General features: G+C 45.3%; 49 protein-coding genes, 1 tRNA gene, 3 pseudogenes and 1 riboswitch (2 of these 54 cut by a window edge). Of the genes and pseudogenes, 39 read left to right on the top strand and 14 right to left on the bottom strand.

From position 1 onward, the window contains the following. The 11 genes and pseudogenes from fliF to L1D23_RS08580 all read left to right on the top strand — a co-directional run. Nucleotides 1-87, top strand: the 3' end of a protein-coding gene (fliF, locus tag L1D23_RS08530; RefSeq protein WP_239865545.1) for a flagellar basal-body MS-ring/collar protein FliF. The gene continues 1,662 nt to the left of window position 1, outside the view; 87 of the gene's 1,749 nt are visible here — the last part of the coding sequence; its start codon lies off the left edge, out of view; it ends in the stop codon at nucleotides 85-87. Next, the gene (locus tag L1D23_RS08535) at nucleotides 50-1,069 is read left to right on the top strand and encodes a flagellar motor switch protein FliG (RefSeq protein ID WP_239838157.1); all 1,020 of its coding nucleotides are present in this window, start codon (nucleotides 50-52) and stop codon (nucleotides 1,067-1,069) included. Before fliF ends, L1D23_RS08535 begins: the two co-directional genes overlap by 38 nt. A 3-nt stretch (nucleotides 1,070-1,072) precedes the next feature. Further along, nucleotides 1,073-1,822, top strand: a complete 750-nt coding sequence (gene fliH, locus L1D23_RS08540; protein WP_239865547.1) for a flagellar assembly protein FliH — start codon at nucleotides 1,073-1,075, stop codon at nucleotides 1,820-1,822. Then, nucleotides 1,815-3,161, top strand: a complete 1,347-nt coding sequence (locus L1D23_RS08545) for a FliI/YscN family ATPase (protein WP_239865549.1) — start codon at nucleotides 1,815-1,817, stop codon at nucleotides 3,159-3,161. Before fliH ends, L1D23_RS08545 begins: the two co-directional genes overlap by 8 nt. 10 nt (nucleotides 3,162-3,171) lie before the next feature. After that, nucleotides 3,172-3,612 carry a flagellar export protein FliJ gene (locus L1D23_RS08550; protein ID WP_239865557.1) on the top strand — a complete coding sequence of 147 codons (441 nt, stop codon included), beginning with the start codon at nucleotides 3,172-3,174 and terminating at the stop codon, nucleotides 3,610-3,612. Nucleotides 3,613-3,689: 77 nt separating this feature from the next. Next, complete coding sequence (locus tag L1D23_RS08555) at nucleotides 3,690-5,060, top strand: hypothetical protein (RefSeq protein WP_239865559.1); 1,371 nt, start codon at nucleotides 3,690-3,692, stop codon at nucleotides 5,058-5,060. Between the two features lie 179 nt (nucleotides 5,061-5,239). Further along, nucleotides 5,240-6,208, top strand: coding sequence for a M23 family metallopeptidase (locus tag L1D23_RS08560; protein WP_239865560.1), 969 nt, complete (start codon nucleotides 5,240-5,242; stop codon nucleotides 6,206-6,208). Then, nucleotides 6,094-6,534: a polymer-forming cytoskeletal protein gene (locus L1D23_RS08565; RefSeq protein ID WP_239865563.1), complete on the top strand. Its 441-nt coding sequence runs from the start codon at nucleotides 6,094-6,096 to the stop codon at nucleotides 6,532-6,534. Before L1D23_RS08560 ends, L1D23_RS08565 begins: the two co-directional genes overlap by 115 nt. Nucleotides 6,535-6,721: 187 nt before the next feature. Then, nucleotides 6,722-6,964: pseudogene (locus tag L1D23_RS08570) on the top strand (inovirus-type Gp2 protein); the annotation flags it as partial. Between the two features lie 398 nt (nucleotides 6,965-7,362). Continuing rightward, nucleotides 7,363-7,635: pseudogene (locus tag L1D23_RS08575) on the top strand (S-type Pyocin domain-containing protein); the annotation flags it as partial. A gap of 28 nt (nucleotides 7,636-7,663) precedes the next feature. Then, nucleotides 7,664-9,988, top strand: a complete 2,325-nt coding sequence (locus tag L1D23_RS08580; RefSeq protein WP_239865567.1) for a LysM peptidoglycan-binding domain-containing protein — start codon at nucleotides 7,664-7,666, stop codon at nucleotides 9,986-9,988. Nucleotides 9,989-10,634: 646 nt separating this feature from the next. Here the strand turns inward: L1D23_RS08580 and L1D23_RS08585 are convergent. Next, a pseudogene (locus tag L1D23_RS08585) lies at nucleotides 10,635-10,739 on the bottom strand (hypothetical protein); the annotation flags it as partial. A 266-nt stretch (nucleotides 10,740-11,005) separates the two neighbouring features. Then, nucleotides 11,006-11,081: transfer RNA gene (locus tag L1D23_RS08590), tRNA-Asn, on the bottom strand. A 551-nt stretch (nucleotides 11,082-11,632) separates the two neighbouring features. Here L1D23_RS08590 and uvrB point away from each other — a divergent pair. The 3 genes from uvrB to luxU all read left to right on the top strand — a co-directional run bounded on the left by uvrB (nucleotide 11,633) and on the right by luxU (nucleotide 15,664). After that, nucleotides 11,633-13,663: an excinuclease ABC subunit UvrB gene (gene uvrB / locus L1D23_RS08595; RefSeq protein WP_239838169.1), complete on the top strand. Its 2,031-nt coding sequence runs from the start codon at nucleotides 11,633-11,635 to the stop codon at nucleotides 13,661-13,663. A 258-nt stretch (nucleotides 13,664-13,921) separates the two neighbouring features. Then, nucleotides 13,922-15,316, top strand: a complete 1,395-nt coding sequence (gene luxO, locus L1D23_RS08600; protein WP_239838170.1) for a quorum-sensing sigma-54 dependent transcriptional regulator LuxO — start codon at nucleotides 13,922-13,924, stop codon at nucleotides 15,314-15,316. A gap of 3 nt (nucleotides 15,317-15,319) precedes the next feature. Continuing rightward, entirely contained in the window at nucleotides 15,320-15,664 is a 345-nt protein-coding gene (gene luxU / locus L1D23_RS08605) for a quorum-sensing phosphorelay protein LuxU (protein ID WP_239866756.1), read from the top strand. Here the strand turns inward: luxU and L1D23_RS08610 are convergent. Further along, nucleotides 15,650-16,537, bottom strand: coding sequence for a YvcK family protein (locus L1D23_RS08610; RefSeq protein ID WP_239865569.1), 888 nt, complete (start codon nucleotides 16,535-16,537; stop codon nucleotides 15,650-15,652). The two genes, luxU and L1D23_RS08610, sit on opposite strands and share 15 nt — an antisense overlap. A gap of 178 nt (nucleotides 16,538-16,715) precedes the next feature. Further along, a riboswitch (molybdenum cofactor riboswitch) is annotated at nucleotides 16,716-16,853 on the top strand. Here L1D23_RS08610 and moaA point away from each other — a divergent pair. From moaA to moaE, 5 genes are all read left to right on the top strand, one after another. Further along, on the top strand, nucleotides 16,842-17,831 hold the full coding sequence (moaA, locus tag L1D23_RS08615) for a GTP 3',8-cyclase MoaA (RefSeq protein WP_239865571.1): 990 nt from the start codon (nucleotides 16,842-16,844) through the stop codon (nucleotides 17,829-17,831). Its footprint overlaps the riboswitch before it by 12 nt. A gap of 89 nt (nucleotides 17,832-17,920) precedes the next feature. Beyond that, the gene (gene moaB, locus L1D23_RS08620; protein ID WP_239865573.1) at nucleotides 17,921-18,433 is read left to right on the top strand and encodes a molybdenum cofactor biosynthesis protein B; all 513 of its coding nucleotides are present in this window, start codon (nucleotides 17,921-17,923) and stop codon (nucleotides 18,431-18,433) included. A 12-nt stretch (nucleotides 18,434-18,445) separates the two neighbouring features. Further along, nucleotides 18,446-18,925 (top strand): cyclic pyranopterin monophosphate synthase MoaC, encoded by a 480-nt coding sequence (gene moaC / locus L1D23_RS08625; protein ID WP_006963013.1) that lies wholly within the window; start codon nucleotides 18,446-18,448, stop codon nucleotides 18,923-18,925. Next, the gene (moaD, locus tag L1D23_RS08630; RefSeq protein WP_239865575.1) at nucleotides 18,922-19,167 is read left to right on the top strand and encodes a molybdopterin synthase sulfur carrier subunit; all 246 of its coding nucleotides are present in this window, start codon (nucleotides 18,922-18,924) and stop codon (nucleotides 19,165-19,167) included. The genes moaC and moaD overlap by 4 nt, the downstream gene beginning before the upstream one ends. After that, a complete protein-coding gene (moaE, locus tag L1D23_RS08635) occupies nucleotides 19,167-19,619 on the top strand; it encodes a molybdopterin synthase catalytic subunit MoaE (protein ID WP_239865580.1) in 453 nt (150 codons plus the stop codon). Before moaD ends, moaE begins: the two co-directional genes overlap by 1 nt. A 46-nt stretch (nucleotides 19,620-19,665) precedes the next feature. Here moaE and L1D23_RS08640 read toward each other — a convergent pair whose 3' ends face one another. After that, nucleotides 19,666-20,619 carry a sensor domain-containing diguanylate cyclase gene (locus L1D23_RS08640; protein WP_239865582.1) on the bottom strand — a complete coding sequence of 318 codons (954 nt, stop codon included), beginning with the start codon at nucleotides 20,617-20,619 and terminating at the stop codon, nucleotides 19,666-19,668. Between the two features lie 85 nt (nucleotides 20,620-20,704). On the opposite strand from L1D23_RS08640, the gene nrtS reads away from it, so the two are divergent. The 5 genes from nrtS (at nucleotide 20,705) to udp (ending at nucleotide 26,383) form a co-directional block, all read left to right on the top strand. Next, nucleotides 20,705-20,914, top strand: coding sequence for a nitrate/nitrite transporter NrtS (gene nrtS / locus L1D23_RS08645; protein ID WP_239866758.1), 210 nt, complete (start codon nucleotides 20,705-20,707; stop codon nucleotides 20,912-20,914). Nucleotides 20,915-21,028: 114 nt separating this feature from the next. Beyond that, on the top strand, nucleotides 21,029-21,445 hold the full coding sequence (locus L1D23_RS08650) for a CBS domain-containing protein (RefSeq protein ID WP_239838177.1): 417 nt from the start codon (nucleotides 21,029-21,031) through the stop codon (nucleotides 21,443-21,445). Between the two features lie 80 nt (nucleotides 21,446-21,525). Then, nucleotides 21,526-22,992 (top strand): MATE family efflux transporter, encoded by a 1,467-nt coding sequence (locus L1D23_RS08655; RefSeq protein ID WP_239865584.1) that lies wholly within the window; start codon nucleotides 21,526-21,528, stop codon nucleotides 22,990-22,992. Nucleotides 22,993-23,049: 57 nt separating this feature from the next. Continuing rightward, nucleotides 23,050-25,356 (top strand): zinc/cadmium/mercury/lead-transporting ATPase, encoded by a 2,307-nt coding sequence (locus L1D23_RS08660; RefSeq protein ID WP_239865586.1) that lies wholly within the window; start codon nucleotides 23,050-23,052, stop codon nucleotides 25,354-25,356. Between the two features lie 268 nt (nucleotides 25,357-25,624). Then, nucleotides 25,625-26,383, top strand: a complete 759-nt coding sequence (gene udp / locus L1D23_RS08665) for a uridine phosphorylase (RefSeq protein ID WP_239865588.1) — start codon at nucleotides 25,625-25,627, stop codon at nucleotides 26,381-26,383. Between the two features lie 80 nt (nucleotides 26,384-26,463). Here udp and L1D23_RS08670 read toward each other — a convergent pair whose 3' ends face one another. The 3 genes from L1D23_RS08670 to metG all read right to left on the bottom strand — a co-directional run bounded on the left by L1D23_RS08670 (nucleotide 26,464) and on the right by metG (nucleotide 31,059). Beyond that, the gene (locus tag L1D23_RS08670) at nucleotides 26,464-27,663 is read right to left on the bottom strand and encodes a type III PLP-dependent enzyme (RefSeq protein ID WP_239865590.1); all 1,200 of its coding nucleotides are present in this window, start codon (nucleotides 27,661-27,663) and stop codon (nucleotides 26,464-26,466) included. 315 nt (nucleotides 27,664-27,978) lie between these two features. Next, nucleotides 27,979-28,791 (bottom strand): hypothetical protein, encoded by an 813-nt coding sequence (locus tag L1D23_RS08675; protein WP_239865592.1) that lies wholly within the window; start codon nucleotides 28,789-28,791, stop codon nucleotides 27,979-27,981. Between the two features lie 207 nt (nucleotides 28,792-28,998). After that, on the bottom strand, nucleotides 28,999-31,059 hold the full coding sequence (gene metG / locus L1D23_RS08680) for a methionine--tRNA ligase (protein ID WP_082314240.1): 2,061 nt from the start codon (nucleotides 31,057-31,059) through the stop codon (nucleotides 28,999-29,001). A 157-nt stretch (nucleotides 31,060-31,216) separates the two neighbouring features. Between metG and apbC the strand changes: the two genes are divergently transcribed. The 3 genes from apbC to L1D23_RS08695 all read left to right on the top strand — a co-directional run bounded on the left by apbC (nucleotide 31,217) and on the right by L1D23_RS08695 (nucleotide 35,488). After that, on the top strand, nucleotides 31,217-32,290 hold the full coding sequence (gene apbC / locus L1D23_RS08685; RefSeq protein ID WP_239865594.1) for an iron-sulfur cluster carrier protein ApbC: 1,074 nt from the start codon (nucleotides 31,217-31,219) through the stop codon (nucleotides 32,288-32,290). A 233-nt stretch (nucleotides 32,291-32,523) separates the two neighbouring features. After that, a complete protein-coding gene (gene udk / locus L1D23_RS08690) occupies nucleotides 32,524-33,165 on the top strand; it encodes a uridine kinase (RefSeq protein ID WP_239838185.1) in 642 nt (213 codons plus the stop codon). A gap of 157 nt (nucleotides 33,166-33,322) precedes the next feature. Beyond that, on the top strand, nucleotides 33,323-35,488 hold the full coding sequence (locus tag L1D23_RS08695) for an AsmA family protein (RefSeq protein WP_239865596.1): 2,166 nt from the start codon (nucleotides 33,323-33,325) through the stop codon (nucleotides 35,486-35,488). A gap of 97 nt (nucleotides 35,489-35,585) precedes the next feature. On the opposite strand, the gene L1D23_RS08700 is transcribed toward L1D23_RS08695, so the two are convergent. After that, complete coding sequence (locus L1D23_RS08700) at nucleotides 35,586-36,500, bottom strand: ROK family protein (RefSeq protein WP_239865597.1); 915 nt, start codon at nucleotides 36,498-36,500, stop codon at nucleotides 35,586-35,588. A gap of 10 nt (nucleotides 36,501-36,510) precedes the next feature. After that, on the bottom strand, nucleotides 36,511-37,521 hold the full coding sequence (locus L1D23_RS08705; RefSeq protein ID WP_239865599.1) for a hypothetical protein: 1,011 nt from the start codon (nucleotides 37,519-37,521) through the stop codon (nucleotides 36,511-36,513). A 475-nt stretch (nucleotides 37,522-37,996) separates the two neighbouring features. Here L1D23_RS08705 and L1D23_RS08710 point away from each other — a divergent pair, with 475 nt between their 5' ends. From L1D23_RS08710 to L1D23_RS08750, 9 genes are all read left to right on the top strand, one after another. Then, nucleotides 37,997-38,731 carry an N-acetylmannosamine-6-phosphate 2-epimerase gene (locus L1D23_RS08710; protein ID WP_239865601.1) on the top strand — a complete coding sequence of 245 codons (735 nt, stop codon included), beginning with the start codon at nucleotides 37,997-37,999 and terminating at the stop codon, nucleotides 38,729-38,731. Further along, nucleotides 38,731-39,666 (top strand): ROK family protein, encoded by a 936-nt coding sequence (locus L1D23_RS08715; RefSeq protein WP_239865603.1) that lies wholly within the window; start codon nucleotides 38,731-38,733, stop codon nucleotides 39,664-39,666. Before L1D23_RS08710 ends, L1D23_RS08715 begins: the two co-directional genes overlap by 1 nt. A gap of 29 nt (nucleotides 39,667-39,695) precedes the next feature. Beyond that, nucleotides 39,696-42,224, top strand: coding sequence for a glycoside hydrolase family 38 C-terminal domain-containing protein (locus L1D23_RS08720; protein WP_239865605.1), 2,529 nt, complete (start codon nucleotides 39,696-39,698; stop codon nucleotides 42,222-42,224). Between the two features lie 76 nt (nucleotides 42,225-42,300). After that, complete coding sequence (locus L1D23_RS08725) at nucleotides 42,301-43,671, top strand: transporter (protein WP_239865608.1); 1,371 nt, start codon at nucleotides 42,301-42,303, stop codon at nucleotides 43,669-43,671. A 57-nt stretch (nucleotides 43,672-43,728) separates the two neighbouring features. Further along, the gene (locus L1D23_RS08730) at nucleotides 43,729-45,855 is read left to right on the top strand and encodes a hydantoinase/oxoprolinase family protein (protein WP_239865610.1); all 2,127 of its coding nucleotides are present in this window, start codon (nucleotides 43,729-43,731) and stop codon (nucleotides 45,853-45,855) included. 12 nt (nucleotides 45,856-45,867) lie between these two features. Next, nucleotides 45,868-46,452: a hypothetical protein gene (locus L1D23_RS08735; RefSeq protein WP_239865612.1), complete on the top strand. Its 585-nt coding sequence runs from the start codon at nucleotides 45,868-45,870 to the stop codon at nucleotides 46,450-46,452. Next, nucleotides 46,439-47,785, top strand: a complete 1,347-nt coding sequence (locus tag L1D23_RS08740; RefSeq protein ID WP_239865614.1) for an FAD-dependent oxidoreductase — start codon at nucleotides 46,439-46,441, stop codon at nucleotides 47,783-47,785. The genes L1D23_RS08735 and L1D23_RS08740 overlap by 14 nt, the downstream gene beginning before the upstream one ends. Continuing rightward, complete coding sequence (locus tag L1D23_RS08745; protein WP_239865616.1) at nucleotides 47,782-49,296, top strand: DUF4127 family protein; 1,515 nt, start codon at nucleotides 47,782-47,784, stop codon at nucleotides 49,294-49,296. Before L1D23_RS08740 ends, L1D23_RS08745 begins: the two co-directional genes overlap by 4 nt. Next, a complete protein-coding gene (locus L1D23_RS08750) occupies nucleotides 49,289-50,038 on the top strand; it encodes a MurR/RpiR family transcriptional regulator (RefSeq protein ID WP_239865618.1) in 750 nt (249 codons plus the stop codon). Before L1D23_RS08745 ends, L1D23_RS08750 begins: the two co-directional genes overlap by 8 nt. Nucleotides 50,039-50,126: 88 nt before the next feature. On the opposite strand, the gene L1D23_RS08755 is transcribed toward L1D23_RS08750, so the two are convergent. Together L1D23_RS08755 and cobO are read right to left on the bottom strand one after the other, a co-directional pair. Then, complete coding sequence (locus tag L1D23_RS08755) at nucleotides 50,127-52,154, bottom strand: family 10 glycosylhydrolase (RefSeq protein ID WP_239865620.1); 2,028 nt, start codon at nucleotides 52,152-52,154, stop codon at nucleotides 50,127-50,129. Nucleotides 52,155-52,467: 313 nt separating this feature from the next. Beyond that, the gene (gene cobO, locus L1D23_RS08760) at nucleotides 52,468-53,073 is read right to left on the bottom strand and encodes a cob(I)yrinic acid a,c-diamide adenosyltransferase (protein ID WP_239865622.1); all 606 of its coding nucleotides are present in this window, start codon (nucleotides 53,071-53,073) and stop codon (nucleotides 52,468-52,470) included. Nucleotides 53,074-53,171: 98 nt separating this feature from the next. Here cobO and L1D23_RS08765 point away from each other — a divergent pair, with 98 nt between their 5' ends. Continuing rightward, nucleotides 53,172-53,624 carry a low molecular weight protein-tyrosine-phosphatase gene (locus tag L1D23_RS08765; protein ID WP_239865624.1) on the top strand — a complete coding sequence of 151 codons (453 nt, stop codon included), beginning with the start codon at nucleotides 53,172-53,174 and terminating at the stop codon, nucleotides 53,622-53,624. 1 nt (nucleotide 53,625) lies between these two features. Here L1D23_RS08765 and L1D23_RS08770 read toward each other — a convergent pair whose 3' ends face one another. From L1D23_RS08770 to sodB, 3 genes are all read right to left on the bottom strand, one after another. After that, entirely contained in the window at nucleotides 53,626-54,288 is a 663-nt protein-coding gene (locus L1D23_RS08770; RefSeq protein WP_239865627.1) for an SDR family oxidoreductase, read from the bottom strand. 198 nt (nucleotides 54,289-54,486) lie between these two features. Further along, on the bottom strand, nucleotides 54,487-54,996 hold the full coding sequence (locus L1D23_RS08775; protein WP_239865629.1) for a VC2046/SO_2500 family protein: 510 nt from the start codon (nucleotides 54,994-54,996) through the stop codon (nucleotides 54,487-54,489). 131 nt (nucleotides 54,997-55,127) lie between these two features. Beyond that, the gene (gene sodB, locus L1D23_RS08780; RefSeq protein WP_005439697.1) at nucleotides 55,128-55,712 is read right to left on the bottom strand and encodes a superoxide dismutase [Fe]; all 585 of its coding nucleotides are present in this window, start codon (nucleotides 55,710-55,712) and stop codon (nucleotides 55,128-55,130) included. 268 nt (nucleotides 55,713-55,980) lie between these two features. Between sodB and L1D23_RS08785 the strand changes: the two genes are divergently transcribed. Both L1D23_RS08785 and L1D23_RS08790 read left to right on the top strand, forming a co-directional pair. Continuing rightward, a complete protein-coding gene (locus L1D23_RS08785) occupies nucleotides 55,981-56,316 on the top strand; it encodes a Grx4 family monothiol glutaredoxin (RefSeq protein ID WP_045974984.1) in 336 nt (111 codons plus the stop codon). Between the two features lie 93 nt (nucleotides 56,317-56,409). After that, on the top strand, nucleotides 56,410-57,671 hold the 5' portion of the coding sequence (locus L1D23_RS08790; protein WP_239865631.1) for a DNA topoisomerase III. The gene runs 703 nt beyond the window's last position; only the first 1,262 of its 1,965 coding nucleotides appear in the window; it begins with the start codon at nucleotides 56,410-56,412; its stop codon lies beyond the right edge, outside the window.

Genomic DNA, 57,671 nt, shown 5'->3' on the forward strand with positions numbered 1-57,671 from the left:
GAAGAACCTGAACGAGTCGCCGAAGTATTAAAACAATGGGTAAATGTGAATGAACACAGCAGAGTTAAAGCAAAAAGCAACGCTTAGTCATGTAGAACAAACCGCTCTCGTTCTTCTCGGCATGGGGGAAGATGCCGCAGCCAAAGTGCTGCGACACTTTACCCGGGACGAAACCCAGCGTGTGACCAAAGCAATGGCGAAATTGAGTGGGATAAAAAGTGATAGTGCCAACGGCGTTATCCAGCATTTCTTTGAAGATTTTCGTCAACATAGCGGTATTCGTGGTGCATCGAAAGAATACCTGTCGAATACACTGCGTAAAGCGTTGGGCAATGACTTAGCCAAGGGGCTTCTTAATAACCTATATGGTGATGAGGTCCGCAATAATATGCAGCGTTTGCAGTGGGTGGAAGCTGAGGTCTTAGCAAGATTTATCTCCCATGAGCACCCACAGATGCAGGCGATTTTTCTGGCTTATCTGCCCCCAGAAAGCTCATCCGCTGTGCTTAAGTATCTGCCGGAAGACCATCATGATGAACTTCTGTATCGGATTGCTCAGCTTCAGGATATCGACCATCAGGTTGCAAGCGATCTGAACGACCTGATTGAACGTTGCATTGAGCAGGTATCGGTTAGTCAGAGTGCTCCGTTATCTGGGGTCAAGCAAGTGGCGGATATTATCAATCGCTTTGAAGGTGACCGTGGTTCACTGATGGAAATGCTCAAGTTGCACGATGAAGAAGTGGTGAGTGAAATTGAGCTGAACATGTTCGACTTTATGGTATTAGGTCGTCAGAGCGAAGAAACCATGGACCGATTGGTTCAGCAAGTCCCACTTGAGCTTTGGGGCTTGGCCCTGAAAGGGGCAGAGATTCTTCTTCAGCAATCCATTAAGAGCGCAATGCCGCAGCGCATGGTGAAAGCGCTCGAAGATGACATGGAAATTCGTGGCGCGGTGCCACTCAGTCGAGTTGAGCGAGCTAGGCAAGAAATCATGCAGATCGTACGTGAACTGGATGAGGCGGGCGAAATCGAACTCTTGCTTTATGATGAACCGACAGTGGAGTAAGGCATGTCAGTAGTGAAATCAAGTTTACTGCAAGTCCCAGCATCAGGTTATCGTATTCATCGTTTTCCGCCACTGGCGCAGCCAATGGCAAGCGATGATGAATTTGCCATCGATGATTCCTGGCAGGAATCCCAGATAGACCTTCAACAAAAGCTTGAAGAAGGCTTCCAGACTGGTCTCGAACAGGGGCATGAAGAAGGTCTTCGTCAAGGATTAAGCCAAGGGAAGCAGCAAGGCTTGTTGGAAGGCCAGAAAGAAGGGTTCCAGAAAGGCTTTGTATCTGGTGAACAATCAGGCAAACAGGCATTTCTTGAAGCAGCCAAACCGGTGAATGAGCTTTATCAAACCCTGTCACGTTGGCAGTCTGAGCGCGAGCAACAACAACGTCACATTATTTGCGAGCTGGTACAGAAAGTCGCACAACAGGTAATTCGAGCAGAGCTGACTTTGATGCCACAGCAAATTCTGGCGCTTGTTGATGAAACACTTGAGGCAATGCCCGGAAAAACAGAGAAGGTGACGGTTCATCTTAACCCACAGGATCTTGACCGCATCACTCAAATCAATGCGGAATTGCCGAAAGAATGGAAGCTGGTCGCCAATCCAGAACTGCCGATTGGCGGGTGTCATTTGGTGACCGATGATGCTGAAGCGGACGCCAGCTGTGACTCGCGCTTACAAGCGTGCATGGATAACGTTAAAGAGCATTTGCTTGAAGAAGTGACACCAGCAGCAGAAGGTGATAATGAGTAATACGCTTGCTTTTGAACTCCTCTCTGAACGAACCAGTGAAGCGATAGCTTCACTGGATTCCATTCCTGTGGCGAGGGTCACGGGGCGGCTAGTGAAAGTAACCGGACTCATGCTTCAAGCGGTGGGGTGCCGTTTTAAGCTTGAGCAACGTTGCCTAGTTGAAACTGCAGAAGGTGACATGATTGAAGCGCAGGTCGTGGGCTTTGATCATACCATCGCTTATCTGATGCCCATTCGCCGCCTCGGTGGTTTGTTCGCGGGAGCGAAAGTGGTGCCGCTGGATGGGGACAGTACGGTTCAACTCAGCGACAACTGGATGGGACGAGTCGTCAATGGTCTAGGTGAAACCCTTGATAACGGCCCGACATTACAAGGTGGTGATCGGGTATCTCTTGAACCTAAGCCGATCAATCCACTTAAGCGCAGGCCTGTTGATTCACCGCTCAATGTTGGGGTACGAGCGATTAATGGCTTGCTTACGGTGGGTAAAGGCCAGCGTATTGGGTTAATGGCTGGTAGTGGCGTGGGAAAAAGTGTTTTGATGGGAATGATCACTCAAAATACAGAAGCCGATGTCATTGTGGTGGGCCTTATTGGTGAGCGGGGCCGTGAAGTGCGTGAGTTCATTGAATCGAACCTCACCCCCGAAGCGCGTGAGAAAGCCGTTATTATCGCAGCACCGGCAGATGAATCACCTTTAATGCGTCTTAGAGCCACACTGTTATGCCATCGAGTGGCTGAGTATTTTCGTGATAAAGGTAAAGATGTTTTACTAATGATGGATTCTTTAACCCGTTACGCGATGGCTCAGCGGGAAATTGCGCTTTCTCTGGGGGAGCCACCTGCCACACGTGGTTATCCACCATCGGTGTTTAATGTCTTGCCACAGTTACTTGAGCGTGCCGGGAACAGTGAAAACCAAAACGGTAGTCTGACTGCCATCTATACCATTCTTGCCGCAGGTGATGATCAGCAAGATCCGGTGGTCGACTCGGCTCGCGCCATTCTTGATGGTCATGTTGTTTTATCTCGTAAATTGGCAGAGCAAGGGCACTATCCAGCGATTGATATTAATGCATCAATCAGCCGTTGTATGACGGCTTGCGCGCAGCCTGCACATTTGACTGTGGCTAATGAATTTCGCAGGGCCTACTCGAACTACCTTCAGGTTAAAGATTTATTGCCACTTGGAGGTTACCAACCAGGACAAGATCCTGAACTGGATCGCTCAGTGGCTTTGTATCCACAATTGACCGAGTACCTTCAGCAAGCGGCAGACTGTTCTGTGGATTTTCCTCAAAGCCTGACAGAGCTGGCACAGCTGTTTCAATCAAACTAGGAATTAACGTATGGAAGCAAAATTGCGTGCTGTGGAGAAGTTTCAGAAAATTCAGCGAAAACATCGAGATAGGATGTCAACGCAGTTGGAATCGCTGCGCCAACAGCACACACTAGCCCAGCTGCGTTTACAACAGCTTGTGGACCTCAAAAGCCAGACACAGCCACGATCGAGTACTGCAACGTCTTTGCACCGAGAGGCACTGCTCAATCGCAGTCGTGTCGATCAGATGCTTCATAGGTTGATTGTCCATCAGGAGCACGAGCAGGAGCTAATGCAAGCGCAGTGCACATCATTGCAAAAGCAGCTGGAAATTAAACATTTTAGAGTTAAAGGTCTAGAAAACACCCTTAAAGGTTGGAAGGAAGAGCACAATTCTGACATTCGATATAAGGAAGAGCTCGCGTTAGAAGAGATTATCAATAGCCGATTCGTGCAAAAAGCTCAATAATTCGTCACCCGCAAGGCTTTGCGTCACCTTAAACGGCATCAAGCCTAATTAACCTAAGGAAGGAGAGAAAGGTTGGTATGCTTAAGTTAAGAGATGCAAATGTCCTTATTATCAAAGAATTTCCCAACAAAAACATCAGTATATCTAGTCTTATGCTGTCATTGGGAATCAAACAACACAAGATAATCCATCTTAATTCTCCTCATGAAGCGCTCAATCGGACGTTCCATGGTCGGTTTGATATTCTGATTTGCGATCAAAGCTTTCGCAAAAACACCGTAAAGTCACAGGATGTGGTTCTTGAGCTGAGGAAAGCGAATACCATTGATGAGCGTTCGACAATCATTATGGATTGTTCTGATAGCAGTCTCCGTGACAGTTCTTACTACTTGGGTGATGTTCACCTTAAACCAGAAGATAATCAGCGAGATATTAGCGTTTTGATCCGCAAGGTGTTTGAGAAGAAGAACAAAGTATGGCCGCTGCTGCAGCGTAACGATCTTGAATGTGCTGACGAGATAGCAAAACGTTACCAATTCTTTGAGCAGCACTACGTTGAGTATCAGTACGATTTCAAACTCAATCGAGCTCATCACCATCTGGTGAAACGTGAGCTTAAGCAAGCAACTGAGTTATACGGAGCCTTGATAAAAGAAGCCGGTAAGCGAGATTATTCCCTAGAGATTAGCCTGTTTCTCAATGCTCTGGTGTTAAATGCGCAGTCAGACGACGCACTAGAACTGTATAACAAGTTTAATTCAGCCAAGTTTCAACTCGGTCAGCCATTTGATGAGATAGGAACGTTGCTGATGTTGCAAAATGGCAACATCCAGGAGGCTTATCGCTTGCTGAGTCGGTCAGGCTCACGCTGGGGTCTGAATTTGGCTCAGCAGACATCGTTGGCGCTGATGAGTATTACCGCCGGCCGACATGATGATGCTTTGGTGCATTTTTCCTCTGGTCTTAACACGGCCAAGCTGATTAACAGAGATGTTGCCCAATACACACTAAATTATCTGTTTGCGTTGTTAATGCTTTGGATGCGAAGTGAAGAAGGGAGCGGTTTGTATGGGAAGAAGTTTGACCAGGTTGTTAAAGAAATTTCTCGCTATAAGCTCACAGAGAGCGAAAGCCAGCATTTGGCGTTAATTCAACTCCATGCTGAATTTCTTACGGGGGCTCGTCAAAGTGCAGAGTCTGTATTGGATAGCTTTACCCGCAAGCTGGACAAAGTGAGTAGTGTGGCGAAAATCCACGCACTGTACCTTTCTACTGGGTTATCCAACAAAGATAATTTGACCCTCATTGTCGATGATCTTATCCATAATGACAGCGTGTTCATGTTTGACCCCCTGCCACCAGTTTGTGCGGCGTTGGTTAAACGTATTGACTTTAAACAATTTGCCAGTGACATGAAGCGTTTTCATCGCGAGAAAGTTGCGGAGTAATTTTCTCGCTGTTTTTCGTACCAAAATAGGCAAAGCGACCTGTTTTGACCTGCAATTAAATTCGATTTTTATCTCTGGGATAAGGTTTCCGAATTGGAAACCTGCCTCTTTTCACGTTGTTCTGCCCTGATAGAATTCCTTGCACTTGAATGATTGTAAGACTGTGTCATTGAGAAAATATGGAATCTAATCACTTAACCGTTATGGTCACAGGCATTGATGGGACGCGCTTTTTTAATCTTTCGTTCCGCGCCATAACCGGGATTAAGTATTCTCTGTTATTCATTGTTGTGGTGTTTTGCACGCTGCTTGGGCTTTTGTCTATGCTCGCGGGGGATGCCTCAGATTCTGAGCGAGAAAAAAGTGAGTTGTTGAGTAAGACCTATTCTCTTGAGAAAGAGTTGGTACGTTCTCATGAATTTCAGAGTGGTTTAGAAAGCCACCTGACAAAGAAGAAGAATGATCTCGCTTATGTGACGGACAAGCTGCGTGATATTGAGTCTGCGTTGGCGCTTTCTAACGAGTCTTTAGATTTAAGAGATCGAGTGGATAGTGCCGCACTTAGTACCGCTGTTCGTCACCAAATGATGCAGTTGATACCCAATGGTAGACCTGTGAAATCTGGTTATCTTTCTTCCCATTATGGCCGTCGGGTACATCCCGTAACCAAAATGAAGACTATGCATCATGGTATTGACTATGCGGTGAATGCAGGTACGCCAATTTATGCTCCTGCAGATGGCATTATTGAAGTGGCGAGAAAGAGTAATAAAGGCTCAGGTAATTTCTTAAAACTAGCGCACTCATTTGGCTTTACTTCTTCTTATTCTCACTTGAGTGCATTCAAGGTACAACGTGGAGATTACGTTAAAAAGGGTGATTTGATTGGCTTGTCAGGTAACTCTGGGTTGTCGACTGGGTATCACCTTCATTATGAGGTTCGTTTGGTGGGGCGCTCTCTGGATCCTTTGCCTTTCACTAAATGGGAAATGAACAACTTTGACTCGATTTTCGAATCGAATAAGGACGTAAAATGGGATTACTTGGTAAACAGAATAGAGAATCAAATAGCCACTGCTCTCAAACTGTCATCGCGGAAGGAGGCTACATTGAAGGACAACTCAAGCTTACTTGTCACATCCAGATAGATGGACAAATAAAGGGCAGTATTGAAACCGATCGAAGTGTCACTATCAGTGCGACGGGCTCAGTGGATGGTTCAATTCGAGCCGAGCGTTTAATCGTTAATGGTCGCTTTCTTGGCAAGGTGTACACCAAAAGCTTGGAGATTCTTGAGCACGGTTACCTTGAAGGGGAGGTGTCTGCCACAGAGTTCACTATTCAGAAAGGCGGTGTCTTTCTTGGGAATTCAAAGAATGTCTCCACAGAAGAAGTTGTGAATCTAGACACTGCGAAAAAGACATCAAAACCAAAGGCGAAAACAGAACAAGGTAAAGTCGAGCAGTGCGCTTGAGTCGTTACTAGGCTCTTTAAAACGAAAAAGACGTCCTAGGACGTCTTTTTCTTGAATTTGGCTCCCCCTGCGGGACTCGAACCCAAATAGATAGATACTATTTCCTGCTTGGTCTAAGCCTGTGCTGAGACAGTTTAGGTGTAGGGCAAATGACCTATCTGTGCACCTAAAGTCAGTTGCTAGCTTTATTAACAATTACTTTATGCTGCTTAAAGAAAAGCTCGATACGGGTTCAGTGTTCTATGTATGGCGCAAGCGAGAGGACAAGGTGCCGTCACACAACTATCGCGTGATGTTGTTTACTGACTACAGCAAACATTTTGTCCTCACCATATGCTGGGACAAGCGCAACGAATTGGTTGAGCACCTCAAAGAGGCTTGGCAAGAAGCGATAGAGGAGCACTATAGCGGCAAAGCGCGCTCATTGGTATTACTTGACACACCCAACTTTGTACAGAAAGGAGCCATTAGTATATTGGCCAGCTTATTCTAATTCTGAGTTGGGCGTGTCTGTTAATCACTCGAAGTCACTGATAATAATAACACTTAGGTGTGATTCCATGATGCTGCGTGTGAGGCTGGGACGCAACGAGTGCAGCTACAAAGTTACCTATTTGAGTATCGATGCACGAAAGAGATAAATGCTATTGATGAGTGAATTACTAACGTGAGGAGCTGAAGGAACAACGGTCACACTCTAGCGCATTGCTGGGAACAAATAGAAGTTATCAGCCCTGCTCCCTCTATGGATTGAGTAGAATAGGCCTCATTAAAAAAGTGGTAGTAGAATTAACAGTGAGTTACAGAGTAGTACGGCTAACGGAGCTGATGACGCATGAGTTCGGTCAAGTCGAAGGGGATATAGAAAGGTTAACGGAAAGGGCGCTGAGTTCTGCAATCCCCCATGGGATGAGTTTCTCTCGCTTTATGGACAAACTCAAAAGTGGTGAGTTGGCTCTGTTGACGGACACTCCATCTAAGCCAGTGATGCTCCGTGATGGAATGAGTAAATCGTGGAGCTTGTCTACTGAAGGGCAAGAGGCCTTATCGCCAGAGGCAAAAAACGCCTTTCTCTCTAGAGCGAAAATATCTCGTGGAGCGGTAAGTAGAGCAGCGTCAAGTCAAAGTCGTGCGGCATACGCTCCANGAAGGGCAAGAGGCCTTATCGCCAGAGGCAAAAAACGCCTTTCTCTCTAGAGCGAAAATATCTCGTGGAGCGGTAAGTAGAGCAGCGTCAAGTCAAAGTCGTGCGGCATACGCTCCAAGTATCGAAGAGACCTATGTCCCTGAGCCCATCAAGCCTGATAATTCTGATGCTCCACCCCAGCTCAATTATGAATATTGCTTTGAAATTGCGTGCTCTGAGGACACATTCAAAAAAAGCGTGGGCTGTGCGTTTCAACTGGGCAAGACCAAACAAGAAGCTATGATTGGTCGCTGGCAAACTGAGCCCACGGAACACGGTACTAAGTACATTGCTCACACGGCCTTTGATGAGCCGAAAAAATTGTTTGCGAAAGTGGCGGACAGCTCAATGGGCATCAACGTACCTGACAGCGTGCAAGTGAAGCCAATAGGCTCCGGTGTCGTGGAAGAAGCATTTATCCCAGTCGTCCCATCGGTGCAGCTAGGAGAGCGATTAGGACTGCCAACAGAAGGTTACTATTACCACTTTCATAACGACCGATTAGTGCAAGAGTACAAGCTGCTGGGTGAAGGCAAGTGGGCATTTTACGCTACATGTTCCACGCATGAGCAACTGAATGATGAGCAAGGCTACAACCGACTGCAAAGTGCTATCTTGGTGTACTGGAAACTGGCAGGCCAAGACGTTGAAAACCAGAGCCTTGTTTACCTTGAACAGCAAATCACCCGAGAAGAGCTTGATAATCTCAATGATGACTGGGTGGCTCAGCATGGTATCAAGCTCGAAATCAGTGAGCTTTTTACGGCACTAAAACAGCCTGTCGTCGAAAGGCAAACCACTCAACCAGTGGAAACGGATAAAGCCGAGAGCAAACCAGAAACTCATACCGTTGGTACGGGCTCAAACACTAATCAACGGGAATCATGGGGAGTCATTGCAGAGCAATATGGTTTGTCGGCTAAACAGTTACTTAATTTGAATCCGCAATACAATGCCGATCCGATGTCGTTGAAAGTTGGGGATACGCTCAAGGTTCAAGAGCCTGTGCATCTTGATACTACCAAAACAGTGCAACGTGCATTACCACCTGTGGGCCCCAAGACATACAATCGTTCAGCAAACACTCACTATGCTTACAACGGCAATTTTCAAGGCACGTCAGTCACACCTATCAGTAGTGAAGGTATTGTAAATAACGACCTTGCTGTGGCAAACATAGTAAGCATCTCTCCTCAGGATGTCGATGATGTGTATCTTGTCTTCGCCGATAAAAAAATGAGTGTGGAAGATTTTGCACAAGAAACCTATCTGTCGAAAGACGAAAACATCATTGATCATATATTTGAATCAAACCCTCACCTTAAACGTAGCTTCAGTCAGATTATTGAAGGAATGCCTTTAGTTGTATCTCCATGGGTAGAAAAACATCCAGATGAAGAATTAGCGATCAATCAAGCCAGTGAGCTTATGACTGACTTTTTGCAGCTTTCTAGTGAAGAAAAGAAATGGTTTGCAGAACATCATGAAACAGCAACTAATGCTTTACTTGTTGCCGCGACATCCGATCTAGATGTTTACCAAGGTGAGCCAGCATCAATAGGCCCTAGTGGTTTTAGTTTAAATAACATCGTTGCAGGAGCGGGAGCCGTGGTTGCAGGAGCTCAGGTCCAAGGAAATAAGCTAAGCCAGCGAATGAAGTCATTTGCAGAGTATTCACGTTATATTGCAGAGAAGACTAAAGGCTTATCAGGGCAAGCGCTTTATTCTAATCCTGACTATAAGGCATGGAGAAAAGAAGCCAGAGCATTTCAAAGTGAGATTAAATCGATTCTCTCTGAGGTTGGTAAACCAGGTTACATTAAAAATGTTCAAGCGAAACGTATCAATGACTATCTTAATGTCGGTAAGCGACAATTGTATCGCGCGAAAGATTTCTCTAAGGCAGTCTCTGGGATTGAGATGACTAGTTTGTATAAGCAAGCAATGTCTTTCAGTCGATTTTTGGGTGTTGCTAATGGGTTAGTGATTGGAGCAGGCTTGTATGGTAACGCTGTGGATGTGGCAAAGACATGCAATACTAGCGGTTGGTTTGAGGAAGCTTGCAATCGAAGTGTTGTTAGAAATAGTACATCAGGTCTTACAAACGTTTTGGGGGGACTTGCTATAGGATGGGGAATCGCTCTTATACCTGTAACTGGAGGGTTATCAATTGCATTGGTTGCTGGTGGCTCTTTTATCTGGGGAATGTATGGAGGAGAGCTCTCGAACGAAACAGGGAAAGTAATTGAGGAAATGATTTTTGATTGATCTAGCTATTAAAACCGGTGTGTTACTTCTGGTAGTAGGTGGGTTCCCATACGTTGCCTTGAATATCTACTTATCAATAAAGCTTCGGAAGCGAAAATACGAGATTATTCATAGCACAGTGAATTGTGCTCCATCTAAGTTTAGAGAACGAGCTAAATTTATTTTAGAGAGTAATATTTCTTGGGTTTTTGCTAGTTCTACAAGTCATATATTGTACGCATATCTCATACTTAGGTACGTTTGGCGAATACCGAAGGCAGAGATTCAAGAGTGGCGTCAAAGCATCAAATCTATTTATGGTTCTGATTATCCTTTGTTTAGATTTTCGACTGTATTGATTAATATGTGGCTAACAGGTCTTCCCGTTTTATTATTGATTGCTTTTCGTGGATAAGCTTTTTAACAGATAACATATACTTTAAAACTGGGGCATTGAGGCAAAAAAAGAATGGGGAGCGGGACAGCTCCCCATTGTCATTTTTAGCTTTGGCTGGTAGCACTTTTGACTTCTAACCAGCTGTTTGTTATTTCAGCTAATGTAGATTCTAAACGCTGTTGCTCGGTTATTTGTTGGTTCTTGAGTTTAACTTGAGGATCAATGCCTTGCAGGAGCGTCTCTATCGCTCCAAGAGCTCTCTTTCTTGCATTAGTAGTGAAAGGCTAGGGTAGCTGCCAAAGTCATGTTAGCGTGTTTACCGCTGTACGGGCGTGTATAGTTGAATAACCAGGTCTTTGTACCGTTTGGTTTTACACGTAGACGAAGGCCATTATCATCAAAGAGTGTAAATTCTTTATCTTGTGGTTTAGCGTTGAGATTTGTTTATCTGTTAAAGATTTAGTTGCTCTTTCCATGATTGGTACGCCGTAAATTGGAACATACGGACAATATACCTATTTGTGTACCTAAACTTCTAAGCTAGTACGAGTCAGGAAAAGACGTTAAGAGAATACCATTCCTTGAAATAGCTAGGTTTAGATACAAAAAAAGACGTCCTAGGACGTCTTTCTTCTTGAATTTGGCTCCCCCTGCGGGACTCGAACCTGCGACATACGGATTAACAGTCCGCCGTTCTACCAACTGAACTAAGGGGGAATTGCGTTTAAGCGCTGCGAATATTATCGATGAGACGAAATTCTGTCAACCTCAAAATTGCCTCATTTCTCTAAATTTTTTTGTTAAAAAATGCTTTACTTTTTTGTAGCCCTTGACGTGTATAGGCTAGGTTTACTTATCCACCAAAATTGTGGATAACTGTGTTAATGAATCTTGGGCAATGAATAAATCTAGCAATAATAGGGTTTTAGCTCTAAAAATAATCAATCAGGATCATGAGCTAACTTATTGTATAATAAAGCATCAAAGCAGGCTTAGATCGTACTTTGTTCCGTCAATAAATTTTTGAACGATGTGGGTAAGTTTAAGTTTTATAGAAAAATGTGGGTAAGCTGTGGTTAGTTTTTGGAGTTTTCAAGAGAGGGATCTCGAGTAGGGCGAGAGATGATAGCAGGATTGAAGATAGCGATCTAGCATTAGCAGAGCAAATTTTTTAAAACAGAGGGTTATTTTCTCTTTAGCTATTGTATCTGTATATCTATACAGTCAAAATAGACCGGATGTCTTCTTCATTTTCGGGCGAGGTGCAAATGAGCAAAGTTTTTGATTTGGTGTCGGATTACCAACCATCAGGTGACCAGCCAACCGCGATTAGCCAGTTACTGGATGGGTTAGATTCGGGCCTCGCTCACCAAACTTTGTTGGGGGTGACTGGCTCAGGTAAGACGTTCACCCTTGCTAATGTCATTGCGCAGGCGCAGCGTCCGGCCATTTTATTGGCACCGAATAAAACGCTAGCAGCACAGCTTTATGGAGAGATGAAAGCGTTTTTCCCTAATAATGCGGTTGAGTACTTTGTGTCTTACTATGATTATTACCAACCTGAAGCCTATGTACCAACAACGGATACCTTTATAGAGAAAGATGCGTCTGTGAACGCGCATATCGAGCAAATGCGTCTCTCAGCAACCAAAGCCCTGCTGGAACGAAAAGATGCCATTATCGTCGCTTCTGTGTCCGCGATTTATGGTCTGGGTGATCCGCAGTCCTATTTACAGATGATGCTGCATATCCGACGTGGGGACGTGATGGACCAGCGTGATATCCTGCGCCGTTTGGCGGAGCTGCAGTATAGTCGAAATGATGTGGCTTTTGAGCGAGGTCAGTTTCGTGTGCGTGGTGAAGTGATCGATGTTTTTCCTGCTGAATCGGATCAGGATGCTGTGAGAATCGAAATGTTTGATGATGAGATCGATTGCATTAGTATTTTCGATCCCCTCACTGGCGTTGTTAAACAGCGCGATTTACCTCGTTTTACCATCTATCCGAAAACGCACTATGTGACGCCCAGAGATAAAATCCTAGAGGCGATAGAGAACATTAAAGTTGAGCTGGAAAGTCGAAAGAAATACTTGCTGGACAACAACAAACTACTCGAAGAACAACGTATCTCCCAGCGAACCCAGTTCGATATTGAAATGATGACTGAGCTTGGTTTCTGTTCGGGAATTGAAAACTACTCGCGCTATCTCAGTGGTCGCAGTGAAGGTGAGCCGCCACCGACTTTATTTGATTATTTGCCTCATGATGGCCTGCTAGTGATCGATGAATCGCATGTGACGGTGCCACAAATTGGTGCCATGTTTAAAGGCGATCGATCTCGCAAAGAAACATTGGTGGAATTTGGTTTCCGCTTGCCTTCAGCCTTGGATAATCGCCCACTAAAGTTTGAAGAGTTCGAATCTCTTGCACCACAAACCATTTTTGTCTCTGCCACACCGGGTAACTATGAGCTGGAGAAGTCCGATGGTCAAATAGCCGATCAAGTCGTACGTCCAACGGGCTTACTCGACCCTGAGTTAGAAGTTCGCCCAGTCGCAACTCAGGTGGATGATTTGCTCTCTGAAATTCGGATTCGTTCTGCTAAAGACGAGCGTGTTCTTGTTACGACTCTGACAAAACGGATGGCAGAAGATCTGACCGAGTATCTAACAGAACATGATGTTCGTGTTCGTTATCTTCACTCTGATATCGATACGGTTGAGCGAGTCGAGATTATTCGTGATCTGAGGTTAGGTGAGTTTGATGTACTGGTTGGCATCAACCTGTTACGAGAAGGCTTAGATATGCCGGAAGTCTCGCTGGTGGCTATTCTGGACGCTGACAAGGAAGGTTTCTTACGTTCAGAACGTTCGCTAATTCAGACCATAGGCCGTGCGGCACGTAATATTAGTGGTAAGGCGATTCTTTATGCTGACACTGTCACAAAATCGATGCACAAGGCAATGGGAGAAACTAACCGTCGCAGAGAGAAACAGCAAGCATACAATGATAAAATGGGTATCAAGCCTCAGGCTCTGAAACGTAATATCAAAGATATTATGGAGCTTGGGGATATTGCTAAGAGCAAGAAGCCACGAGCAAATAAGCAGGTTCCGTTATCCAAAGTTGCAGAGCCCTCACAATCATACAATGCGATGACGCCTCAGCAACTTGAAAAAGAGATTAGCAAGCTGGAAGCCCAGATGTATCAGCACGCCCAAGATTTGGAGTTTGAAGCAGCGGCTGAGAAGCGAGATCAGATAGAGAAGTTACGTCAGCAGTTTATTGCCAACAGCTGATCCTATGCACCTCTGACAGACAGGTAAAAAAATAGCCAGTAGAAAGAATTCTATTGGCTGTAATTTGTGAATACTAAGTTCACTAACAACGTCAGTTGGCTAGGTGACCCATGAGGGTCAATTTAGTAGCAGCATTTAGCGTGCCAATTTTTTACGCCAATTTTCGCGCATTTCTCGTTTTTTTAGTATTTAATTTGCAAAATGCAAAGCGCAATGCAATCATTTATACAAATTGCAAAGAAAAAAATCGGCTAGGTTATGCAACACAATACGCAAACACAAAAGTCTAAATACCTTTTGATGGTGGAAGATACCGCATCGGTTGCGGCGTTGTATCGATCTTATCTCACCCCATTGGGTATCGACATCAATATTGTTGGTACTGGGCGCGATGCTATTGAAAGCCTCAACTTTCGCACTCCTGATTTAATTCTGTTGGATCTTCGCCTTCCCGACATGACGGGGATGGATGTTTTACATGCTGTAAAGCAGAAAATGCCGGATGTGCCGGTGATCTTCATGACGGCTCATGGATCGATTGATACCGCTGTAGAAGCCATGCGTCATGGTGCGCAAGACTTCTTGATTAAGCCATGTGAAGCAGATCGTCTTCGTGTCACGGTGAACAATGCTATTCGTAAAGCAACCAAGCTTAAAAATGAAGCAGATAATCCCGGCAACCAGAATTATCAGGGGTTTATAGGCAGTAGCCACACTATGCAGGCTGTCTATCGTACCATTGACTCGGCGGCATCCAGTAAAGCCAGTATTTTTATCACTGGGGAAAGTGGTACCGGTAAAGAGGTCTGTGCTGAGGCTATCCACGCCGCGAGTAAACGTGGTGATAAGCCGTTTATTGCGATCAACTGTGCGGCTATCCCCAAAGATCTGATTGAAAGTGAACTGTTTGGCCATGTGAAGGGAGCTTTCACCGGCGCTGCCACTGATCGACAAGGCGCGGCTGAGTTGGCTGATGGAGGCACGCTGTTCCTTGACGAGCTGTGTGAGATGGATCTGGATCTGCAAACTAAGCTACTACGCTTTATTCAGACGGGTACCTTCCAGAAAGTCGGCTCTTCGAAAATGAAAAGCGTCGATGTACGTTTCGTTTGTGCAACCAACCGAGACCCTTGGAAAGAGGTGCAGGAAGGCCGCTTCCGTGAAGATTTGTATTATCGTTTATACGTGATTCCATTACATCTACCCCCTTTGAGGGAACGTGGCGATGATGTCATAGAAATTGCTTATTCTCTGCTAGGCTTTATGTCTAAAGAGGAAGGAAAAGACTTTGTCCGATTAGCACCAGAAGTGGTGAGTCGATTCTCTCAATATGAGTGGCCTGGTAATGTTCGCCAGTTGCAGAATGTTCTGAGAAATGTAGTCGTGCTCAATAATGGCGAAAATATCTCCTTGGATATGCTGCCGCCACCGTTGAATCAACCTGTGGAAAATCAGATTAGGGTAGATCTGCAAGACAAGGACAGCTTTTCTGTGCATGACATTTTCCCTCTGTGGTTAACAGAGAAGAAAGCTATCGAGCAAGCGATTCAGGCGTGTGAAGGAAATATCCCTAAAGCCGCAGGTTATTTGGATGTGAGTCCATCGACTATCTATCGCAAGCTGCAAAACTGGAATACAAAGGAAACACAGTAATCGATCATGGAAGTGTTAAATCAAACTAAAATAGACCGACTGGCGAATGAGATAGGCACCGATAACGTTCCTGTGCTGCTTAATATCTTTCTGGGTGAATTAGCTCAGTACATAGAAAAGCTGAGTACTGATGAGGAGCTAGACAAAGATGCGTATCTGAAAGAGATTAGCCATGCGCTAAAAAGCAGCGCCGCCAGTTTTGGCGCGGAAGCTCTCTGTGCCTATGCGGTTGAGATTGATGCGAAAGCCAAGTCTGGTCATTCACTTGACCTCAATGACACTCAGCATCAGATGGTTACGTTGCTGAATGAAACCCAGCAACGCTATCAAGCTCTACTCGCGCAGTAACGACTCAATGGCAGATTGCAGCTTGGATCTGTCATGTCGCCAGTCTCGATTCGGTGAAGCGAGAGGTGTTGTTACGCAATTCCAGTCACTCAGTTCAGGATGAGGCTCCTCACCCAAAACCACATCAATTTTTCGACCGCGACAGGCACGTTCACACCATTCTAGTTTTTCTTTCAGAGTCATCTTACCCGCAGGGCCGTATTCTGGAGAGAGGTTCTCAACGAAAACCAGCTGGGCTTTTTGATTGTTCTCAATTGCTCGACCAATTTCAGATAACAGCAAAGGCGGCATAATACTGGTTAGAAAGCTGCCGGGGCCAAGAATGATGGCATCGGCTTGCTCTATCGCGAGTACTCCCTCGCTGGTAGCTGGGACTTCGGGTTCTAAATCGAGGCGAACTAATTTTTCTGGCATCTCATCGACGCTGGTTTCTCCCGTTACCCACTGGCCGTTTGTCGCGAGTGCTTTTAGATCAGAAGGGTGCTCGGTCATTGGGATGATATTGACGTCCACTTTGAGCATATTGCGGATCAGGTTTGTTGCATCTAATGGACGAACAGAGAGGTTATCGAGAGCGGTTAGCATCAGGTTACCGAGGTTGTGTCCGTCGAGTTCACCAGAGCCTTTAAAACGGTATTCAAACATCATCGAGCTGATGGAAGGATCGGTAATTAACTGATTAATACAATTGCGAGTGTCACCCCAAGCAATCCCTCCCTGACAGTTTCGGATCCTGCCTGTCGAACCACCGTTATCGGTTGTGGCAACTATGCCTGTTGCGTTCTCACCAAAGTCTTTCAAAGCCGATAGCATACGCCCAAGGCCGTGACCACCACCAACAGCAACTACTTTTTTTGTACAGTACAGAGTCATTAATTTTGTTCTTATTTGATCATATTCATCTACAATCTAGAATAATCGAACGATGCAAAGTACTCAATACGAGGTATTTTGGGTTCTGGGTGTGATTTTTTTATCTTGAGGGTAGAAACACACACAATTATTAAGTATTTTATCGTCAGCTACTGTTTTTAAGCTTGGTCTTAACTGGCAGTTGCCATAACTCCGAGCTCATCGGGCTAAGTTCATAGTGAATAAGCGTGCTGAGCCAGTGACAAATTGTCACAAGGGCATAATTGGAAATGATTATCGCCTCCCGTGTTTGGAAAGGTGTTCCGTGGCGCAACAATTCGAAGATAGATTTCAGCGCAAGTTTTATTACTTGCGCCTCTCCGTTACAGATGTCTGTAACTTTAAATGCACATATTGCCTGCCTGATGGTTATAAACCATCGGGGCAGAAAAACTCGTCTTTTTTAACCCTTCCTGAGATTAAACGTGTGGTCAGAGCATTCGCCGACTGTGGTACGTCGAAAGTACGGATCACTGGTGGGGAACCGAGTCTACGCAAAGATTTCACAGATATTATTCATACGGTTGCTAACACTCAAGGTATTAGTAAAGTCGCGACGACCACCAATGGTTACCGGATGGCAAAGCAGGTAGCTGACTGGAAGCAGGCAGGACTGACGCATATTAATGTTAGCGTTGATAGCCTTGACCCACGTATGTTTTATCAAATCACCGGTGAGAATAAGTTTACAGAAGTGATGGCGGGCATCGATCGCGCCTTTGAAGTGGGTTACGAACAGGTCAAAGTGAACGTGGTGTTGATGAAGGATCTCAATTCTCATGAGCTGCCAGTGTTCCTACATTGGATTAAAGACCGCCCAATTCAGCTGCGTTTTATTGAGTTAATGCAAACTGGTGAAATGGATCAATTATTTCACAATCATCATGTGTCGGGTGTCGCGATTCGTAATCAACTGATTGCTAATGGCTGGTTACTTAAAGCTCGTGCAAACAATGATGGCCCAGCTCAAGTGTTTGTTCACCCTGATTATCAGGGTGAGATTGGTCTTATTATGCCTTATGAAAAAGACTTCTGTGAAAGCTGCAACCGCTTACGTGTCTCGGCTAAAGGTAAATTGCATCTTTGCCTGTTTGGTGAGCATGGCGTTGAGCTGCGTGACTTATTGCAGCAAGATGAGCAAGAGCAAGCACTTATTCAGCGCATTCAAGAACAGTTACAGACTAAATCAGTGAGCCACTTCCTCCACGACGGCAATGCAGGTATGACACCGCATCTCGCGTCAATTGGCGGCTAAACGCTGATATTCAATTTCAAATCATACTATGTTTGGCTAAGTCTCAGGCTTAGCGTAACCAGAACAAATCGAAATAGGTAGGTGAACAAATGGGTCACGCAGAAAGCAAATTTCAACCAGCAAACATTGCCGTATTAACCGTCTCCGACACACGTACAGAAGAGAACGATACTTCCGGTGCGTATTTGGTTGAGAATGCGAAAGAAGCGGGTCACAACGTTGTTGATAAGCAGATCGTCATCGACGATATGTATAAGATCCGTGCCATTGTTTCTCAGTGGATTGCGGATGAAAACGTACAAGCTGTGATGATAACTGGTGGTACGGGTTTTACTTCTCGCGATAGCACTCCAGAAGCGCTGAAACCTTTGTTTGATAAAGAAGTGGAAGGTTTTGGTGAGTTGTTCCGCCAAGTCTCTTATGAAGAAATTGGCACGTCTACCATTCAGTCTCGAGCGATTGCAGGTTTTGCTAATCATACAGTGATTTTTGCCATGCCGGGTTCGACAGGTGCTTGTCGTACTGGCTGGACAAAAATCATTAAGCAGCAGTTAGATGCCAGCCATCGCCCTTGTAACTTCATGCCACACCTTTCTGTATAAGCAGGTAGCACTATGAGTCAGTTCACTCACATTAATGCCTCCGGTGAAGCCAATATGGTCGATGTATCGGCAAAAAATGACACTGTGCGTGAAGCGCGAGCTGAAGCTTTCGTTCATATGGCACCGGAAACCTTGCAGTTGATTGTTTCGGGTCAACATCATAAAGGAGACGTGTTTGCGACCGCTCGTATTGCGGGTATTCAGGCAGCGAAGAAAACTTGGGATCTGATCCCGCTTTGTCATCCGCTTCTTCTTTCAAAAGTTGAAGTTCAGTTGGAAGCGATTGAATCTGAAAACATGGTTCGTATTGAGTCTGTATGCAAACTTGCAGGTAAGACTGGGGTTGAGATGGAAGCCCTAACCGCGGCGTCAGTGGCGGCGTTAACCATCTACGACATGTGCAAAGCGGTGCAGAAAGACATGGTGATTGGTCAGGTGCGCCTACTGGAGAAAACCGGCGGTAAGTCAGGTCACTTTAAGGTGGATGCATGATTAAAGTACTGTTCTTTGCCCAGACCCGTGAATTGGTTGATACTGATGAACTTGAACTAGAAGCTCGTTTTGAAACCGTTGAAGCACTGCGCGCAGACCTCGCCACCCGTGAAGGTAAATGGGACTTAGCGTTGGAACCTGGTAAATTACTGGCAGCGGTGAACCAGTCCATTGTGCCTCTGGAATACCCTTTGAACGATGGTGATGAAGTGGCTTTCTTCCCTCCTGTGACAGGAGGTTGATGATGGAACGTGTGTCTGTTCAGTTTGAAGATTTCTCTGTTGGCGCTGAGTACGAAGCTCTCGCACAAGGCACAGCCTCTGGCGCTGTCGTTACATTTGTCGGCAAAGTACGAGACATGAACCTTGGCGATAATGTCACGGGACTATCTCTGGAACATTATCCGGGGATGACAGAAAAAGCACTCGGCGAGATTTGTCAGCAGGCGGAGCAGCGTTGGCCTTTGCTTGATGTTCGTGTCATTCATCGTGTCGGTGATTTGGATATTGGCGCTCAAATCGTATTTGTTGGTGTATCCAGTGCACACCGCGGTGCTGCGTTTGAAGCTTGTGAATTCATTATGGATTATCTAAAGACCAAAGCACCATTCTGGAAAAAAGAACGCACAACGGAAGAGACTCGCTGGGTTGAATCCCGGGAGTCGGATGCGAAAGCCGCTGAACGTTGGAAATAATAAGGAAACAGGCCCTTCTTGATGATGGGCCTGTTTTGTATTTGATTTACATTTTGTGGATGGTGCCTCGTTGGTGTTTTTTGGCAAAGAACAAGGCTTTGTCTGCAATTCCCACAAACTTTTCCGCGGTCATATCTGCGGGGATTGGATCGCAATGACGAATCCCAACAGTAATTGTTAGGTATTGAGAAACGTGTGATGTGTCGTGTTCAAGTGCGAGAGCAGCGATCGTGTCGAGGAGGTTCTGAGCATGCTGAATGCAGTTTTGCTCTGAAATGCCGGGCACAAACACCAGAAACTCATCTCCCCCATAACGAAAGCAAAGGTCGTTATCGTGAGCCCATTGCTTGATAGCTTTTCCTAACGCTTTTAACGCTTCATCTCCTTTGATGTGTCCATAGTGATCATTGAACTCCTTGAAACAATCAATATCGATCATAAATACCGCCGCACCGAGGTTATTTTGCCTTGCGAGTGCTATCGCGTCGGGTAGCAACGCATCCATTGCGTAACGGTTATAGACTTGAGTGAGGTGCTCTCGGTAAGTGAGTCGTTCAAGCTCCAATTGTTGTTGGGCTAGTTTGTCGAGAGCTCGTTGATATTCGGAGATATTACGCACTGTCCATAACACGTATTCCGTATTGGGCAATGGGATGACCAGGGCGCTAAAATGTTGAATTTCAATTGGCCCCTGAATCCCCTCAAAACATGTGAGATCTTTCGGGTTGAGTGAGTAGCTGAGTTCAGCGGGCTTTTGTGTATTGATGACATCAACGATCACCTGACTGAACCAAGTTGCCTTGTCGGCAGGTAAAACTTGCTCTTGGTTAAGGCCGATCAAGGAGGCAGGGTTATGATGGCGTTTCGTGTCTGTGCCACCCCAAGCTTCAACATAGACCCCAGACTTGTTGAGTAAGAATGTCGGTTCTGGTAGTGATTCAAAGACAGCATGCATGAGATCTGGGTTATTGGCGACTGCCGCTGAAAATGTCGAGCTCACGAGTCTTATCCTTACGGTTCTTGTCTCCCTTAACTATAGTTTACCCATAGAATAAATGACTTATAAAAATACAACTCTCAATAATATGATCGTAAACATGATAAAAAGAGCGCTAATTATTGCATTCGTGGTGGGGACTCTACTGAATTTAATCAACCAGTATGATGCAATCCTAGGTGAGGCGACTATCCATTGGACTAAAGTGCTTTTGACCTACTGCGTGCCTTTTTGTGTCTCACTGTTCAGCAGTTGGTTAGCAGCACGTGATGCTCAGGCCCATTATTCCGATGATTAGTTTTGTGATAGGTAGCGCCTATTGGAAAAATTGTTGTTTTCCATTTAGTAAAATCAAGAAATTAGGCAACAATTACACTATGACAAACGTGATTTGCACGTTAAGGAGACACAAATGGAATCATTGAAAGTCAGAGATTACATGACACTGCAAGCAGTGACGTTCAAGCCTGAAATGTCGCTAAGTGCTGCGTTGGACAAAATGATGAAGTCGAGCTATCTCGGTGGACCAGTAATTAACGAGAAAGAAGAAGTCATAGGCTTTCTTTCAGGTCATGACTTACTCGATAAGCTGGTTAAGGTCAGTTATTACTGTCAGGATACTCACATTGTGTCAGATTGTATGCATCCCGAAGTTATTTCGGTGGGGCCGGATACTTCGATTATTGAGTTGGCAGATATGATGCAGGTAGGTAAGCCTAAAGTGTACCCTGTTATAGATAATGGGAAATTGGTTGGGATCATCACTCGCCGAGATGTGTTAAGGGCAGTAGCTAGGAACTTGGATGATTGCTTTAAGCATCCGGTATAGTTATCAAGCAAAAATGATAAAGAGAGGCGCAAATGAGCGCCTCTTACTTTTATTATCACCAATAAATATCGGGGAAGAGAATGCAAAGCCAGAGCGCAAAATTTGTTGAAGGCTCCACTATGCGCCATATTTTGGTGATGTCTGGGGCTGGCTCTGTTGGTTTGATGGCCCTATTTGTTGTTGACTTACTGGACATGCTGTTCATCAGCATGTTGGGGCAAGTCGAGCTAGCGGCTGCCGTTGGTTTTGCAGGCACTCTGGTATTTTTCTCCACCTCGATTTCAATTGGTACCTCAATTGCAATGGGCGCGTTGGTGTCCAAAGCGATTGGAGCTAAACAACGCGCTCATGCTAGGCACCTAAGCAGTAGTATTATTGCCACGGCGTTTGTTATCAGTAGCGTGGTTAGCGCTGTGATGTTTATTTGTATCCCCGAGTTGTTGCAGGCGATTGGTGCGAAAGGGTACGTGGCAGAGCGTGCAGAAGCTTATTTGAGAATACTGATCCCAAGCGGCCCTGTGATTGCTATTGCCATGTCCGCGGGAGCAGGTTTAAGGGCGGCTGGAGACGCAAAGCGCTCCATGTGGGCGACGCTTGCAGGCGGTATTGCTAATGCGATTCTTGATCCTATTTTTATCTTTGGTTTTGGTTGGAATGTTGAAGGGGCAGCGATTGCCACCGTCTTTGCCCGCTTTACCGTGTTGTTTTTTTCTATCTATCCGCTGATTCGCGTTAATCAACTAGTTGCACCGCTATCTTTGTCCGATTGGAGCCGTAATCTCAAAGCAATTTTGATGATTGCGATTCCAGCCATTATTACCAACATCGCAACGCCGATTGGAAATGCGATTGTCACTACGTCAATTGCACAATATGGCGAAGATTTTGTCGCAGGTTATGCGGTTATCGGACGTCTGATCCCAGTGTGTTTTGCGGTGATATTTGCTCTGTCGGGGGCAGTCGGGCCAATCATAGGTCAAAATTTTGGAGCTGAGCGATTTGATCGTGTACGTGACACGTTAAACAACTCACTCATCGTGACCACTACCTACACGATTTTGGTTTGTTTCATTCTCTACTTCGCACAATCATTAGTGATCTCTGGGTTCAGCTTGAAAGGTGACGCCGCTGTTATCGTCTCTGCTTTTTGTACCTATGTGGCTGTAAGCTTTATTTTCAATGGGGCGCAATTTGTTGCCAATACCTCTTTCAATAACCTTGGTAAGCCGCTGTATTCGACAGCATTAAACTTAGGTAAAGCGACGTTGGGGACCTTGCCGTTTGTTTATTTAGGTTCGAGTTGGTTTGGGGCGCTAGGCGTGCTGTATGGTCAAGCGTTTGGGTCGATTGTATTTGGTATCCTAGCGACCTTTGTTTTACGTATGCACTTGGCCGACTTAATGAAAGGTGAAACCACAGAGCTGGTGGAGGAAGATCCCTCGATTACCAGTATCAACTCTCAGCCGTTTTGTACTCATGATGCTGTCTTGATTGATGAAGTGGCCAGTCAGAAAGACATCTTGCCTCAGGAAGCAAAAAATAGTTGACCTTGGAGTTGACTCTAAGGTTTATGATTAAGGTGTACATTCAATGGAGATAAACTTATGTGCACCAAACATCAAGCATGTCGTTCAGATAAAGTAGCGGTTAATCCCTCAAATACAGGCTCTTGTGCCAGCCCAAAAATTTCAACCATCAAGGTTGCAGGCGTTGAAATGGCAGATTCTGGCTGCTGTAGCTCAGACAACTGCACTAGTGGTACGGATCCAGCCGATGAGGAAAGTGACTCCGGCCGGTTACAAAAACCAAATGTGACGCAAAGCTGGAAAATCGGTGGTATGGATTGCCCATCCTGCGCGCGAAAAATTGAAACTGCCGTTAACAAAGTTGATGGTGTTGTTGAAGCAAAAGTTCTGTTTGCGACGGAAAAATTGGTTGTAAAAGTAGACCACTCTGGTGTGGCGCAACTGGTTGAACAAACTATTCTTGATACTGGCTTTAGCTTTGCCAGCCCCAACTCTTCTTCTAATCAAAAAACGGCTTCTGGCTGGAAACATATCTTTAAGCAAAACGCCCAGATTATTGCCATAGCATCGGCGATGGCGGTTGCGGCAGTGCTCAAACCGGCTCTTCCTCTAGTCAGCGAATGGATGTTTATCCTAACGTGTTTGGCTGGTCTATATCCCATCGGTAAGAAAGCCATTGTATTAGCCAAATCAGGTACGCCCTTTGCCATTGAAACACTAATGAGTGTGGCAGCACTGGGTGCTCTTTATTTGGGGGAGACTGTCGAAGCAGCCATGGTATTGCTGCTGTTCTTGATTGGTGAGCAGTTAGAGGCTTTTGCCGCTTCTCGAGCCCGAAGCGGCGTTCAAGCCTTGATGGAATTGGTGCCGGAAACCGCGACTAAAATTATTGACGGCCAGCGTGTTGAAGTCTCAGCCAGTGAGTTGCAACCTGGCGATATCATTGAGGTCTCGCCTGGAGCAAGATTGCCCGCAGATGGCAAATTAATCGGTGACGTAGCCAGTTTCGATGAAAGTGCACTCACCGGTGAATCCATCCCAGTCGAACGTTATCAAAATGAATCCGTCATGGCTGGTGCCGTTGTGGTGGACAAAGTGGTGCGCTTTACCATTACCTCTAAACAAGGTGAGAACGCCATTGATCGTATTCTTCATCTAATTGAAGAAGCAGAATCACGTAAAGCGCCTCTGGAACGTTTCTTAGATAAATTTAGCCGTTGGTACACACCACTCATGATGCTGGTGTCGCTGTTTGTGATTATCGTACCGCCAATGTTCTTTGCTCAGCCTTGGGAAACTTGGGTATACCGCGGCCTAGCGTTGCTGTTGATTGCATGCCCTTGTGCACTGGTGATCTCCACACCAGCAGCGATTACATCAGGGTTGGCGGCAGCAGCAAAACGTGGAGCTCTAATTAAAGGTGGAGCGGCGTTAGAACAACTTGGAAAGATTGAAACCATTGCCTTCGATAAGACGGGTACTTTGACTAAAGGTAAACCGGAAGTGACGGACATTATCACATTTGGTGATGTTAGAGAGTCCGAAGTACTCGAAAGTATCGCGGCTATTGAGGTGGGTTCAAGTCATCCTCTGGCAGTCTCGCTGGTGAACAAAGCCAAATCAACAGGTGTTCACTTACCGGAAGCTTTGGACAAACAGGCGTTGATCGGTAGTGGAGTCCGTGGTGTGGTGAATGGGGTTGTGTATCAGGCAATTGCACCAAGTAAGCTTGGGTTTGAGTTGAGCGGTAACATCGAATCTCGTATTCAGCAGATGGAAGAGCAAGGTAAGACGGTCGTAGTAGCTGTGCAGAATGAAGATACGGTGATGGGCCTGATTGCTTGGCAAGACACCTTGCGTGAAGACTCCGCCAAAGCCGTGAAGGCGCTGAAAGGCTTAGGCATTAATTCGATCATGTTAACGGGTGATAACCCTCGCAGCGCGCAAGCGATCAGCTCGATGATCGACATTGATTTTAAAGCCAGCCTGCTGCCTCAGGACAAAGTAACCTATGTTGAGGAGCTGTCCTCCAACGCGAATGTCGCTATGGTTGGCGACGGCATCAATGATGCTCCTGCGATGAAAGCATCAAGCATCGGGATCGCTATGGGCGGTGGTACGGACGTTGCTCTCGAAACCGCAGATGCTGCAATTACTCACAACCGATTGGTGGAGCTGGCAAGTATGATAGAGCTGTCACGTGCGACACTAAGCAATATTCGTCAGAATATCTTCTTAGCTCTGGGTCTGAAGGGAGTGTTCTTAGTGACCAGTTTATTGGGTATTACTGGCCTCTGGGTGGCAGTATTAGCAGATAGTGGGGCAACAGCGATTGTGACGTTGAATGCGCTTCGGCTATTGAAATTCAAGTCTCAGCAGGATTAGCCCATTCACAACATTTCTGATTAAACGCTCAGCCTCTGTATTTATGGTGCAGAGGCTGTTTTTTATGCAACACAAGAAGCCGATTTGTATAAAAATGTGATGCCAACCGATTTTATGTGCAAGGTTAATTCTGTTTGCGCTCATCTATGTGAGTTTAATCACTCTTTGGTGAGGCTGAGTCAGATAAAGTATTCCTGTACCCAATGAAATTTAAAGAACGAAAAGATTCGGACGCTGAATCAAGTTTCGTCAAAACAAGGAGCCCCCTATGTCTCAAGCCGTATTTCACTTAGGTGTTACTGAAGCTGATCTTGCTGGTGCGACACTCGCGATTATTCCAGGTGACCCAGCTCGCGTTCAGAAAATCGCTGAAGAGATGGAAAATCCAGTATTTTTGGCTAGTCACCGTGAATACACCCTGTACCGTGCAGAGCTAGATGGCAAGCCAGTTGTGGTTTGTTCTACAGGTATCGGCGGCCCTTCAACTTCAATCGCGGTTGAAGAACTGGCGCAACTTGGTGTACGTACTTTCTTACGTGTTGGTACTACAGGTGCAATTCAGCCACACGTTAACGTTGGTGACATGATTGTATCAACAGGTTCGGTTCGCTTGGATGGTGCAAGTCTTCACTTTGCTCCAATGGAATTCCCAGCAGTGGCAGATTTTGAAGTGGCTACAGCAATGAAAGCGGCGGTAGAAGAGTCTGGTGCCGTTGTTCATATGGGTGTAACAGCATCAAGCGATACGTTCTACCCAGGTCAAGAGCGTTATGATACGTTCTCTGGCCGTGTGGTTAAGCGCTTCCAAGGTTCTATGAAAGAATGGCAAGATATGGGTGTGCTGAACTTTGAAATGGAGTCTGCGACACTGCTAACCATGTGTGCGAGCTCAGGCTTGAAAGCTGGCTGTGTGGCGGGTGTTATCATCAACCGTACTCAGAAAGAGATCCCAGACCATTCAACGCTGAAAGAAACAGAAGCGCGTTCAATCAAAGTTGTGGTTGAAGCTGCACGCAAAATGCTTTAACTCTCCGTAGAGAGTGAATCTGAAGCCTCACATTGGTATGTGAGGCTTTTTTGTTGTGGGTATCATTGAGAGCTGATGCGTTAGCCGATTAATCTCTCTTGGGCAACGCTTTGCTGGTTGACTAACACTGTTTGTGCTCGCTTGAAGAAGTTAAAGTCTGTTGCAGTCGCACTGGTATAGGCTCCCATCATACGCCCAACCACTAAGTCACCGTTGTTCAACTTGGGTAGCATGATGTTTTCAGCAATCACATCAATGCTGTCGCATGTTGGTCCTGCTAAAACGCTCGGTAAGCATTCACCCTCTTTATTTAAGGTTGTCAGTGGGTATTTCGCGTCATCGAACATTAACCCACTAAAGGAGCCATAGATACCGTCATCAAGATAATACCAGATTTGTCCATCACGCTCTGCTTGCCCCATAACTGAAGCGACACTCGTCATAGCTTGAGCGACAATAAAACGCCCTGGCTCAGCGATAACTTGAACGGTTTCAGGTAGCTGACTCAATGCTTGATTTATCGGCTGGCAAAAGAGCTCAATAGGCATTACTTGTGAGTTGTAGCTGACAGGAAAGCCACCGCCAATATCCAATGTGCTCAAGGCTGGTAGATTTTGAACAACCACTTGTTCCATCACTTCGCAGCAAGTGTTGATCGCATCCACATACTTTTGTGGATTCATCGTCTGAGAACCGACATGAAATGACAAACCCTTGATGTGAATATTCCACTCTTGAGCTTGAGCAATTAACTCTAGCGCTTGTTTTGGAGTGCAACCAAACTTTTTCGACAGATCAGCGAAGGCCTCAGAGTTACGAAAACTTAAGCGAACCAACAACTCGACTTCATCTCGATAAGCAACAAACTTTTCCAGTTCATTGATGTTATCTACTACAAAGACTTTGCATCCATAAGCAAGAGCGTCACGAATGTCGCTATCGCGTTTGATTGGGTGAGTGTGAATAGTTCGTTCAGCAGGTACACCTTGTTGTGCGACCAACTCAACTTCTCCACTGGTGGCTAGGTCGAAACTGGCTCCTTCTGCTAACAGTGTTTGCACCACAGCAGGATGTGGCAAAGGCTTCAGTGCAAAGTGAAGAGTGACATTTGGTAATGCGCGACTCAAAGCTTGGTATTGCTGACGTACTACATCGCAGTCCAGTAACAAAAGTGGTGAGCCCAATTGCTCTACAGACGATTGGATAAGTTGTGACTCTTGCGCAGATAGTGCGTTAGAAGTGTAAGACTGAAAATCAAGGACAGAATGAGCGATAGCCATGGCTAATCTCCAACAAAGTTAAGACACGTTCACTAAGTGATAGGTAGAACGTGGAGCGTCAAAAAATGCGCAATGCGCAGTCAAAGTCACTCTTGGATAGTTGCTCTATCGCCTTGCCACAAACTGCTGTGATGTACTCGGATTGGCTATCATCAAGAAGCGAGGTGATAGTAAAAGCATCAATCCTTTCGATCAATAGCGGAACCTAGAAAAGAAAATGAATAATTTTTGTCGTTACGATAAGAGATTATTGAGTTATTTCCGCGTAGTTAAAAATCGAGAGAGGCTAACACTGACAGTGTTAGCCTGTTGTTACTAGCTGTATGCGATTTTAGGTAAAGGCTGGTATAGGCTTTCTGTCATGTCGGATAGCATCTGGTCGTAAACTTGTGAAATGATCAATGAGATATCGGTGGTTAGTTGATAAAGCTCTTCTATTGATAGCAGCATCTCATCGGATACACTGACTTCAGACAAGGTATGCATGGCTTTAGAGCTAAGTGGTGAAGCAATTGACATTGGGCAGATAAGCGACAGTTGATTGAGTTTACGTCTCGATTTATCGCAGTAGTACTTCACACGCAGCATTCCTTCTGGGTAATGGGCCTCTTGAATGGACACACGTAATTGAGTCAGCACCTCCATACTGTCTAGTACCTGCTGCCAATTGAGGTGGTACTCGTCACTAAGCTCTTCTCTGCCGGATTCAATCAGCCAAGCAATCGCAACTTCATCCATTAGAAACAGGCAATGGCGTATCGCATGACCATGAATGACTTGATTGCGCGCAACAGAACGTTGTGACCAGTCTTTATGTAGTCCTTTTAGTTTAAGCTGCAGTATTCGATACATGGGTTTGTTCTCAAATTGTGCAACGGAGATAAGTTCACCGGATGTGTCTATCATCTGATTATAGAGACGGTCTAACTCAAGATGTGTGTGTGATGGACTTTGATTGAACAGCGCTTGATGAGTCAGAGACCTATGCTGTCGGCTGAGTAGTAACACCTTCCTAAGTAAGACCAGAATGTCGAACTTTCTTTGAAGTGTTGACTGACGGTGTTTTGAAAAGTGAAATAGTGCCAGCAAAATACTGAGTGATATAACGATAGAAATAAGCACAAACATAACCAACTCCTTGTTGCTTGATACCTCTTTATGGGTAGAGCAGGTTCGGTGCCAGAAATTTATCAATTATATTTCAATGGTTTATTTATATTAGGTGTACTGGTGTGCTCTTAGAAGGTGCACCAGCTCACCAAAAGTGTGAAATAGGGCACAAAAAAGCCCCGCTACACCAGAGGGCGGGGCTTGAATAACTAAAAGTCAGTTGACTTACATGACACGCATGCCTGGCTGGGCACCTTCGTGCGGCTCTAGGATCCAAAGATCACTGCCACCTGGGCCTGCTGCCAGTACCATGCCTTCAGACATACCAAACTTCATCTTACGTGGTTTAAGGTTTGCCACCATGACTGTGTGCTTACCAATAAGATCTTCAGGCTTGTAAGCGGACTTAATGCCTGCAAATACCTGACGTACTTCACCACCGATATCCAACTTCAATTTGAGAAGCTTGTTTGCTTTTGGTACTTCTTCACACTCAACGATTTTAGCAATACGAAGATCAACTTTCGCAAAGTCATCGAATTCGATTTCGTCCGCAATTGGCTCTTTATCAAGCTCAGTCTGACTCGCTTTGTTCTTTGCTGCTTCTGCCGCTTCTTTTGCTGCAACTTCTGCTGCTGCGTCTTCTTTTGAAGCTTCAACCATTGCTTCAACCTTCTTAGGATCGATGCGGTTGAATAGCGCTTTGAACTTAGTGATTTCGTGACCAGTGAGTGGTGCAGCGATACCTTCCCAAGTCAGTTCTTCGTTTAGGAAGCCTTCAGTTCGCGCAGCAAGCTCTGGCATGACTGGTTTTAGGTAAGTCATCAGAACGCGGAATAGGTTAATACCCACAGAACAGATGTCTTGCAGTTCTTGGTCTTTACCTTCTTCTTTCGCTACAACCCACGGTGCTTTTTCATCAACGTATTGGTTTGCTTTGTCTGCTAGCGCTGTGATTTCACGGATAGCACGGCCAAACTCACGAGTTTCAAAAAGCTCTGCGATACGATCAGCGGCTGCAACGAATTCGTTGTATAGCTCAGGCTCAGCGAACTCAGAAGATAGCTTGCCTTCAAAACGCTTAGTGATAAAGCCTGCGTTGCGAGAAGCTAGATTAACGATCTTGTTGACCACGTCTGCGTTAACACGCTGAGTGAAGTCTTCAAGGTTAAGATCTAGATCATCGATACGGCTGTTTAGTTTAGCGGCGTAGTAGTAACGCAGACATTCTGGATCTAGGTGGTTTAAGTAAGTCGCGGCTTTGATGAACGTACCTTTTGACTTGGACATCTTAGCGCCGTTTACCGTAACGTAGCCGTGGACGAATACGTTGTTCGGCTTACGGAAGCCACTGCCTTCAAGCATTGCCGGCCAGAATAGCGAGTGGAAGTAAACGATGTCTTTACCGATGAAGTGGTAAAGCTCAGTTGTGCTGTCTTTCTTCCAGTACTCATCGAAATCTAGGTCATCGCGCTTGTCACATAGGTTTTTGAATGAACCCATGTAGCCGATAGGGGCATCGAGCCATACGTAGAAGAACTTGTCTTTCTCGCCTGGGATTTCAAAGCCGAAATACGGTGCATCACGAGAGATGTCCCACTGTTGAAGACCTGACTCAAACCACTCTTGCATCTTGTTTGCTGTTTCCGCTTGAAGTGAGCCAGAGCGTGTCCACTCTTGCAGCATGCTTTCAAACTGAGGCAGATCGAAGAAGAAATGCTCAGAGTCTTTCATTACTGGAGTTGCGCCAGATACTGCTGATTTAGGCTCAATCAGTTCAGTCGGGCTGTAAGTCTCACCACAGTTGTCACAGTTGTCTCCGTACTGGTCTTCTGATTTACACTTAGGACAAGTCCCTTTTACGAAACGGTCCGGTAGGAACATCTCTTTTTCAGGGTCGAAAAGCTGAGAGATAGTGCGGCTAGAAATAAAGCCGTTCTTTTTCAGCTCAAGGTAGATGTGCGAAGCCAGCTCACGGTTCTCTTCAGAGTGCGTGCTGTGGTAGTTATCGAAGCTAATATCGAAGCCAGCGAAGTCTTTCTGGTGCTCTTCACTTACTGCAGCGATCATCTCTTCTGGCGTAATTCCCATCTGTTGTGCTTTTAGCATGATTGGCGTGCCGTGAGCATCGTCAGCACAGATGAAGTTTACAGTGTTGCCACGTAGGCGTTGGTAGCGAACCCAGATATCAGCTTGAATGTGCTCAAGCATATGACCTAGGTGAATCGAACCGTTAGCGTACGGAAGGGCACAAGTGACCAGTAGTTTTCTTGGATCGTTTGCCATACTTAATATTCGCTTCTTAAGGTGTATGAAAAAATAGAGAGTAATACTACCTTATCCCACCAGTGACTCCAAGGAGTCATCAGCGTGATTACCTTAGTTTTTTCGGGGTTCAGTCCAGCGCTGCTCAGTGCTACGATTAGATGCATAAGGAGGACCTATGCGTCATTTCACTTCAAAGCAAGAATTTTGTGCTTGGTTAAACCAATTTGAGCACCCGAGTTTGGCTCCGCAATGGGCATCTGTGGCCAATATTGTCACGGTCGGAGCGAATGCTATCCAGATCGCGATTCCATTTGCGGCTAAAGCGCTTGTTAGCGAGTTGTCTGAATGGGTTCAGTCTCAGCAACAAGGTGGTGAGGTTGCCGATTTTGAGTGTGAGGTTACCGTGGCACCTAAACCATTGGAAACTCATGTCGGCCATGAAGTAAAAGGGGTAAAAAATGTCATCGCAGTGACGTCTGCGAAAGGCGGTGTCGGTAAATCGACCACTTCAGTCAACCTAGCGCTTGCCATGGCGCAATCTGGTGCAAAAGTCGGGTTACTTGATGCGGATATTTATGGGCCGTCCGTACCAATGATGCTTGGCCAGCAAAATGCGACACCGGTTGTTCGTGATGACAAGTGGATGCAGCCAATTGCCGCACATGGCATTTACACACATTCGATTGGTTATCTGGTATCGAAGGATGAAGCAGCAATTTGGCGCGGGCCGATGGCGTCTAAAGCACTGGCTCAACTGCTGAATGAGACGGAGTGGCCAGAGCTGGATTATTTGGTGATCGATATGCCGCCGGGTACGGGGGATATTCAGTTAACACTCGCGCAGCAAATTCCTGTGACCGGCGCTGTGATAGTGACCACGCCACAAGATCTCGCATTGGCCGACGCGCGCAAAGGTGCGGCAATGTTTGAGAAGGTACAAGTTCCAGTTGTGGGGCTAGTCGAGAACATGAGTTACCACATTTGCAGTCATTGTGGTGGTAAAGAACACATCTTTGGAGCAGGTGGAGCAGAAAAGATGTCGAGTGAATATGGTCTCGATTTATTGGCTCAAATTCCTCTGCACATCTCTATGCGTGAAGACATCGATAACGGTTGCCCTACGGTGGCAGCGCGTCCAGATTCTGAACATGCGGCTCAGTATATTCAACTAGCAGAGTCTGTCTGTGCCCGAATGTACTGGCACGGCAAGGAAAAGCCGGCATCTATCCAATTTACAATGGTTGAGTAACGATGAAATGAGCGCTTTTTACGCGCTCATTTGTACATCTTATGGTTTGTAATCGTTTGCGCTGTTGTTATTTATTCCATTTGTAGCTTTGGGCTAAATCCTTACTAGCAACTACAGCCTGAACTCCCTATAATCAGGCGGTTTATCTATTACACACTAATACAATGTGTGCTTTTATGCACAATGCTAGTATTAGAACATGACACCAATTCAATTCATCGGGTGCAAGAATAATGTCTGATAATAATCAATGCGTCATCGTCGGTATTGCTGGCGCGTCTGCTTCTGGAAAAAGTTTAATCGCCAGCACTATCTATAATGAGCTTCGTGAGAAAGTGGGCGATCATCAAATTGGTGTGATTACGGAAGATTGCTATTACAACGATCAGGGCCACCTGAGCATGGAAGAGCGTGTTAAGACCAACTATGACCACCCGAGTGCGCTGGACCATGACCTTCTCTGTGAGCATCTTGAAATGCTAACTCGTGGTGATGCTGTCGAAGTTCCTGAGTACAGCTATACCGAACATACACGTACAGAGAATACGACCTCAATGACGCCTAAGAAGGTGATCATTCTGGAAGGTATTCTTCTTCTAACTGACCCACGCTTACGTGATTTGATGCATGCGACTGTCTTTATGGATACACCTCTCGACATCTGTTTATTACGTCGTGTGAAGCGCGATGTAGAAGAGCGTGGCCGGACGATGGAATCTGTATTGAAACAGTACCAAAAAACAGTGCGTCCAATGTTTATGCAATTTATCGAACCTTCAAAGCAGTATGCCGATATCATTGTTCCTCGTGGCGGTAAAAATCGTATTGCTATCGATGTACTCAAAGCTCACATTGCAAAACTTTTGAAAGCTTAAGCCCTTATCTCATTCAGGCGCTTTATTTTTTATGTAAGAAGTGGCACTTTAAGTGCCACTTTCTTTTTATGTCTCATAAAAGTTTTCCGACAAGACTTATACTTGGGATATTTGCCCACTCACGTCTGGCAATACCCGAATAGCAAGGATAATGCTGATGAAGAAACTGTTCCTAATTATAGCGATTCCTCTAGTAATCATTATCGGTGCTCTATTGGCACTGGTACTTTTGGTTAACCCAAACCAATTCAAACCTCTTATTGTTGAGCAAGCGCAGAAACAAACTGGCCTTGAGCTAGTGATTGAAGGCGATATCAGCTGGCAATTCTTCCCATCTATCGGCTTTGAGCTAGGCAAAACGGAACTGCGTAACCCGCAGGGTTTTAGCCAGCCAAACTTGTTCAAAGTTGAAACGGTGGGCATTGATGTGTCCGTTATGCCTTTATTCAGCCAACAGCTTGAAATTGGCAACATCACTTTGGATGGCGCAGAGTTTTACTTAGAAACACTCAAAGATGGCCGTAAAAACATCGATGCTTTGACTCAGGCACAAACTACGCAAGCGGAATCTGCCGTAGCGGATACGCCAAAGAGTGAAGCGCCAGTTGAAGCAACCTCGACAGAGCCTGCTGCTGATCCAGCATCTGCTTGGACGATCAATCTTGCCGGTGTGACAGTCTCTAATGCTGCGGTTGAAATCCAGGATAAGCTGGCTGGTTCGTACACTAAGCTCTACGATGTGTCGCTCAACTTGTCGGAGTTTGCAGTAGATACTTGGACCAAGGCCGATTTTGCCGCTAAAGGCGAAAACAACCAGCAAAAGTTCACGGCGCAAGGCAGTGCCGAGTTTAAGCTAGCAAAAGGTTTTGCTGAGTATGCGCTGCGTAATATTGATCTCAATGCGAGCTTTAGCGATCCGGCAACCAAGATGGATTCAATCAAGCTAGGGTTGGAAACGTTTGAGTTTGCTAAAGCCAATGCGTTGACTTACAGCATTGCAGGTCAAGCGTCTGGCCTAGACATTAATATGAAAGGCGCTGGTGCACTGACGGTAGACAAAGCGATTTCTAAAGTGATGATGAATCAACTGACTTTGGATGCAACATTCAAAGGTGACTCGCTGCCTCAATCACCAATGAAAGTGGATATGGCGTCTGATTTGACGTTTGATCTGACAAAAAGCCACTTGAGCTTTGTGCTAGAGAAGTTAACCGCCAACGCACTTGCTTTCGATGGTAAGGCGGATGTGACGCTAGGTGATATTCCAAAAGTGCGCTTTGCTCTGCACAGTCCAAATATTGATTTGGATGAGTTTCTTGGTCTCAATAAGCCAGCAGAGAATACTTCAACATCAGGTACGGCAGGTACGCAAAATACAGGCTCGACAAGTTCTAATAGCGCTTCTGCATCGACAAGTAAGCCACAGGCCGAAGTAGAACCGGATCTGTCAGCGTTGAAGACGTTGGATGTCAAAGGTGACATTACCATTGATAAGTTCAAAGCCAGCAACGCCAGAATGCAGAACGTTAAAGCGAGCTTCAACATCAATCGTGGTATCGCAGAGTTGACATCGTTCACGTCAGACTTGTACCAAGGTTCAATTTCAGCAACCGCTAAATTGGATGCACGTAAGAGCCCAGCCTCTTACACGGCGAAGAAACAAATCAAAGGGGTGAAAGTTCAGCCGTTACTCAAAGATGTGGTAAACAATGACAAGCTGGAAGGCACAGGTAATATTGATGTTGACGTTAAAGGCAGTAGTCTGACGCCAACGGGTATTCAGAAAAACTTAATCGGGACTATTGGTATTAACTTCACCGATGGTGCCGTTAACGGCATCAACGTTGCTCAGTTGATTCGTGAAAACTACGCCAAAATAAAAGGCCAGAAAGTTGAGTCTAGCAATGAGACGCAAAAGACTGACTTTAGTGCGATGAAGGCGACGCTGAAACTGAACAAAGGCAATGTGTCGACCAACGATTTAACGATGCAATCACCACTGCTGCGAATTCGTGGTAATGGTAGTGCGAATTACCTGAATCAAACCGTCGACTTCACGGTTAGTACTTCAATCGTAGGCTCGCTGGAAGGGCAGGGTGGGAAAGACATTGATGAGTTGCGTGATGTAACGATTCCAATCAACATCTCTGGTTCTTGGCAGCAGCCTAAATTCAAGCTAGTTTTCGATGATGTTCTGAAGCAAAAAGCGCAGAAAGAAATTGATCGCGGCCTGAAGAAGCTTGATGAGAAACTGGGTGACAAGATCAAAGATGAAAAGACCAAAGAAGCAGTTAATGGCTTACTTAAAGGGCTGTTTAATTAACCCTTCCAAGTAAACTGGCTTGATGCGATGGACGCGAGTTGTACGGTGCATCCATCGCATCAAAGTTAGTTTAATAATAGAGTCAGAGGTTTCGTCGTTAAGCACTAACTCTATTGTGTGTATTTAGGAATGCCGCACCTCTCACACCACTGTCATCCCCCAACTCAGCTTTTAGAATGGGAGTATTACAATATCCCCCGAAAACATACTTAGGGAGATAATTAGGTAAATGTCGGTAAATTGAAGCTATGTTTGACATCCCCCCGCCTAACACAATGGCAGCAGGGTCAAAAACATTAATGATTTGAGATAATGCGCGCGCTAATTGATCCAAATAGAGTTCGAAATGCTGCGAAGCCGTGTCACTTTTATCAACTAACTGCATAATTTCTTGGCTAGTAAAGTCAGTTTGGTTTGCGCTGTTATAGCGTTTCGCAAATCCAGTCCCAGAAAGAAAAAGTTCGTTGCATGCACTGTTACCACAATAACAAGGTTCGGCTTCTCCATCTTTTTCTGGGGAATAGAATGCAAGCTGATTATGGCCCCATTCGCCAGCAACATTGTTTGGCCCTTTTACTAATTCCTTCTGATAGACTAGGCCACCGCCACACCCTGTACCGATTATGACACCAAATATTGAGTGATGGTTGTTACCTGCCCCAAACATCGCTTCACTTAGGGCAAAACAGTCCGCATCATTGGCAATTTGTATAGGCCTATCAAAATGGTTTTCCAGATCCGACTTTAAGTTTTGTCCATTCGCGACCAATATATTAGAGTTCTTAATATTGTTAGAAACCGGACAAATCGCACCTGGTATTCCTACCCCTATATTCAGCTCATCAGTTGCTTTAGCCAATACTTGACTAATCACGTTGATCACGTGCTCAAGAAAACTTGCATAGTCGTTTTTAACCGTTTTAGTACGCTCATAATGAAGTTGTTGACCAGCTTCATTAAATAGAGCTGCTGAGATTTTGGTCCCACCTATATCTAGGCCTATATACTGCATGCTTTCTCCCTTATTTACCCAATGGAACGTTGATGGTGAGTGTTGCTATGGTTTCTCTTCGACCATATTCACCGCCTACGTACATGCTGTCGTTGTAGTGATAATCCCACAGGTCTTGGCCAATTAATCCCTTAATAGAGATACCGTTGTCGAGAGTCTTGGTGTAGCTAGTTTCTAGACGGGTATAGAATTCAACAAACTTGTCTCTCAGTACTTCTGTTGAGTCTTCCATACCAAGGTAGAACTCTAGTTTGTTGTGCCAAGTTACCTTGAAACCGCCTTCTTTATAGAGGTCTAGCCAAGTTTCGTTTTCAGAGCCGTAGTGATATTTAATTCCATCGCCAGCCATTGTATCTAGGTAGTTACGGAAGCTGAACATAGAAGAAAAACGGTCGTTCCATTTAGAAACGAGGAAGAAGTTCATTACCTGCTGACGATGACCTGTGTAATTACCGCCACTATGGAATTTACTCGATTCACCCAAAACTATGTATTCCGTTAATAGAGGACGGAAGTTGAGAGTATGCTGACCCTGGTCCCACGGAGTTAAACCATCGGGAAACGAAGTCAGAAAATCGAATTGTAAATAGTAGTCGTTGGAACTCCAGTTTAGGTCACCAGTGGTGTTTTTGAAGTTCCAATCACCTTCCCATGCTAAAGCGGGGCGGAACTTCCAGTCACGTCCAAGGAATTTGAACCCATCATAGTGAAATCTTAGGTGCGCTTCATGATCCCAGTGGTAACCATTTTTAAAGAAATCGTCACCTTCGTCTGTGAAATAGTCAATGCGGCGTAAGTCGAGCCATAGGTCACTTCCTTCCGTGAGCTGTAGCATACCTTGCAATAGTTTCTTATTCACTTCCACTTCATCACGAGTGAAAGGATCAGGAGCATTATTGTAGTCATAGCTGAAATGTCTAAGCTCAGTTTCATTTTGAATCCAACCACCGTCGGCTAAAGCATGAGTGGAGGCCACAGAACATAACGATAGGGTAAGTAGGGAAAGAGTTTTGTTTCTCATTGTTATCTGTTATCCGTGAAAGAATGTCGAGACGGATTGTTTATGAAAAAATGAGTAAGTTCGTTTTTCTTATTTGATTAATTTATAGAAAGAGATTTGTATCACTTAAAAGTCACATTTCAATTTGATGAATTGTGATTTTTATCACCTCGAAAAAGATGTGATGAAGGTTGCATTATTCTGTTTGTTTTCACTTTATTACTTGTAAATCAATTGGTTATATTTTTTATTCTTAAAATAAAAAAGTTCCCTAAAATTTAAGAACAACCACTTAGCACTATAGTTTTCAGGGAATGAAAATTCATGTGTGATCTAGATGGCTATATTTTCTAATAACCATGAAATTTATGAGACTTTGATCACCTTAGTGACAAAATTAGTCATTAGATGACGAATGACTGAAAAAAAAATTAATCTGGCTTCAACGAAATTAAGAAACGCACGATCCCGAATTGCCTTAAGTTATTGATATTAAATGGCTGATGGCGATTTGGTCGAGCTAAGGCTTATTGAGGTCAGTATGTTGATGTCCGTTAAAGGCGAGCTAATCGCTTCAGTACAAGCACTTCCACATGAACCACTGTTTGGTTCAGAAACCATGGTTAAAATGGCAAAAGCGGTCATTGAAGGCGGAGCAAAAGCTCTTAGAATTCAGTCTGTTGATGATATTAAAGCGGTCAAGCAAGCTTTTCCTAGTGTTCCTGTCATTGGTTTGATTAAACAGGATTACAGCGATTCCGAAATTTTTATTACTCCTACGTCAAAAGAGGTTCAGGCCATCATAGATGCGGGTGCCGATATGATTGCTCTGGATATGACAGGTAGAGATCGACCAAATGGTGAGTCCATCGAGAGCCTTATTGAACTTATCCGCGGTACTTCTTGCCTCATCATGGCCGATATCGCCACCTATGAACAAGGGGTTGAAGCTGAGAGATTGGGCGTAGATTGTGTGTCCACTACTTTATCTGGCTATACGCCCGATACGGCGCATTTTGGTGATGCTCCTGATTTTGTATTGATTCGTCGACTAAGCCAAACCCTAACGATTCCAGTCATTGCCGAAGGTCGCATCGGCACTCCTACCCATGTTTCTCAAGCTTTGGCTGCAGGTGCTTGGACTGTGGTTGTTGGCTCTGCAATTACTCGTCCTCAATTGATTACTAAGAAATTTGCGGACGCAATGCAAGCAGAGAAGGAGCTAATCTAATGACAGAACTCGCACTTGGCTTGGATTTGGGGGGAACGAAGATCCGTGCCGGTTTAATAGACAGTGAAGGAAAGCTCATTGTTGCGAACACCTCAGCGACAGATATTAGCCAAGGTCGTGAAGGCATATTGAACAGCATCATTGCCGCTATTGTCCCGCTTTTGACACGTGCTCGTCGTGAAAAGAAGCTCCTACTTGGTATCGGTGTTTCTGCCGCTGGTGTGATTAATGTGCGCTCTGGCTCAGTATTGGACGCGACCGATAGTTTGCCTAACTGGAAAGGAACCCGACTTGGCTATTTGCTCGAAGAAGAGTTTGGTATCCATGTGGGGACTGATAACGACGTGAACTGTGCACTGCTTGGTGAGCAATGGTTAGGTGGTGCAGAGAGCTACAACAGCGTAGTTATGTTGACTTTAGGCACCGGGCTTGGCGGTGCCATGCTAAACAACGGACAGATGTTACATGGCTCAAGCTATCTTGCGGGGCACTGGGGACGAATGGAGGTCCCACACCCTTATCGACCGCAGATGAATGTCCCTCTTGAGTCTTTGCTGTCTGGCACAGGATTAAGAGAAACCTTGTTGTTCCAACTTCCAGAGAGTGAGCATGATCGCTATCCCGATGGGTTGAGTGTGATTCAGGCGTACGCGGAGCGAGATCCAAAAGTGATCGCAACGGTTGAAGATTTCATGCGTTTGCTAGCCCGCACCATCAGCAATATTCGTTGGACGGTGGATCCTCAGTTAGTGCTTCTAGGTGGCGGCATGATCAACTCGCGCGAATATTGGTGGGATTTGATGAACCAATACCTAAAAGAGATGGGTGTCATGACGCCAGTTCGACCAGCCACTCTAGGTAATGACGCCGGCATGTATGGCGCTGCAAAAATGGTGTTTAACCATTTTGAAGAACTCAAACAGCAGCGCGATTAACGCTGAATCTCTATTTAAGGACTGAAATTATGTCAAAGAAAATCTGTTCGGTTGTATTCCAAACTCACTGGGATAGAGAGTGGTATCTTCCTTTCGAAACTTTTCGTGCTCGCCTGATTCGTGTGATGGAACGCGTTGTCGATGCTTTAGAAAACCATGAGCTAGAGAGTTTTCTTTTTGATGGCCAAGTGGTTGCAGCGGAAGACTTACTAGAAGCGTGTGAACCAGAACTGGCGGAAAAGCTACACCGATTGATGCAAGAAGGGCGTTTGATCTTGGGTCCATGGTATGTCATGGCGGATGAGTTCTTGTGCAGTGGTGAAAGCTTGATCCGTAACCTAGAGATTGGACGCAAGCTGGCACACTCATTGGGTAATTATCAAAAAGTAGGTTATTTACCGGATACCTTTGGTCATATAGGTCAAATGCCACAACTGCTTTCAGGCTTTAACATCAACAATACAGTGTTATGGCGCGGAATTGATGCTGACCAATCCGAGTTGCGTTGGAAAGGTGCTGATGGCAGCGAGATCTTTATTCTGTTTTTGACTGAAGGCTATTATCAGCATCCGCTGAACACGCAAGACTTTTCGCAAAACATTGACGTTTATCTGAACAAGATCACTGAGCGTGCAACAACAGATAAGCTACTGCTAACCCAGGGTGGTGATCACCTTCGTCCCGCCAATGGCAATATGGCTGAGCGTATTGAAGCTTTCAATGCTTCTCGTGATGACATTGAGCTTACACAGAGTAGCTTAGAGACGTATTTGAATGAGCTAGAAGGGGAAGTGTCGCAAGAGTTGCCAACCGTAGAAGGTGAGCTTCGCGGAAACGATCGCGCTTTTGTGTTGCCGGATGTGCTTTCTACTCGTCGTTACCTCAAACAACTTAACCAAGAAGCGGAAGATACGTTAACACGTAAAGTGGAACCGCTACTGGCTATGGCACCAGTAGAGAACTATCCCACTCGTTACCTTGAACAGAGTTGGAAGACTTTGCTGAGCCAGCATGCTCATGACTCCATCTGTGGTTGCTCAGTGGATGAGGTTCACCGTGAAATGGTGACTCGATACGAGAAATTGGCTCAGCGCAGTCAAGCAATGATGGACATGGCATTGCTTTCTCTAGGTTGCACCAATGATGAGTTGAGTGCGCAAGATGCGGCGAACCCATTTGCCGATCACACTCAGTTCTCTATTTTCAATCCAAATCCGAAAGATTTCAGCGGCTGGGTAACCGAGCGCGTTTTCCTAAAAGGTGATGAAGCGTACGGTCTTGAACTAACCACTCAAAGTGATGAGACAGTGACGCCAGTTATCACCAAAGCAGAACCAGGCTTTAGCTTTACTTCTCCTATCGATGACTTCCCAGACAGAGTCGAAGGTGTTTGGTATGACATTGCGTTTCAAACTGAGGTAAATGGTCTTTCTTATGAAGCGTTTGAAGTGAACAAGTGTTTGACCTCAGAAGCAATTGAAACGACCAGCATGGCGTCAATTTGCAACGATTTCTATCAGGTCGAATGGTGTGAAGATGCGTCATTGAATGTGACTGATCTCAGAACGAATAAAGTATTTGATGGCTTGGGTCGCATCGAATCTTCTTTAGATTGCGGTGACAGTTATAACTATGCGCCAGCGCAAAATGATCAGATCACGGTCGCGCGTTTAGTGGGTGATGTACAAACCCGTCGCCACTCTGATTATTCAGAAATGAGTGCAGAGGTTGAATTGGTGCAACCTGCGGCCTTATCAAGTGATCGCAGGGGTGCGAGTAGTGATGTTGTTATTAGTTGTGGTCAGCTTAAGATCAAACTCTATCGTGATGCAGACTTCATCGATATGGATCTCAACTGGCATAACAAAGCGCAAGACCAACGTCTCTCTATACACTTCCCGACAGGCGAGGAGCTAACGGAGACCTTTGCAGACAGTGCTTTTGAAGTGGCCAGCCGTCCGGTGGTTTACCAAGACAATCAAAGAGTGCTACCAAATAAAGAAGCACGCGTTTCAGTAAACCCGAGTCAATCATTTGTATCTGGAGGTGAGCTGCAGCTCACTCATCTAGGCGTGCCTGAATACCGTGTCGTTAAACGTGATAGCGATGAGTTGGCTTTAACACTGTTGCGTAGTGTGGGTTGGTTATCTCGACGAGACTTCTCGACTCGTGGCAATGGTGCTGGACCTGATCTGCCTACTCCTGAGGCACAATGTTTAGGCGAACATCACTATCAGTTGCGTCTTCATATCGGTAGTGCAAGCCCAGAGATATTGTGCCAGCGTGCAGAACTGCTTCGCTACTCACCCTTTATGGTGAAGGGCCACAGTACAAACTGGAATAATCCTGTTCGCCTTATTAATCACGCACTGCAAGTTTCGTGTGTGCGACGCATAGGTGAGGAGCTGGAGGTTCGAGTTTGGAACCCGAGTGGTCAAGAGCAACCTCTCTCTCTCGATAAAGATTACCGCGTGGTGAACTTTATCGGTGAAGAGCAAAGGTTCCAATCCCACATTCAACCAAAACAGATTTTAACTTTGCGCTTTCCTGCGATGTAGAAGCGTAAGCGCACTTAAGAAATAGCGTGCCGGAGCAAGCTCCGGCCTCACACCCCTACACATAATGAGAATAACTATGACGAATTTAGAAATTTTTCGTTTACTGCTTATATCCTGCGTATTGATAGTTTTTGTTTACGCTATGATCACTAAGCGAATTTCCACTCTGATTGCTCTGCCTATTATGGGCGTGTTGACCGCAGTTATTGCTAGCGTTGGTGAAGTGCCTATGCTGGGTCTTTTTGCGCATGAAAATGCCAAAGGGGAAGAAGTTCAAGGCATTATGAACAGCGTTCTTGGCGACGGTGCTCGTATGATGGCTTCTACTATAGCGGCGACCATTTTTGGCGGGGCTTTTGCGGTGCTATTACGACGTGTAGGTGTAGCTGAAGCCATCATTAAAAAGGCAGCCGAGCTTGCCGGTGACCGAGTGCGTGTGATCGCATTTATTTTCTATGTGGCCACTATGATTATCTTCACTGCGATAGGAGGCCTAGGTGCGGTGATTCTTGTCGGCTCCGTTGCTCTGCCTATCATGATGACAGCAGGCATCTCTGGTGTAGTATCAGGCTCGATTATTCTTCTTGGTCTTACTACAGGTGGGGTTATGAACCCAGCAGGTTTTGCGTTCTTTGCAACGATTCTTGAACCTGTTATTGAAGGGGGTTATGAAGCGGCTTATGAAATTGTGGCGCGTATGGCTATCACTTTATTCATTATCTCTTTTATCGTTTCAGTGATTTATATCCTACTCAATGTTAAGAACAATCAGCGTAGTGCTTGGCATGCAAGAAAAACTCAATCCGCTTACGAGCTAAGCAATTGGGCCTTGCTTTCACCTATCGTTCCAGTTTTGCTAGTTTTAAGCTCAATTTATGTGATGCCACAAGTGGTGACTGCTGAGCTCGCCATTATTGCAGGTATTATCTACACCGTTTATGTGTGCAAAATTAAAGACAAGATCAATGCGATTGCTCAGTCTTTTGTCCAAGGTACGCAAGAAGTAGCCGGCGCTATTGTACTGCTTATTGGCTTGGGTATTCTCATTCGTGGTGTTCAGTTCTACACCGTAACACCAATAATCGCACCGGCGATTGAAATGTTGGTGTCTATGCTGCAAAGCCCAATGACATATGTGATTGGCTTTACTCTGGCTACACCTTTAGTGCTTTATCGTGGCCCACTTAACTCTTGGGGTATCGGAGGTTCACTTCCAGCCATCTTTGCTACCGCAGGCTTCTCGCCAATCGCTGTGGTTTGGGTTCTTCGTTCAACGGGAATGATGCAAGGCTTTGGTGACCCAACCAACTCACAAAATATCTGGATTGCAGACTTTGTTCAGGCCGATCCGAACGATATTACTAAGAGCTTGTTCTGGGTAGGCCTAGTGATCACCTTCATCGCTCTTGGCTATGCCATTTTAGTTGACCAAATCCCATTGATTTAACCACGGAGGGTGGGGCTACTCACCCCAATAAAGTAAGCGAAATAAAGGTACAAAGTTATGCGTAAAGTACGAATTGGTATTGATGTTGGCGGTACGTTCACTGATGCCGTGGTTATTGATAACACCAGTGGTGAAGTGATTGCCAAGGCGAAGAAACCAACCACACACCATCACAAAGATGGCGTAGCTCAAGGCATTGTTGAAATCATCAATGAAGTGCTAGACAACAATGGTATCTCACCAGAGCAAGTAGTTTTCATCGCTCATGGTACGACACAAGCAACCAACGCTCTTCTTGAAGGGGATGTGGCTAAAGTGGGCATCATTGGCATGGGTAAGAGTAAGGCTGCCCAAAATGAGCTGGATGTAAAAGATATTGAGCTTGCACCAGGTAAGTTTCTGCAAACGGAATCCATTTACTTTGATGTGGATGAGATCACCAAAGAGAAAGCTGACAAAGCTATCGATGAGCTCGTTAATAAAGGTTGTGAAGTGATTGTCGCGTCGGAAGCGTATGCGGTGGATGATCCTCATCTAGAAAAATTGGTGACCGATCTAGCGAAAGAGAAAGGTTTATTTGCCACCAGTGGTCATGAAATCTCTCAGCTTTATGGTCTGAGAATGCGAACCCGCACTGCGGTTGTGAATGCGTCATTGATTCCTAAGATGATTGAAACGGCAAACATGACTGAGCAGGTTGTCAAGAAGGTAGGTATTCCTTCAGAGCTAATGATCATGCGCGCCGATGGCGGTGTAATGTCGGTGAATGAAGTTCGTCAACGTCCTATCTTAACCATGCTTTCTGGTCTTGCAGCAGGGGTGGCTGGGGCTTTGATGTATGAAAAAATCTCAGACGGCGTGTTCTTTGAAGTCGGTGGTACTTCCATCGATATCTCGGTGATTAAAGATGGCAAGGTTATCGTCAATAATGCGCAAGTAGGTAAACATAAGACTTACCTAAAAGCATTGGATGTTCGTACTCTAGGTATCGCCGGTGGCTCAATGATTCGTATTGGCGATGGCAAGATTATTGATGTTGGCCCTCGCTCTGCACACCTTGCTGATAAGCACTATGAGTGCTTCGTTGATGAACCTGTGACTAACGCTAAGCTTCTGCAAATTACCCCAATGGAAGGTGACAACCCAGATCACGCCATTATCACTTCAGATCAAGGGGAATACGCTTATACCCTAGCGGGCGCAGCGAATATTCTTGGTTATGTCCCTGAAGATGATTATGCCTATGCCAACGTTGAAGCGGCGCGCGTGGCTTGGGAACCGCTCGCAGAATATTGCGGCAAGAGTGTTGAAGAAGTTGCTCGTGATGTGATGGATATCGCTTGTGAGAAGATCTGGAACATTGTTGAGCCAATGATCAAAGAGTACGAAGTGAACCCTGAGTACATCGAATTTGTTGGTGGCGGCGGCAGTGCAGCAATTACCACTTTTGCTTTGGGTGAAAAGTACGGTTTTAAAGCGAAAACCGCGAAGAATGCGCCATATATTTCCACTATCGGTGTGGCTATGGCCATGGTTCGTGAGCAGATTGAACGCTCTGTGGTGGACCCTTCCGCTTCTGATATCCAAAAAATTCGCTCGGATATTATGGATCAAATCATCGCCCAAGGTGCGAAAGAGGAGAGTGTTGAGATTGCCATCGAAGTCGATAAGCAGCGCAACATCTTAATTGCTACGGCCACAGGGGCTACTGAATTCAGTAATGACACGACTCAAGAGAAACTGACAGAGCAGGAGATCATATGCAAAGTGGGAGAGGTCTTCTCCGTTGAACAGAATGCAGTCGAAGCGAAAGACTCAGTTGGTGCTTTCCAAATCGTTAAGGCGCGTAAAGAGACCCGCCGTTGTTTCAACCTGCTTAAGAGAGAAGAAAATCACTTCGCGGTAGTGAAAAGCGATGGAATGATCCCGCTCAAGGTCAAGAATGCAAGACATATTAAGGTACCACGCAGCGGTTATAGCGACGCGATGAAAACCCTAGTTAGCGAGCTTTCATCCTACTCTGATGCTGGTCAGTCTATCCCGAAAGTGTTCGCTTTTACTGGTTCGCGCATGTTTGATTACTCAGGCCTCTTTAGTTCAGAGCAGCTGACGTCCATGGTTGCTATGGATCTTGATCACCTAGATGCCCAGCAAGAAGTTTTGCTGGTCGCAGCGAAGAAATAAAAGCGAGGTCGTATGAAGAGCGATATTGAATACGCGAAGATGCAGCTTAGCCTTGATAAGTACTTTGGCAAAATTCCGCCTGATATGCATTCAGGCATTATTGAGCAGGCACTGAATCTTGGCGAACGCGTGGCGAGTGAGTATCGCTCTATCGACCTCCGACAAGCTTTTTTTGATGCGGGCTATCGTATTGAATATACGCAAAATGCAAAGCAGATATTGACCCAAGGCCTGTTAATGAGAGCTGAGATCATCGAGGATAATCTCGGTAAGCGAGTGCTTATCTATCAGGACAGCGTTGAGCAGGCGCTGTCAGACCTTGCTAAACAGGGCATTCAATCGACTAAAACTCAAATTGAACACCTTTATCTGGCACATGAGTTCTTCCATCTATTAGAGATGGATGAACATATTTCTGATGATGTGCTTACTATGAAGGTGGAACGCCTCAAGATTTTAGGCAAGACTTTCTACGGTCGTTTACAGTCGCCTTCTGAGATCGCCTCTAACCGCTTTGCACAACGTGTATGTCAATGTGAATTTAACCCCTTATTGATTGACGAATTATTTATCGGAGATAGTGATGACTCCAACTAACACTTATTCTGGCTACGACGTAGTCGTGGTTGGCGGTGGTACATCGGGGGTGGCGGCAGCGCTCTCTGCAGCAAGGCAAGGCTTAAAAGTTGCTCTAATAGAAAAACGCATAGCGCTGACAGGCACTCAAGCCAACGCTATGGTAACGCCATTTATGCCCTCTCATGTGCATGGCTCAGAGACCGCAGACCTTTTGACTCAACGTTATCATCAGATGATGATGGGCAAAGGCAAGTTGACGCTGCCGGGTAAGATGGAGCTTTACTCACCGGAATCTTTTAAGCTTCTTAACGATCAAGTGCTAACCGAGTTTGGCGTGGAAATCTTCTATGACGCGACCCTAGTCAGTGCTCAAACGCAAGAGGGGAATATCAAATCAGTGACAGCGCTTATCTTTGATGATTTCTATGCGTTTGAAGCTAAGCAATTTATTGATGCCTCGGGGGATGCTCTACTGTCTCGGTTTGCGGGTGCTAAGACTGAAAAAGGCGATAAAGATGGTACTCGTCAATCCGTTTCGTTTCGCTTTGAAGTGTCGAATGTTGACTTTGGGCGTCTTCGTGAGTTTTTGAAAGCAGCGAATTACACCTTTTGCGATCCTAGCGACGAGAGCTTTATGGAGTTTGTTCATGTTCCTGGTGTCGCGGCGTGTGGTACTTTGCTGGACTTGTTCCAAACTGCCATCGAAAGCGGTGAGATCACGCCTGAGATAAGCCGATATATTCAGGGCTTCTCAATGCCAGGTAAGCCAAATACCTTGTCTTTTAATAACCCGCAAATGCCGAATTTAGGTAATATCGAAGATCCAAGAGTGCTCTCTGAATATGTTCGCTATGGGCGTAATATGCAGCACCAGTTACTGGCGTTTTTGAACAAGAGAATTCCAGGTTTTGAGCAAGCGTTTATCTCTCAAGAAGCGAACATGCTTGGGGTACGTGAGTCTAACCGTGTGGTTGGTAAATACGTGATGACGGGCAGTGACTACGCTTCAAGACGTAAGTTTGATGATGGTGTTGCTCGCGGTGACTGGTATATCGATATCCACAGTGACGATCTAGAGGTAGAAAACGACACCTTTAAGAAGAAGTATGATAAGGGCGAATTCTACGAAATTCCTTATCGCTCGTTAGTTTGCCATGAAGTGAATAACCTATTGTTTGTGGGTCGAATCATCTCTTGTGATTTCAAGATGCAGTCCAGTATTCGAATTCAACACACATGTCGTGATATGGGAGATGCGGCTGGCCGTGCCTGTGCATTGGCATTGAAACTGGATGTTGCTCTTAATGAGCTGGATGGCACCTTACTAAAAGGGGGAGATTCATTAAGATGAAAACACTATTTATTCCGCTTGATGAGCGCCCATGTAACTATCTATATCCTCAATATATTGCGGAAACCGCGGATATTGAGCTTATTACTCCGGCTATGGGGTTTCTAAGCGATAAGAAGCGCGCAGCAGACACTAACGCCTTATGGCAGTTCATGTTTGAGCATATTGAGAATGTGAACAATGTAGTTCTCTCTATGGATATGATGATGTATGGCGGTTTGATCCCATCTCGTCTGCATTATTTGTCAGAAGCTGATGTGGTGTCCTTTGAGTCCAATCTTCGTAAGCTGAAGAGCATCAATCCATCGGCAAAAATCTACGCTTATAACTGCATCATGCGTTGCCCAAGTTACAGCAGCAGTGATGAAGAGCCTGATTATTATGATGAATATGGGGCTGAGATTTTCCGAGGCAAATATCTGCAAGATAAGTCTGAGCGTGAATCTCTGTCTGAGCAAGAAGCGCAAGAGCTTTCGAACTTGAAAGGCGCCGTTCCAAATTCGGTTATCTCTGATTTTGAAACTCGCCGCGGCTTTAACTCTCAAGTCAACCTGCTGGTGGCCCAGTTGGTGAAAGAGAAAGTGGTGGATTTTCTTGTGATCCCACAAGATGATTCCAGTCCCTTTGGTTACACCGCGATTGATCAGCAAAAAGTGATTGCCTACATCGATAAAGAGTCGCTCTCTTTTGATATTGCTATCTACCCTGGTGCTGATGAAGTCGGTGTCACCTTGCTTTCTCGCGCTTTTAACGAGTATAAAAATCGTAAACCTAAGATCTATCCGTTTTATGCTTCTACTTTAGGTCCGCAAATCGTGCCGCTTTATGAAGACCGCCCGATGAATGAATCAGTCAAGTCACATATTCGAGCGGCAGGCGGGGTTTGGTGTGATAACGGTCAAGATGCCGATTTTATTTTGGCAATCAATTCACCGGGTAAGTTTATGCAAGAAGCGGCAAAGCAGAATGAGAAAGATCTGACGTACAGCTCCGGTCGAAACCTTGCCGATTTTGCTCTAAGAATCAGCGAATACATCGAGTCTGGCAAACCTGTAATGGTGGCAGACAGCGCTTTCGCCAATGGTGGCGATATTGAACTGGTGAGCTTTTTGGATAAGCTGCAAGTGTTGGGCAAATTGACCTCTTACAAAGGCTGGAACACCAACTGTAATACTTTGGGGACAACCTTAGGTGCGGGTATGATTGCTGAACTCGATAATGCGGCGCGCGTGAAAAATATCTGCTTTCATGTGTTAGAAGATGTTTGCTACCAATCGGTAGTAAGAAGCCAGCTTCTCAATCGCTATTTTAGTCAAGCCAGTTTTGGTCATACTAACTATGCGCCAGAGCAAATTGATGAAGCAATGCAGTTTGCTAAAGACGCTTTGCTTTCGCAATACAGTAAGATTACCGCCCGTTCTCTGCCACAAAACATCGAACTCGAGGCGTTTTCACCTTGGCAGCGTACATTTGAAATAGGCTTGAAATTAAAGGTATTACAGAATGCATGAGTCAGCGCCGCTCCTTGCTACGCTGCGATTGATAAAGCCGGGCTTAAGCCCGGCTTTAACGCAGTTGGCGGATTTTATAGAAGATCACTTATCTTCCATTTCGCGAATGACAGTGACGGAACTTGCTGAAGAAGCGGCTGTGAGCGTATCCAGTGTTAGCCGGTTAAGTCGTGAGCTCGGTTATCGCAGCTACGTTGATTTTAAAATGGCAGCACACTCTTCTATTTCTGTGCCAACTGCATCCAAAGGAGCCAATCACTGTGTGCTCGACGAAGCAGAGAAGTTTTTTGGTTTAACCAAAGAGTTACTCAATGAACTTAATCTGGATGAGCTGGGGGCTTATTTGCGTCGAAGCGAGTGTCTTTTTGTAGCAGGAGATGATGCGTTTCTCGTACAATCCTTTGTCGATGCCTGTTTGCAACAGGGCAAACGGGCGATCCCTTTGACACAAGCAGCCTACTTCCAGACGATGCTTAGCAAGTTGAGCCACAAAGATATCTTTGTCTACATTGGTAGTGAAACGCCGAGTGGGGTGTGGCTAGAGATACTTGAAGCTTTGGCTGAGAAGGATTGCGTGACCTTGGCTATTTCTCCGATTTTATCTGAACCTGCAAGAAATACCCATCTTGATTTCTGGGTGCCTATTATTTGTGAAGGAAGTGTAATTTTTAATAAAATCAATATATTGCTTACAATTGAGATATTGAGTAAGCAATTTAGTCATGGTGCGATAGTGAGTTGATATCACTATCGCATTGCAGGTATAAGTACGAAGGGTTGGAATCGTCTTCCAACCCTAGATTTATCCTAATGTGCAACGCAAGTATCACTCATCTTTCTTGATTGCTGCGAGCATGGTTGTTCCAATAGGCTGCATTCTGTAGGCGGTTTTCTAATCGATGTGCCACCCCTGTATCCAATTCCCCATTGTCGGCTAATGCTCGAATGCTTGCAGTTAGGCGAATAAATTCACTGTTTGGGATCAGCTCGCCGTTGCTGGCCATATCTGCCAAGACTTGCAGTTCTGAGAGTAATGCTGTACCACTGTTTTCGCTTATTGCCTCTCTTGGAATATAGATACGAGTCAATTTATCTTGAATGTCTGTGAGCATCAAAACGACCCCCTCTAGTAAGTGTTCACCTGGGTTAAAAGCCACTTCGCGCCATGGCCCTTCTTTCAAGGCAGCTCGTGCTTCAGGTAGGTCTTTTCCTTGACCATAAGCGAACATGTTAACACCAGAAGTTTGGTAACGGCCTGCTAAGACATCTTTGACAGTGCCCATAGGGTCGATGTCATGGTAGAAAGAGTAAATACCAGTGTAGTAGATGGTGCCTTTTGGCATCAGCTCTTTACTTGAATTGACATGTTCGTGAATACTGTCGAAGTCATGTCCGTACGCTTGAGGGATCACACCATCGATGTCCTCTTTCCAATCTGCGATCATCGTCTCTTCTGGGCCAGGCTCTGGCGTAGCGGTGAACATAAAATCAGGATTCAGGCGTTTAGCTTGAATCGCCAGCTTTTTAACGAATACATTTTCTTCTTCACGTATCCAATGCTGGTATTTTTTGAACTCTATGATGTCAGTACGCAGAATCTCAGTGTTTTCTATGCCGGAGTCTTGTTGGTATTCTTTGAGCGCTAGTTCGTTAAACGAGAAGGCTTCAGCGTGCTCGTAGTGTGGGTAGCGCATATAGTCAATATTTAGACCTGTAATGGCATAGTTCTCCTGCATTTCACGATAAATTTCTAACATGTACTTTTGGACATCGTCTTGAACAATATCGAGCCAAAAGTAGCCGGACTGATTGTCAGGAATCACTTCACTATCCACATTAATGTTTTGGATCGCTAGCCAATGAGGATTGACGGTCAATTGAGGGGGTAGTGGTTCAACAAGATCAGGTGAGCCGACCATAAAGCCGTTAGTCCAGCCTTGAACTGTCATCCCTAGCTTTTCTGCTTCACCGATATAGGCGGCAAGAATGTCATTACCGTATACCCCATAACTTTTGTCACTAAAGTGAGGGTGCTGACTGGTCATGCCGTATTTTTTCATCACTTCACTTGGGTAGATGGTGTAACCCCAGAAAGTGACTTCCAAATAGATGCTATTAAAACCTGAGTCGTGCATGCCTTGTACCGTTTCGATCACTTGGTCGAGATTCTGTTCTTCAGGGCGATGCCAAATAGCGCGTTGTTCGACAACTTCGGACTCAATCGTGTGGTAATAAGCACTATCTGCTACCTTTGCGGCTTTAAGATAAAGTGCATAGGCGCTAATTTCACTGCTTTCGCGAATGGTGTCACCAGCGGCTAAATATTGGTTTGCTTGAGTAAGAAATTGCTCTGCTTCCTGTTTTGGGAAGTCGTAATAGCCTTCATAAGCGCTTTCTATACTGGTTTCGGCAAAGGTAATGGCGTGTTGTGCCTGATAACGATAACTGTCCAAATCTGTACGAAGAGTCATAACCTTATTGGCTTCATCTAACTCGACCTTAGTACCGATAACTGCGTAGTCAGTTAAAAATGTGGCGCCTTCCCCGTGCCCACTTAAGACTAAGCCATGCTCCGGAATGTCTGAATCAGCACCACCAAGATGGGTCACAATCCCATCTTCTACCGTGACTTCGTAACCGTACTCGTTGGTTTGGGTTGAGTCACCAAAATCAGGGTCATAGACAATAAGTTCGTCGGTATCTCGGGGCTCATTGAGCAAATAGGTATGTTCGCCCACAGTGCCAATGTCTTTGCTATGAACTTGGTTATTCTCAGTGCTTTGACACACTACTGAGAAAGCTAACATACCGAAAAATAATAGATTTCTAGCGGTAGGTAACCAGCGTTTTATTAACATGATTCATCCTCTAAGTGGATTTGAGCTTGAGTAAGCGGAACTTAAGTTGAGATTTGAATCTTGGCTGGAGAATATGGATAAATGAAAGAACAGAAAATCAACTCTCGTTCTATGCTCACGCGATCAAGAGTTGATGGTAATTCGTTATTTCAAATTGTGGGTAAATTCTGAAACTATTATTCAGACAATGAGGTGAGATCACTCTAATTGTGAATTTTGTGACAGTCGCACCCCGGTAGAGTCACATTACGGGGAAAGGTGTTTCTGGGCCAACAGCCACCAGAAGTGTAGACTTCTAGTGGCTACAAGTAGATTACCAATCGACTCCTTTACGTGCTTTCACCCCAGATTCAAAAGCATGCTTGATGTTCTTCACTTCGGAGACAGTATCGGCCATTTCAATCAGAGTGCGATGTGCGCCACGACCAGTGATCACAACAGATTGCATCTTTGGTCGATTGTTTAATGCTTCGACGACTTCATCAAGATCAATGTAACCGTAACTGACCATGTAAGTTAATTCGTCAAACAGGATTACATCAATAGATTCGTCGCTCAGCATTCGCTTGCATTCTTGCCACACTTTTTGTGCGGCTTCGGTATCGGTGGCTTTATTCTGAGTTTCCCAAGTAAAGCCAGTCGCCATGACTTGGAATTCGACTCCAAGTTTTTCTAGCAGATTACGCTCACCGTTATCCCATGTCCCTTTAATAAACTGGGCAACCGAGCATTTGAAACCATGGCCAACTGCGCGAGCGATAGTACCAAACCCTGAGGTGGACTTACCTTTACCGTTACCAGTGATGACAAGCAATAGGCCTTTTTCTTCCTGAGCAGCAGCAACTTTAGCGTCGATTTGCTCTTTCACTTTTTGCTGACGCGCTTTATGGCGTTCTTCTTTATGGCTTTCAGAGGTCACGGTAAATCCTTTTTAATTTAGTCAAACTGTGCCTATCATAGCGCATCTAAGGCAGAGCAAAAAACCATTGGTTTTAAAGGGAAAGGCTAGGAAGAGGTATGGCAAAGAAACTATTAGTTGTCTGTATGGGAAACATTTGTCGTTCACCCACAGGAGAGGCGATCCTTCGTGCGAAAGCTGAGCAAATGGGTGTTGACGTAGAGGTGGATTCAGCCGGAACAATTGGTTATCACCAAGGCAACCCACCAGATCCTCGCTCGAAAGCTGCGGGTGAGCAGCGAGGTTATTCATTCAAAGGGATTCGCTCTCGCAAAGTTGTGGATAGCGACTTTGAGTACTTTGATCTGATTTTAGCGGCTGATAGAGATAACTTGGCCGACTTGCAAGCGCAATGCCCATCACAATATCAAGATAAGCTCAGGCTGTTTCTTAGCTTTGGAGAAGCGAGTGAAGACGAAATCCCAGATCCTTATTACGGTGGTGATAAGGGGTTTGAGTTGGTGCTGGATTTGATCGAAGAAGCATCGGAAAAGCTTCTTCGATCTCTTTAGCTTAGGCGGCCATCACTCGGCCGCTGAAATAATCGTTTGAAACAATGTATTCCGTATTGCGGATCAACTCATCGTGGATTTTAGCCCAATGGGTGTCTTCTTGTTCGTAGCAAGGAACCACACCACCGACGCGAATGTTAAACGGCGTCAGCTCTTTGGCCCAACTTTGGGTGAAGCCAGCGACCATAGATGTTGCGTTTTCAAATCCGGACAAATCATGGTAATCCGCGTGAGCAATCACATTCACAATCACACCATTTTTCTTATCCTGACGCATTTTTTCCGCAGTCGCCTGACCAAAGCTAAATAATGTTGCGGCCATTAAAGATAAATGCTGGGTAAAGACATCACCAGCCCGATCATCAAAGAATTTGGGCATCGTTTGACTGGTAAGGGCATTGATCAAAACGTCTGGCGAATGATGTACCGATTGATCAATAAATTCAAAAAGTGAGTGGATAGAATCCATCGAGTGATCCGGCAATGCGTATTGATATATGTCTGATGAAATGGCTTTGCAACGGACAAACGTTTCGTTCAGTTGAGCCGCGCTTTTATCACAAAGAACGACGGTGGCACCCAGTGAAGCAAAGTGCGTAGCAAGTGTACTACCAAGCTGTGAGCCCGCCGAAGTGATTAAAATCATGGCACTTTTTATATTCATATAGTGAGCCTCCGTCCATGGCTGAAAAGGTTGTCCACATAGCATGGTAGATTGCTTGTTACTTAAGTGTGAATAAGTTCAAATAACGTGTGTATATCTTGTGCTTGCGGTGAATAATTTGCACTCATTCACATTAATAAGTGATTGATTGAGTATTAGAGGAAAGGACGAACAGGTTTATGTGATCTTGATTGATCTTCAAACTTGCGTTTGGATTTGGAAGGTTCGCTGGGCTTTGATCAATTGGTTATAGAGATCGATTGGCATCAGTTCTTTTGCTTCTTTTTCACCTAGTTTCCGGCGCTGATGACCCGATAAATTATTGTAAATCTCTTCAGGAAAGTCGTGTGTGTCTTCCGGCAGATATGTCAGAACTTCAGGGTGAAGGTAGTGAGTGAGCTTGGCGCTCGGTAAACCTGAGCGATGAAACATATCGGCTTGCATCGCCGAGATAGGATAGGAGTCCTGATCAGAGCGGATTTTCTGGGGTGGTGGTAACTCGAAACGGCGTCTTAAAGCTTCTTCGGTTGCGTCCTGTTCATTTATTTTTTCGATAGGTGTGTTATCGCGAACATCGTCAGAAAACATTGATAGAATCAAAGCGAAATCGGCACGGCGCCCTTCGTGAACAGCATGGTTAATCCCCTTGCCGAACTGAAGTTCGTTAATAATGCCCGCTTTGTCTAAGGTGTGAATCTGAGTTTGCATGTTACCTCGCTTGATGCCTATGTAGCGGCAATATCGAGGTGAACTTTAGGGAAATGACTGACTCGAAAAGAAAAAAGCCAGCTAAGTGCTGACTTTTTAAGCGACTAAATTTTAAATCCTATAGGGGAGGATTACTTAGCTAGGTTTTCTGCTACGAAGTCCCAGTTAACTAGCGCCCAGAAACCATTCATGTAGTCTGGACGAACGTTACGGTAATCGATGTAGTAAGCGTGTTCCCATAGGTCAACAGTAAGAAGTGGAGTTGTACCTTCTTCTGTTAGAGGTGTAGCTGCGTTAGAAGTGTTAACGATCTCTAGAGAACCGTCAGCTTTTTTAACTAGCCAAGTCCAAGAAGAACCGAAGTTGTTGATTGCAGAATCAGTGAACTTCGCTTTGAACTCTTCGAAAGAACCGAATGCAGCGTTGATTGCGTCTGCAACTGCGCCTGTTGGTTCACCGCCCGCGTTTGGAGCTAGACAGTGCCAGTAGAACGTATGGTTCCAGATCTGTGCTGCGTTGTTGAACACGCCACCAGTTGAGGTTTTGATGATTTCTTCTAGCGTTTTGCCTTCAAACTCAGTACCTGGGATAAGACCGTTTAGCTTAACTACGTAAGTGTTGTGGTGCTTACCGTGGTGGAAATCTAGAGTCTCTGCTGAGATATGTGGTTCTAGCGCGTCTTTCGCGTAAGGAAGAGCTGGTAGTTCAAATGCCATTACTCGATTCTCCATTGATATGAAAGAGTTAAACTCTCTCGATTGCTTCCAGTGTTATTAATTTATGATGGCTAGCTAAGTGCTAACCACGTCATTCTGCTGACTTGCGCTATAGTTTAGCAAGTTTTTACTTTATTAAAAGCATCACGACCAATTTCTATATGAAATTTCTTTATCATATAAAACCACAGACATTATAGGCTTTTTATTCTCAGACAATGGTTTAAAATATGTCAATAATTTGCAGTAACTCCATGAAGAGGAAGTAATGGAAACCATCGACAAAATCAAACAGCAAATCGAAGAGAACGCTATCCTTCTTTACATGAAAGGTTCTCCAAAGCTACCTAGCTGCGGCTTCTCATCTCAGGCTTCACAAGCACTTATGGCGTGTGGTGAAAAGTTCGCTTACGTGGATATTTTACAGAACCCTGATATTCGTGCTGAGCTACCAGCATACGCGCAGTGGCCGACATTCCCACAGCTTTGGGTTGAAGGTGAGCTGATTGGCGGCTGTGACATCATTATTGAGATGTTCCAGAAAGGTGAACTTCAGCCTCTAATTAAAGAAGCGGCTGAACGCGCAGGTACAGACGAAGAGTAATCAATAAACCACTGTTTAAATTTACAGTTTTTCTTGATTTTTAAGGGCCACATTCGATAATGTGGCCCTTATTGTATCTGCCCGATAAATTTTATGTCACGTCTATTTATTGCTGAAAAACCGAGCTTAGGTCGAGCTATCGCTGCGGCGTTGCCCAATCCGCAAAAGAAAGAGCAAGGCTTTATTCGTTGTGGCAATGGTGACGTGGTGACCTGGTGTATTGGTCACTTGCTAGAGCAGGTAGAACCAGACGCCTATGATGACAGATACAAAAAATGGAATTTGGCTGATTTGCCAATCGTTCCTGAACAATGGCAACTGCGTCCTCGTAAGTCGGCGTCTAAACAGCTGACTGTGGTCAAGAAGTTACTCAAAGAAACATCTGAGATCATTCATGCTGGCGACCCGGATCGCGAAGGTCAGTTGTTGGTGGATGAGGTGTTGGATTACTGCAAAGTCAGTAAAACAAAAAAAGAAGCCACGCAACGCTTATTGATTAGCGACCTCAACTTACCAGCGGTCAAGCGTGCGCTAAATCAGATGCGCAGTAACCGCGAGTTTATTCCTCTTTCGGTTTCTGCTCTTGCTCGCTCCCGAGCTGATTGGCTGTATGGCATGAATATGTCCCGCGCTTATACGCTGTTGGGGCAAAAAGCGGGCTACCATGGAGTACTGTCAGTCGGTAGAGTTCAGACGCCCGTGCTTGGGCTGGTAGTCCGTCGTGATGAAGAGATCGAGAACTTCATCCCTCGTGAATATTTTACCTTACATGCCTTGATTCCTTATCAGGATGGCAATAGTGCGTTTGATATTCGCGCCCGCTGGAAACCGAGCGAAGCATGCAAGCCTTGGCAAGACGAAGAAGGGCGGGTTCTCAATCGTAAACTGGTCGAGAACGTTGCCAATCGGATTACGAATCAACCGGCCAAGGTTGTTGAGTCGGAGCAAAAACAAACTAAGCAATCAGCTCCTTTACCTTATTCTCTCTCAGCTTTACAGATTGATGCAGCCAAACGCTTTGGTATGAGTGCTCAACAGGTGTTGGATACCTGCCAATCTTTGTATGAAAAGCACAAGCTCATCACTTACCCTAGGTCGGATTGCCGATACCTGCCGATGGAACATTATGGACAGGCCAAAAGTGTTTGCGATGCGATATCGAATAACTGTAACGAGTTAGGTCAGGCTGTTCATGGCGCTGATTTAAGTCTCAAATCCAAAGCATGGAATGATAAAAAAGTGGATGCACACCACGCGATCATTCCCACGCCTAAAAAGGCTTCCGTAAATGCGCTGTCAGGAAATGAGATGAAAATCTATCAGCAAATTGCTCGTCAGTATCTAATGCAGTTTTA

Source organism: Vibrio sp. Isolate24 (genome assembly GCF_022398215.1).
GTDB lineage: Bacteria > Pseudomonadota > Gammaproteobacteria > Enterobacterales > Vibrionaceae > Vibrio > Vibrio coralliilyticus_A.

Bases quoted from the DNA above. Each gene is read 5' to 3' on its own strand.
- L1D23_RS08610 (WP_239865569.1), bottom strand. From the start codon at position 16,537: ATGACTCTGTACTGTACAAAAAAAGTAGTTGCTGTTGGTGGTGGTCAC.
- L1D23_RS08555 (WP_239865559.1), top strand. From the start codon at position 3,690: ATGCTTAAGTTAAGAGATGCAAATGTCCTTATTATCAAAGAATTTCCC.
- L1D23_RS08785 (WP_045974984.1), top strand. From the start codon at position 55,981: ATGGAAACCATCGACAAAATCAAACAGCAAATCGAAGAGAACGCTATC.
- sodB (WP_005439697.1), bottom strand. From the start codon at position 55,712: ATGGCATTTGAACTACCAGCTCTTCCTTACGCGAAAGACGCGCTAGAA.
- uvrB (WP_239838169.1), top strand. From the start codon at position 11,633: ATGAGCAAAGTTTTTGATTTGGTGTCGGATTACCAACCATCAGGTGAC.
- udk (WP_239838185.1), top strand. From the start codon at position 32,524: ATGTCTGATAATAATCAATGCGTCATCGTCGGTATTGCTGGCGCGTCT.
- L1D23_RS08710 (WP_239865601.1), top strand. From the start codon at position 37,997: ATGGCTGATGGCGATTTGGTCGAGCTAAGGCTTATTGAGGTCAGTATG.
- L1D23_RS08545 (WP_239865549.1), top strand. From the start codon at position 1,815: ATGAGTAATACGCTTGCTTTTGAACTCCTCTCTGAACGAACCAGTGAA.
- L1D23_RS08675 (WP_239865592.1), bottom strand. From the start codon at position 28,791: ATGTTTGTGCTTATTTCTATCGTTATATCACTCAGTATTTTGCTGGCA.
- moaE (WP_239865580.1), top strand. From the start codon at position 19,167: ATGATGGAACGTGTGTCTGTTCAGTTTGAAGATTTCTCTGTTGGCGCT.
- L1D23_RS08735 (WP_239865612.1), top strand. From the start codon at position 45,868: ATGAAGAGCGATATTGAATACGCGAAGATGCAGCTTAGCCTTGATAAG.
- nrtS (WP_239866758.1), top strand. From the start codon at position 20,705: ATGATCGTAAACATGATAAAAAGAGCGCTAATTATTGCATTCGTGGTG.
- L1D23_RS08765 (WP_239865624.1), top strand. From the start codon at position 53,172: ATGGCAAAGAAACTATTAGTTGTCTGTATGGGAAACATTTGTCGTTCA.
- L1D23_RS08550 (WP_239865557.1), top strand. From the start codon at position 3,172: ATGGAAGCAAAATTGCGTGCTGTGGAGAAGTTTCAGAAAATTCAGCGA.
- apbC (WP_239865594.1), top strand. From the start codon at position 31,217: ATGCGTCATTTCACTTCAAAGCAAGAATTTTGTGCTTGGTTAAACCAA.
- L1D23_RS08660 (WP_239865586.1), top strand. From the start codon at position 23,050: ATGTGCACCAAACATCAAGCATGTCGTTCAGATAAAGTAGCGGTTAAT.
- fliH (WP_239865547.1), top strand. From the start codon at position 1,073: ATGTCAGTAGTGAAATCAAGTTTACTGCAAGTCCCAGCATCAGGTTAT.
- L1D23_RS08775 (WP_239865629.1), bottom strand. From the start codon at position 54,996: ATGCAAACTCAGATTCACACCTTAGACAAAGCGGGCATTATTAACGAA.
- L1D23_RS08670 (WP_239865590.1), bottom strand. From the start codon at position 27,663: ATGGCTATCGCTCATTCTGTCCTTGATTTTCAGTCTTACACTTCTAAC.
- L1D23_RS08755 (WP_239865620.1), bottom strand. From the start codon at position 52,154: ATGTTAATAAAACGCTGGTTACCTACCGCTAGAAATCTATTATTTTTC.
- udp (WP_239865588.1), top strand. From the start codon at position 25,625: ATGTCTCAAGCCGTATTTCACTTAGGTGTTACTGAAGCTGATCTTGCT.
- luxO (WP_239838170.1), top strand. From the start codon at position 13,922: ATGCAACACAATACGCAAACACAAAAGTCTAAATACCTTTTGATGGTG.
- moaB (WP_239865573.1), top strand. From the start codon at position 17,921: ATGGGTCACGCAGAAAGCAAATTTCAACCAGCAAACATTGCCGTATTA.
- L1D23_RS08745 (WP_239865616.1), top strand. From the start codon at position 47,782: ATGAAAACACTATTTATTCCGCTTGATGAGCGCCCATGTAACTATCTA.
- L1D23_RS08700 (WP_239865597.1), bottom strand. From the start codon at position 36,500: ATGCAGTATATAGGCCTAGATATAGGTGGGACCAAAATCTCAGCAGCT.
- L1D23_RS08725 (WP_239865608.1), top strand. From the start codon at position 42,301: ATGACGAATTTAGAAATTTTTCGTTTACTGCTTATATCCTGCGTATTG.
- L1D23_RS08720 (WP_239865605.1), top strand. From the start codon at position 39,696: ATGTCAAAGAAAATCTGTTCGGTTGTATTCCAAACTCACTGGGATAGA.
- L1D23_RS08730 (WP_239865610.1), top strand. From the start codon at position 43,729: ATGCGTAAAGTACGAATTGGTATTGATGTTGGCGGTACGTTCACTGAT.
- L1D23_RS08705 (WP_239865599.1), bottom strand. From the start codon at position 37,521: ATGAGAAACAAAACTCTTTCCCTACTTACCCTATCGTTATGTTCTGTG.
- moaC (WP_006963013.1), top strand. From the start codon at position 18,446: ATGAGTCAGTTCACTCACATTAATGCCTCCGGTGAAGCCAATATGGTC.
- L1D23_RS08565 (WP_239865563.1), top strand. From the start codon at position 6,094: ATGGGATTACTTGGTAAACAGAATAGAGAATCAAATAGCCACTGCTCT.
- L1D23_RS08770 (WP_239865627.1), bottom strand. From the start codon at position 54,288: ATGAATATAAAAAGTGCCATGATTTTAATCACTTCGGCGGGCTCACAG.
- L1D23_RS08740 (WP_239865614.1), top strand. From the start codon at position 46,439: ATGACTCCAACTAACACTTATTCTGGCTACGACGTAGTCGTGGTTGGC.
- moaD (WP_239865575.1), top strand. From the start codon at position 18,922: ATGATTAAAGTACTGTTCTTTGCCCAGACCCGTGAATTGGTTGATACT.
- L1D23_RS08650 (WP_239838177.1), top strand. From the start codon at position 21,029: ATGGAATCATTGAAAGTCAGAGATTACATGACACTGCAAGCAGTGACG.
- L1D23_RS08655 (WP_239865584.1), top strand. From the start codon at position 21,526: ATGCAAAGCCAGAGCGCAAAATTTGTTGAAGGCTCCACTATGCGCCAT.
- L1D23_RS08535 (WP_239838157.1), top strand. From the start codon at position 50: ATGAACACAGCAGAGTTAAAGCAAAAAGCAACGCTTAGTCATGTAGAA.
- L1D23_RS08750 (WP_239865618.1), top strand. From the start codon at position 49,289: ATGCATGAGTCAGCGCCGCTCCTTGCTACGCTGCGATTGATAAAGCCG.
- L1D23_RS08715 (WP_239865603.1), top strand. From the start codon at position 38,731: ATGACAGAACTCGCACTTGGCTTGGATTTGGGGGGAACGAAGATCCGT.
- L1D23_RS08695 (WP_239865596.1), top strand. From the start codon at position 33,323: ATGAAGAAACTGTTCCTAATTATAGCGATTCCTCTAGTAATCATTATC.
- L1D23_RS08560 (WP_239865560.1), top strand. From the start codon at position 5,240: ATGGAATCTAATCACTTAACCGTTATGGTCACAGGCATTGATGGGACG.
- metG (WP_082314240.1), bottom strand. From the start codon at position 31,059: ATGGCAAACGATCCAAGAAAACTACTGGTCACTTGTGCCCTTCCGTAC.